The following is a 56,181-nucleotide window of genomic DNA, read 5'->3' as shown; positions in this document are numbered from 1 at the left end:
CGCCTTCGCCATAAGGCTACGGACGGGCAGGCGAGGGCTTTGGCTAGTTTTTCTAATGTGTCCATAGCTTGGTTAAACATGCGAAAGGATATTATTGATATTAACTGGTACAAATGTGACATTCGGGTACGCTTTCAAAAACTGCTTCGGAGCCGAGACAACGTCTTTCCACTTACACTCAAAGGCGGAAATATTTGGTCCGTTTTTTTCTATCACATCAATCTCTTGGCCCGTCCGTGTCCGCCAAAACATAATTTCCGGAGGGAAAATTTCCAAAGAACCTTTTTTCATTCGCTCGCTGACAAAAAAGTTTTCAAAAATTACTCCCTTGTCACTGCGTTCTGGCATAGACGAAACAATATCCACTAGCGCATTACGAACCCCTATATCTAGAAAAAATATTTTAAAACCTTTCTTAATCTCATTGCGCGGATTATTGGAAAAGGAATAAATTCTTTTGATGATGAAAGATTGTTCAAGAAGCCGCAAATAGCGATTTACTGTTGCCCGCGTGACACCGAGGCCTTGAGATAGCTCATTGATCGATACCGTGGAACCAATTTGCAATGCCAGCATTTTGAGCAAATCTTCAAAAATCTTTGGGTTACGAATGACCTCAAAAACGAAAATATCTTTATACAGATAATTGGTGGCAATATTTCGTATTGAAAACAATTTATCTTCAATCGTTTCAGCCGCGATAGTGGCGGGGTATGACCCAAACTGCATAATATTGAAAAGATCCGCCTCGCAAAAATCTGGATATGCAGAAGTTATTTCATTCAAAGAAAGCGGCAAAAGAGTAAATTCGTAGGCTCGGCCAGTCATCGGCTCTTTGATTTTATTTGCAAGATCAAACGATGAAGAGCCGGTAGCGATTATTTGTATTTCAGGATATGTATCATGATATGCCTTAAGAATACTCCCAATATTTTGGATTGTCTGGGCTTCATCAAATACTACGATTTTCTTCATTTTAGTTAATGGTAAAAGCTTATCCGGTTCGCCCAATACAAAATGCGCTCGCACATCTGCTATCTGACAATCGTAATACTCTCCATCCTCGCCATATTCGTTAATAATTTTTTTAGCCAGCGTGGTCTTCCCCGACTGCCTCGGGCCTAAGATGACCACTAACTTTCCCTTGAATAATACGGGAGTAATTTTCTCTTCAAGATCACGTTTAAATATCTTCATGTAAATATTGTAGCAAATTGCCACTAAACAAGCAAATTGTAATAAAGCTCTAAAAGGCTTTATTTTAGGGATATTTCCCGGTAATTTTTTTGAAAACTATAATTTTTCCTCAAAAAAGGATTTTGAGCGAAACGGCAATCATTGGCTCGAACCGCGTTTTGCTTTCGCAAAAGGTGGCGATTGAACCCAAAAAATCTTGGCGAATACTATATACAACCTGCCTCGCCAGCAGGCAGGGCTACGGACGGGCAGGGCGGATTTCGTTCAGCGTTCGGAGTAAACAAAACCCCGCTTGATTCTGGGGGCTTACTATTTACCCGTAAATTATGTATAATTGCATAAAGGTCGTATTTGAATAAATTAATAAACAATTTTATGGAGAAAAAAATCAATTCTGCGTTTATGAAGCCGCTGAATGTCAGCGCGGAGTTAGCGGCGGTAGTCGGCAATGGCCCCATGCCCAGATCCGAGGTTGTTAAAAAACTTTGGGTGTATATCAAAGGACACAACCTTCAGGACACCAAGGACAAGCGGAATATCGTTGCTGACGAAAATTTGAAAAAAGTATTTGGCGGGAAAGAAGTCGTCAATATGTTTGAAATGACAAAACTCGTTTCCAAACATCTTTCCTAATATTTTTCAGATAGTATAAAAGCAAAGACGCCCACGGTGGGCGTCTTTGCTTTTATTACAATCCTAATACTATTTTTGCTTTCTTTTATTCGCTTTAGCTTGGAGCATAAGCCTCTTTATTCCCAATCGTTTCTTGGTTTTATGGGAATGCGATTTTTTATGCTCTCCTATCCTCTTTCTTCTTCTTGCCATATAGCTTTTATTTATTAGTTAATAATATTCTGAGTGTAGCAGAAAATACCGGTAAAGGAAAATGTCCTTCTTGACTTCGCATTGTGAACGACATTAGAATCATTATCCAGCGAAAAAATGAGTATATTTATATACCTGACTTGGCGTTAACGGCCTAACTTTTTTATTCTACTTTGGTAACGGAATAATGGAAATTAATTTAACCAATTCCGGGTGCTGTACCATTAATTTATACTTCAGGAGCTTGATAAGCATCAATAAGTCCACTACTTCGGATTTGACGCTTTCCGGCCCTATAAAAATTTCTTTTGTTTCCTCGGCTAGATTTTTCGCGTAATTATAAAGCACTTCGTAGTCGGCTTTATTTTTTACATAATCAATAATTTTTTTAAACTCGCCCTTATCAAGCCAGATACCGAAACAGATGCCGCAAACATCAATTTCAATCGGCGTATCATCATAATTAAGCTGATAAAGAGGTATATCGTCAGTCGGGCAGTATTTTAACCCTTTCTTAATTTTAAATTTTATTTTATCTTTCCAGAATTCAAATTGGAACCAATTAATGCTTTTGTCTTTAATCTCGGCATCCACCCATTTGGCTTCCGGAGCTTTTTTATCTTTAGCCAGACGCAATTCGTCTTTTTCAAACCAAAGTCCGCCGCACCCGGAACAACGGTCAATTTTGACATCGCCGATTTTAATTTTTTCCGATAATTCTTTTTTGCACTTTGGACACTTCATAATTACATTATAACAGAACTTTAATTTTATTACTAGATTTTTTCACTGATTTTTTTCAAATGCGAAGAAATAAAAACTATAAAAATTGTCACAATTACCGCGTAAATAAATTTTCCAATTACCCCATCGCTTTCTAGGAAAAGAAGCCTGAACAAGGTTTGAATAGCATCATTCCATGCCAAAGCCGCTACTAACCCAAAGCCGGCTAAAATTAAGGTTAGCATTTTTTCTTTTGCCTCTTTTTTCGTTTCTTCTATTTTGTCAAAGGGGTTCATAAATAATATATTGTTATGGCTATAACTAAATTAAGACCAGAAAGTCTACTTTTATTTTTCGTACACAAATCGAGTAATAAAATAGATTGCCGTTGTTATAAATAACATCCACCAAAGCCACAAAAAACCCGCAAGGTAAGTATGGAAATATATGCCCAATATAATACCCAATGGAATAAGGCAGACTTTTATTAAACCTATTTCCCACCACCGAAATGTCCTTGCTCTAAAAATTTTCATATTTCATATTTTTTAATCAAGATTGGTAGTAATCATTATAGCATTTTTATTGACCTTTTATCGCTTTAGTGTACCAAAAAATCGCCGTATTGGCGATTTTTGTTTGGCTCCGCGTTGTGGATAACGTTAGAACTATCTTTGAGAGGGGAAATGAGTATATTTACATACCTGCTTTGAGGCCACGGGCATAAAAATACCGAGTTTAAGAAATTATTCGGCAAACAATCTGAATACCCAGCCAAATAAACTAAATTTGCCTTCCTGCGCTTTTATAAAACTTTCAATCTTTGTTTGTTCCTGCTCCAATGTCTGAATTTGATTTTGAAGTTCTGTTTTATCTCCTTCATTCTGAATATTCTCCATTAATCTGTTTAATTGCTCCAATCTGTTTTTGGTTTGAACCGTTTCGCTTCTCAATGATCCCAAGTTTTTATAATCAGAACCTAAAAAGAATGTTTTTATTTTGCTTCTTGTCTGAATTTTTTCCATTGCCTGAATTGTTGTGTTTTCCGACTGATTTTGCTGCTGAGCGATAACCCTAATCTGTTGTCCTATCCCGCCTTCGGTGCTGCTGGCTGTTTTCAAAACGCCCTGAACAAAATTTGCTACAGTACTGCGATGCTGTTCGGCATTGATTTGCTCCTTCTGTTCTTCATTTTTTATCTGATTAGCTTCTCCCTGATTTTGTTGCTGTGTTTGCGTTCCTGTATTTGTTCCCGTTGTATTTCCGCTTTGAACCTGTTTATTATTTTGCGCTTGGATTTGGCTGTCTTCGCCTTGATTGGCGGTTTGGGTTTGTTGCTGGACTTGGTTGCCAGCTCCAGCTCCGCCCGTGCTATTTTGACCTATGGCATAAGCATTAAATGCAAAAATGAAAGCAAGTGCCAAGACGCTAGTTACTAAAATTTTGTTTTTCATATTTTGGTAATTAATTTAATAATAAATATCCATATTCATTATACTAAAAGAGTGGAAAAAGTTCTAATCCCACAAAGGTAATCGATTAGATACGAAAATCAATCGTTGCTTTTTGGTTAAGTTTTCGTTCTTAAATATTTGTCTTTATTTCTGTTGGTGGATTACCCGCTGGGGGAACGGGATTTCAATTCCTTCTTTATCAAAAGCGATTTTGAGCCGTTTGCGGAGTTCGCCAGTCACGTCCCATTGCTTGATGGGCTGTGTCTCGCCAAGAATTTTGATTATAATCGCCGATTCGGCAAAATCGTCAACGCGCAAAAACTGGGGCGGCTTGATGACGAAATCCTTCCATTGGGGGTCGACGGCCAGTTCCTGGCCGACTTGATTTACCACCTCAATCACTTTTTCTAAATCTGAACTATAGGCAACGCCGACGTTAAGATTGACTCTGGCAAAATGTTTTGTGAGATTGGAAACTTTTTTAATCTCACCGTGGGGAACGTGATGAACGGTGCCGTCTAAATCTCTTAAAGTAGTCATTCTCATACTGATATCCTCAACTAGACCGCAAGTGCCGTCAAAACAAGCCACGTCGCCAATTCGATATTGATTTTCTAGAATGATAAAAATCCCTGAAATAATATCGCGGATTAGATACTGTCCGCCAAAACCGAAAGCTAAACCGGCAATTCCTGCCGCCGCCAAAATCGGTCCGGTGGCAATTCCAATTTCCTGTAAAACCATCAATAGAGCAATGATTAAAATTACTATTCCAATCCCGCCGGAGAAAATTCTAATCAATGTATCTTCTCTTTTTTTCTCGGCCTCTTTTGATAAATAATGATTAGCCACCACTGCTGTCCTGATTGCTTTTTCAATAAAGACCTTGCTAAATCTTCTGACCAAATAGGCAATAATAATTATGCCTATAATTTTTATCCCTTGGGAAAGAAGCCATGGAATTAGAAGTTTTGCAATTTTATCAATAAAATCTGTCATTTAAATTATCATAACAAAAACTGTCTTTGATTAAAAGGCGGTTTTTGTTTTAAGGTCACTTTGTTTTTTCGGGTTTTTGAGCTTCCGAAGCGCTTTCTTTAGAAAGCGCAATAGTATAAAATAAAATAGGTTAACCTCGTTAGAAATCTTTGGCAGAAAAAATTTTATGGCTGAACTTGAAGAAATTAAATTAGATTGGGCTTCAAAAAGCATTAAAGAATATCAAAAGCTGGACCCTAAAACCTGTCATGAAGTTTTGACTCGCGCAAAGAAAATAAGAAAAAAAGCAATCATTCATATTAACTCAACTTCATCCGGAGGCGGAGTGGCAGAAATATTAAGAAGCCAAATACCTTTAGAAAAATCTTTGGGGATTGAAAGCCACTGGCTTGTTATTAAAGCAGAGCGTCGATTTTTTGTTATTACCAAAAAAATTCACAATCTTTTACAAGGGAAGGTTGGATTTCTTTCAGAGAAAGAAAAAGAATTTTTTCTTTCTGTAAATCGCGAGCTGGGAAGAGAATTGGCTGAGTTTCTGAAGCGATTTAAAAATGGTATTGTCATAATTCACGATCCACAGCCGCTTCCGTTAATAAAGATAGTCCCTAAAAATTTTTCTTCCTTATTGCGTCTCCATATTGATTTATCATTGCCAAATCCATCGGTGCTTGAATTTTTAAGACCTTTTATCATTAATTACGACCAGGTTATTATAAGCAATAAAGATTATGCCTTAGCTTTGCCCTGGATTAAAAAATCAAAACTTAAAATTATTTATCCGGCCATTGACCCTTTTTCAGACAAAAACAAATCAATGAGCCCAGAGGTGGCAAGAGAAATTATTGTGGATCATGGTATTACTCCTACAAAACCGATCATCGTTCAAGTTTCCCGGTTTGATCCCTGGAAAGGACAGTTGGGAGTAATTCAGGCCTACTATTTAGCTAAAAATAAAATTCCCGATCTTCAATTGGTTCAGGTGGGATTTTTTGAAGCCCAGGACGATCCCGAAGCGATTTCGTCTTTTAAACAGATAAGAAAACATGAGAAAGGAGACCTCAATATTCATTTTTTTTATAATCCAAAGCAATTAAAAAATATTTCAGATGATATTTTAATCAACGCTTTTTGTACTGCAAGTCCGATAATGGTTCAGGGAAGCATTCGCGAAGGTTTTGGTTTAACAATAACCGAGGCAATGTGGAAAGGAAAACCAATAATTGCCGGAATAACGGCTGGTTCTCGGCTTCAGATAGAAAATAAGAAAAACGGAATTTTAGTTACTTCACCCGAGGAAATGGCCAAATGGATTGTCCGTCTGTTAAAAGACGAAAAGTTAAGAGAAAAACTTGGAAGAAGAGCCAGAGAATCGGTAAAACGGCATTTTTTAATGCCCAGGTATATTTTAGACAACTTAAAACTTTATATTTTGGGAAACATTAAATTAAAGTAGCGCCAATTGCGGCAGAATTTCTTCCAAGGTTAGAAGGTTTGATTTTGCTTTTTATCCCTTGTTTTCGGAGTTCTTTTGTAAGTTTTTTAAAAAAATCTTTCTGTTCTATTAGACCTCCACCTATTATAATCGTTTCAGCTCTATATTGCTTCAATAAATTTGAGAGTTTAACCCCTAAAAATTTGATAAGTTTTAAGTCGTTCTTCTGGTCTCGAATTTTTTGATATTCTTTTTCCCATTTTTCCGGATATTCAAATTTTTTTATTTTCTTTACGACTCCTTTTTGGGCATAAGCCCGACCAATTCCCGTACCAATGGTAAAACCAAAGGCATTTTTTGCTTCTTTAGCTATTCCTAATAAAATTTCTCCTCTTAAAAAAGAACGGGCATCGTTATCAATCTTCAAGGGAATGCCTGAAAAAATTTTTTTGAAATTAAAATTTTTAATCCCAATATTAGGAGCAAAAAGAAGAGTAGTTTTTTTAATTATCCCGGCTACCCCAATTCCAATTGAAAAATTTCTTTTTTCTGGTTTTAATTTTTTAACAATTTTTTTAAGTTCTCTTTTGAGTCCTTCTTTGTTTTTGGTGGTGGGAATTTCCAGAGTCCTGATAATTTTTCTTCCATCCAAAAGAACTCCTCTCGTTTTTGTCCCCCCAATATCTATTCCTATTAAATATTTATTCGGCATTATTTTATATCTTTCTTGAATTCGTTAATAATTCTGATAAACTCTTTCGGTTTTCCGGAGTGAATCGAGTGTTGTGTTTTTATCCGGATATATTTGGCATGAGGCGCTAATCTTTTAGCCTTTTCTGCGTCATTGTCATCCATAGCCCCAACCAAGCCCTTCTCTGTTCTAAACCAATTAGCATGAATAATTAGCAAAGGAACTTTAATTTTTTTCAAAGCATCCTCGTGATCTAATCCCTTATAAATCCTGCCATCAACCCACGCTCTTGAAAAATCAGGATCAAAAGTAGGAATAATACGAACCAACATTTTTAAAATCCTGGGAAGAGTATTAATAATAACTTTTCCTGGTCTATATTCTCTATTATATATTAACCAAGCTAAACCCTTGCTTAATAACTTAGGCAAGGTTTTGGTTTTGCCGTTGAGCAATGGCCTTTCTATGCTATTTAAAAAACCCACATAATCAGCACCACCTTCTTTGCCCAAATACTTAGCAGTTTTACTTAATACTTCATATACAAATTCTTTTTTTATCCGCGGCCAATCAGCGCTAAATAAAGGAGCGTCTTCCAAAATAACACCAGTTACTAATTCTGGTTTATTAACACCTATCCATAAACTAATCAAACCTCCGCTAGAATTGCCAACAAGGATTGTGGGGCGTTTAATAATTTTTTCCAAAAAAAGCGTTACATCCTTTCCTATGCTATCAAAATTATAATCGCCAGTAGTCCAATCACTTTTACCATGACCCCTGATACTTAAAGAATATACTTGAAAATTTTTACTCAAACCCTTAAAAACGGGTTCGTAACTTTGCCATGTAGTGCTCTGTCCAGGAATTAATACTAAGGCAGGGCCATTATTATCCCCTTTAACATAGTTTAACCTAACACCATCGGCATCAAAAAAATACTCCTTCATAAAAGTTATCCTTTTTTCTTTGTTTTGTAATATTTAAGAATGTTTATTACAGTAATTGTTATTCCTGATCCAAGAAATGTGCCTACCAATCCCTTGTTGATTGTGGCTAATAGTATACCAAGTACGATGAAAATAATTCCGACTATATTTGATTTAATATAAATTTATTCTACCAAAAAATCGCCCAATAGGCGATTTTTTGTTTGCTCCGACGGTAGGATTCGAACCTACGACCGTCTCCTTACGTTTATCCCAAAGTTTCCATTGGGGACGGACTATATCATCACCCTCTTTTTTAGAGGGTGCGAGGCGCTTCCCCCAATTTTATTTGGAGTACTCCCTTTCGGGATAGTCTCTACACCTTCCTCGACGTTAAGTCGGGGCTTGGCTCGGGATTGCCCTTTTATAGGGTTTCCCCGAATTCACCTCGTTTTTCAATCCCGATTACTCGGGAAAGCTGCAATTTTAAATTTACAGGGAGTCGCTCTACCACTGAGCTACGTCGGAATGACTTCATTTTATAGAAATAAAATTTGAAAGGCAAATCAATAGAAATAAAATTTAATCAAGTAAAAACCGTTCCGATGCGCATCGGAACGGTTTTTTGTTTAATAATACTCATTAAACAGCCGTCAAGGAGGTAATGTCCTGAAGAGCGTTTAGCGCCTCCAGAAAAACATCATAAGGTATAAATGTTTTTTGCTGTGTAATCAGCCGGATTGCTTCATTTTGGAGTTCAATCCCGATGAAAAAAATTTCTTCTCCGGGGCGAAGGTCAATTTCTTCTTGGGGTCCGCCTTCGGATCCGAGTATTTTTGTCCCGAGAGAATACGGGAATCCTTTTCGCGGCAGGCTGATTTTGGGCAGGATTTGATGTTTGGCTTTAAAGGACTCAATCATGGTTTGGTCGGTTGGCTTTTCAACGCGGGGAAGGATTATATAGGATATTCCTTTTTCTAAAATTTTGGCCGGTCCCAATTGGTAGGTTTCCGGTAAGCCGATTTTTTCGTCGGGTTTGCCGCGGTAATACAAGTTCCATCCTTTGCCGTTTATCTTCTCAAGAATCTTCTGAATTTTTTCCATGATTTCCTCCTTTTGTTTTTAATGTGCCGTTTGACGATAATGGTATTTTATTTTAAAATTTTGTCAAGCAACTAAATATAAATATCATTAATGAAAAACATCAGAAATTTTTGCATCGTGGCCCACATAGACCACGGGAAGTCCACTTTGGCGGACCGGTTTTTGGAAATAACCAAAACCATATCTAAAGAAAAATTGCAGCAGGCGCAATATCTTGACCGGATGTCTTTGGAACGAGAGCGGGGGATAACCATCAAGCTCCATCCTTGCCGGATGGATTTTGAATTTGAAGGTTTGAAATATATTTTGAATTTGGTGGATACTCCCGGCCACGTTGATTTTTCTTATGAGGTTTCCCGAAGTTTAAATGCCTGCGAAGGCGCGATTTTGCTTTGCGACGCCACCCAGGGAATCCAAGCGCAGACCCTGGCGAATTATTATTTAGCCAAACATGAGGGCTTGGTGATTATTCCGGTGGTCAACAAAATAGATTTACCCAATGCTCAATTGGAAAAAGTCGGACGGGAATTAGCGGAACTGGTCGGCGTGGAAGAAAAGGAAGTGATTTTTATTTCCGCCAAATCAGGAATTAATGTTGAAAAAGTTTTGGAAGCGATTGTCAGAAAAATTCCGGCGCCGGTCGGAGACGTCGATAAGCCTTTGCGGGCTTTGGTTTTTGATTCTCTTTTTGACCGGCACCGCGGCGTCATCGCTTTTGTCAGAATTTTTGACGGCCAAATAAAAAAAGGCGAGGAAATAAAACTTTTGGGCACCGGCGAAATTTCCACGGTTTTGGATGTCGGGATTTTCAAACCGGATTTTTTTCCGAAAGAAAATTTATCAGCTGGTGAGGCGGGTTATATTATCACCGGTTTTAAAGGCATTCGGGATTGCCGGGTGGGCGACACTGTTTCCAAAATTTCCGAACCCAAGGTTGAGCCGCTCAAAGGATATAAAGAACCCCAGCCGATGGTTTTCGCCAGTTTTTACTGCGTTGACGCCAGCGATTATCTGAAATTCAAAGAGGCCTTGGAAAAATTGTCTTTAAACGACGCCGCTTTCACTTTCAAGTCGGAAGTTTTTTCCGATTTGGGTTTCGGTTTCCGCTGCGGATTTCTGGGGATGCTTCACATGGAAATAATCAAGGAAAGATTGGAAAGGGAATATAATCTGAATTTGATTATCACCGCGCCCAGCGTTTCTTACAAAGTGGTTTTAAATGACGATAAAGAAAAATTTATTCATTCGCCCCAAGAATTTCCCGATGCCGGAGAAATAAAAGAAATTCAGGAACCCTGGGTAAGCTTGGAAATATTTTCTCCGGTTAAATATCTCAGCCCGATAATGGATTTGGTTAAAAATTTCCGGGGCATTTACAAAAAAACCGATTATCTGGCCGAAGAGGTGATTCTGTTTTATGAAATGCCGCTGTCTTCTTTTTTGGATAATTTTTACAACGGCTTGAAAAATATAAGCGCCGGCTATGCTTCTTTGAACTATTATTTTATTGATTACCGTTGCGGCGATTTAGTAAAAATGGATATTGTGATTGCCGGAAAAAGAGTTGAGGCGATGTCATTTATAATTCCCAAGGACGAAATTTCTTCCGAAGGAAAAAGATTGGCCATTGAATTGAAAAAAGTAATTCCGCGGCAGATGTTTGAAATTGCCATTCAGGCGACTGTCGGCGCCCAGATTATCAGCCGCGAAACCGTGCCGGCGATGAAAAAAAATGTAATCGCCAAACTGCACGGTGGCGACAGAACGCGCAAACAAAAACTTTGGAAAAAACAAAAAGCCGGCAAAGAGAAACTGAAAAGAATCGGAACAGTGGATATTCCGCAGGAGGCCTTTTTCACTATCTTGAAAAACAGATAGATAAAATAACGGGAAATTCGGAATCTCTGACCGATTTTAAAAGGTTGAGGATTGAATATAAATTTGACAAAATAATTCATTTATTAGATATTAGTATCAGTATAAATATTGGATTGAACATTAAAAATTGAAAAAGAAAGGAGGCAATCAGATGGATTATTCTCTTGAAACTCGTCATATTAAATTGCGTCCATTAACAAGCAATAACGCAGCTACGCTTTTTAAGTGGAGAAATGATCAACAATTTCTTCAGAATTGCTCTCATAGAAGAAGCGCAACGAATTGCAATGAATTTGTTGCGGAGCTTAAAAGGGATTTTGAACGAGATAGGCATCTTCAGTTTATGATTGAGCGAAAATTCGACGGCGAGCCTATCGGTACGATTTATTCCTATGATTACAAACGCGTTGATGGATATGCGTTTATCACCACTTTCATTGCCGATGGATTTCGTAAAAGAGGATATGGCGCTGAAGCAGACGCGCTTTTCCTGATGTATCTTTTTGAAAAGTTTAAGCTTTTCAAAATTTATATGGAAATGTATGAATACAACCGAGAGGCTATTTCAGCCGCTCTAAGAGGAGGTTTTATAGAGGAAGGTAAATTCAAAAAGCAACGACTGTTTAACGGCGCGAGGTATGATGTAATCCGTTATGCTCTGTTCAGAGAGAACATCCCGAGAATATCAGAATTCCTGAATAAACTGAAATAAAAAACAACGAGGAGGTGAGGGAAATGGCTAATAAGTGGACAGAGAAAGATACCGCAAGAGAAACGGGCGATAGTATGAAAAAGACGAGCGAAGCGTTTCATACGGCTCGTAACGATGCGGCGGAGGCAAAAGACCAAGGAGTTCCGGAAAATCGTCACGGAGATAATGACGGTGGAGATTCCGGCAAATAAGTAATAAAGTTCATTGATTGACAAGGAGGGTTGTGAAAACAATCCTCCTTTTGCTTTTCAATGGCGCAAAGTTTATTATTTAATACATGGAAAAGCAATTAAGTTTTTCAAGTGAAAAATCCAAAAAACCGAAAAAGAATCCGCCCGTGTGCGCGGTGTGGTGGCATGACGCAGCTTATTCCTATGAGGAAAAATTACCGGACGAATTACCACACGCCCAGCTTGCGGTAGGATTCGTGATGGTGGCAACAGACGATCATATGAACATAGCAATGAACGTCAGCTATGATGAAACAGATGACACTATTTGGCCAATTGATGGACTTGTAATTCCTCAAAAAACAGTCGTGAAGTTTAAAAGGATAGGATTACTCCATGGAGAATAAATTAAAGAATGTGAAAGTGCATTGGATAGACGCGGTTATTTATTCTGCTTCATCAGTGCCTCAAAAATTAGAACTGAAACCAACGCGTAAAGTAACAGAGGGTATTCTATTTAAAGAAGGTGCGGAATGGGTGATAGTACAGAATCCGCGCACTATCACTGTGGATGACAGAAAAAGGGACTCACGCGAGCAGAAAAAAAGAAAGGCTACTTTTTTATATATTCCCCACGGCATGATTGAAAAAATTGAATACGAGTCTAATCGTAAAGGCGAGTAGAGTAAAATTAAAATTGAATTATAAACAAATGGAAGGGATAGTTGATTTGTTTTTCATTGAAACAAAATTAAAAACCATATTCCCACAATATAAATTGTAAAACATAGCTATCCATAGTAAAAAAATATTCAAAAATATCGTGAAAAAACTTATATAATAATTGTATATGCCCAAATTCTTTTTAAGAAAAATTAAAAAAACAGATAAAAAATATTTCGCAAAATGGTGGAGAAATAAGGAACTGCTTAAATTAACAAGCGGTATTTTAGATTCAATCTCGGACAAAAAAGTGGAAAAATATTTTCTGAATATTTTAAATAGTAAAACCGATTACAACTTTATATTAACTTTAAATAAAAAAGCTATCGGCCATATTTCGTTGGTAAAAAGAAATAATAAATGGCATGAGACCCAAATCGTTATCGGAGAGAAAAAATATTGGAATAAAGGTTATGGCACAAAAACTATTCAAATACTTATAAAAAAAGCGGAACAACTCGGCATTTCAAAAATTTTTCTTGAGGTTCGCCCCACGAATTTAAGAGCCATCAAAGCTTACGAGAAATGCGGATTTGTTAAAGCTGGAATAAAAAAATATCCAAAGAATAAATATTTGCCGGAAACCTTAAGAATGGAACTATGAAAGCTTCATCTCGAAAATATCTATAAAAAATCAATACTTCAAACTATTTTTGTTTGTTGGTAAGGAAAACCAAGCAGAACCGGATGAAAACAATTTACTATTGTAATTCCACGATCGCAGAATTACAATAGTAAATTATATTTTGAAAATTAAAACGGTAGTGTATAATATAAAAATTCGTCCGTAGCTCATGCGCCCATAGCTCAGTTGGTAGAGCAGCTCCCTTTTAAGGAGATGGTCGGGGGTTCGAATCCCTCTGGGCGCACAATAGTAGTGTAATTTTGACATAAAAGGCGAATTTTAAATTAAAACAGAAATTAAAAAACCCCGCTCTAATTATTAAATAGAAGCGGGGTTTTGTTTATGAACTATCGGCTGGCCAACCAATAGTCCGTAGTTTTTTAGAATTGTATCTTTTTTGCCAATTTCAGTTTTTTAAGCTCAACGCCTTTTTCTGATGTTTTGGCAAAAACAGCATATTCAATGCATTGCTTGCTTTTATTTTTCCTCTGGCAAAGCAAAAGAGTTGGAGGTGTTTGCTTAAAATGCCTTAATTTTTTCCAATCTTCTACCCAACTGCTGATTTGCGCAAATTTTTTTGATTCTTTCAGCAATTTAAAATTGGTTTTCATTGCTTCATCCATCAACGCTTTTTTTTGATGCGCGAAGCAATAAGGTTCCTTATTATAAGACGTTAAAATCGTTTTACATTTTTTCACCGTCTTACAATTTTTCTCTTTTTCTCTCCATCTGCAAATTCTCTTTGCACGACTTCTCTTTTTTAACATCTTATCTCCTTTTGCTGTTGTTAAAGAACATTATTGAGGGCCGCAGTTCTATAAGGACAGCCCTCGTTTTGTTTACTGCTTTCAGTTGGCCAACCGAAAGTCCTTTAATTAATATTATCATTATAACAAATTAAATTATTTTGTCAAGTCGGCGGAAAAATTATCTTTATTAAGTTGCTTGACTCTTAATCTCTAACTATAGATAATAAATACTTAACCTGCGCGATAATTAATTTTAGACAATGAAGAAAAATAAATTTCCGACATACGTTATATTCATAATCTTACTGGCGATTGTAGCCGGATTTTTTGATTATCAACCGGTTTGGTCAAAGGTGGTTTCTAAAATCCACTTGCCTCCGGTTTTCAGCCGCGATTGGCGCCTGGGCCTGGATTTGGTGGGCGGCAGTATTTTGACTTACAACATTGATTTAGCTCAAGTGGCGGCCACGGACCGGGATTCGGTGGTGAACGGGTTGCGGGACGTCATTGAAAAAAGGGTTAATCTTTTTGGTGTTAGCGAGCCGCAGATTTATATCGCCAAAGCCGGAGCAGACCAGCGCTTAATCGTGGAGTTGGCCGGCATCAAAGACATTAATCAAGCCATTAAAATGATCGGCGAGACGCCGCTTTTGGATTTTCGTGAAGTGGAAATACAGCCGGTAGCCGCAACCGCGACCAGCACCGGACAATTTGCCGGCGAAGATTCAAATTATAAATTTATTCCCACCACTTTAACCGGCCGCTATGTCAAAAGCGCTCAGGTGAATTTTGATAATTTAGGCAAACCCGTGGTTGATATTACCTTTACTGACGAAGGCGCGAAAATTTTTGAAGATTTGACCGGCCGGAATATCGGCAAACCCCTGGCAATTTTTTTGGATAATCAGCCCATTGAGATGCCGACTGTTAAAGAAAAAATCAGCGGTGGCAAAGCCCAGATTTCCGGAAATTTTACTCCTGATTCCGCCCGAAAATTAGTGGAGAGGTTTAACGCCGGCGCCCTGCCCGCGCCTATTAAATTGTTAAGCCAGCAGACCATTGGCGCCAGCTTGGGTTTTGATTCTTTGAATAAAACAATTTTAAGCGGCCTTATCGGCTTTATTTTGGTGATTTTGCTTATGATTGGGTTTTACCGGGGTCTCGGATTGGTATCTTCGTTGGCGCTGATAATTTACGCGGTTTTGACTTTGGGTATTTTCAAAGTTATCCCCGTAACTTTGACTTTGGCGGGCATCGCCGGCTTCATCCTTTCAATCGGAATGGCGGTTGACGCCAATGTTCTGATTTTTGCCAGGATGAAAGAAGAATTGAAAAAGGGTCTATCAAAAAGAGCGGCGGTTGAAGAAGGATTCCGCCGCGCCTGGCCGTCCATCAGAGATTCCAATATCACAACTATCATTATCGCCGTGATTCTGTTTTATTTTACAACCAGTTTTGTCAAAGGATTCGCCCTGACGCTTTTTATCGGCGTTTTGATGAGCATGTTTTCGGCCATCACGGTCACCAAGTCGTTATTGGAGATATTTGTGAAGGAACCAAAAAATAAATGAAAATAGACATTATTAAATATCGCAATATTTTTTTCATCTTTTCCGGCATTTTGATTTCGGCCAGTATTTTCGCCTTTTTCTTTTTCGGCGTTAAGCAGGGGATTGATTTGGTTGGCGGCACTAATTGGCAGATTCAGATACAAAATCAAGCAGTCAGGGGCGGCGATTTAAAATCGGCTTTGGGAGAAATATCGGGCTATTCCGATTTGATGGTCAAATCTTTGCCCGACGGGAATTTCATTGTAAGATTTCCGAGCATTTCCGAGGAGGATCATCAAAAATATTATCAAGCATTGAAAGAAAAGTTCGGGGAAGTCGGGGAACAAAGTTTTGAAAGCATCGGTCCGACCATCGGCCAGGAATTGAGACAAAAATTTATTTGGGCATTTGCTCTCGGATTATTAAGCGTCCTGCTTTACATAGCTTGGGCTTTTAGAAGGGTTTCCTATCCGGTTAAAGCCTGGAAATACGGATTTATTGTCATCTTTTGCGCTTTCCACGACGTTATTGTTCCTTTTGGCGTAATGGCTTTTTTGGGTTGGCGCCAGGGCGTAGAGATAGATACTAATTTTATCGTTGCTCTTATGTTTATTTTAGGCTATTCGATTAATGACACCATCGTTGTTTTTGACCGGATAAGGGAAAATTTGTTTTTGACCCACAACAAAGGAAATTTTGATTTCGGCGGCGTGATTAATTCAGCCGTCATGCAAACTTTCAGCCGCTCGGTCATTACTTCTTTGACGACAGTTTTAGCGATATTGCCCCTTTATTTAATCGGGCCGCTTTCCCTGAAATATTTCATGCTGACTTTGATGCTGGGAATTATTGTCGGCACCTATTCTTCAATTTTTATCGCCAGCCCTCTTTTGTATATATGGCATCATAAGAATAAGAAATGATAAAAAATTGGCATACTCTTTCAGTTGACGAGGTTGTTAAAAATTTTAGAAGCGACCCACGTTTTGGTTTATCGGAAGAAGAAGTAAAAATCAGGCAGAAGGAATTCGGCTTCAATAACCTTCCGGAAGAAAAGCCCTTATCTAAACTAAAAATATTTTTGGAGCAATTAAAAAGCCCATTAATTTATATTTTAGTCATCGCTGGCATTATTACTTTAGTTTTGAGAGAGTTTACCGATGCCGTTGTTATTTTCGGCGCGGTTTTTTTAAATACCATTTTTGGATTTTTTCAAGAGAATAAAACTTCAAAAATTTTATCGGAACTAAAAAAATTAACAAAAATCAAGGCCTATGTCATCAGAGACGGCGATGAAAAAGAAATTGGCCAGGAAGAATTAGCGCCGGGCGACATTATCTTATTATATCCGGGAAACAAGATTCCGGCTGACGGAAGATTGATTGAATCTTTTAATTTAAAAATCAACGAAGCCCCTTTGACTGGGGAATGGTTTCCGTCCGAAAAAATTATCGAAGTTTTGCCGGAGAAAACGCCATTGGCTGACCGGGACAATATGGTCTTTATGGGCTGCGTGATCGAAGACGGCAGGGGAAAAGTAATAGTAACCGAAACCGGATTAAAAACGGAAATCGGCAAGGTGGCGGAAATGATCAGGGGAGCTAAAGAAGAAAAAACGCCTTATCAGAAAAAAGTAATTCATTTAAGCAAAATCATCGGAATTTCTATAGTTTTTCTCTCGCTTTTAATCTTTGTTTTAGGACTCGCGGTTGGCCGAGAAGTATTTGAGATGTTTTTGACGGCCGTGGCCGTAGCCGTGGCGGCTATTCCCCAGGGCTTGCCGGTGGCAGTCACTGTTATTTTAGCCATCGGAATGCAAAGAATTTTAAAAAAGCGGGGCTTGGTCAGAAAAATGGTCGCGGCTGAAACCTTGGGCAGCACTTCGGTTATTTGTACCGACAAAACCGGCACTCTTACCGAAGCGAAAATGCAGGTGGCGGGGATTTTTACCGAGAGTAAAGAACTTTTCAGCGATGGCAAAAAATTTTCGGAAACAATTAACAAAAACGGTTCCGAGTCCCATATTTTGGCTTTAAAAATCGGAATGTTTTGCACCGAGGCCTTTATTGAAAATCCGGAAGATGAACTTCATAGATGGATTATTCGGGGGAGGCCGATGGAGAAATCTTTGCTTTTGGCGGGCATTCAGGCCGGATTTTCAAAAAAAGAGCTTGAAGAAAAACAGCCAAAACTTGACGAGGTTTTTTTTGACCCGGTTTATAAATATTCGGCAGCCCTTCATCATTATTCAAACGAAGCCAATGTTTTATATATTTTGGGAGCGCCGGAAATAATTTTAAAAATGTCAAAATTGGCGGAAGCGAAATCATCACAGCTTTCGCAAAAAATTGACGAACTGGCTTCCCGCGGTTCCCGTGTTTTGGGATGCGCTTATAAAATGTTGCCGGCGTCCGGCAGTAATATCCAAGATTCCGATTTTCAGGAAATGACCTTCGTGGCTTTTATTACTCTTCATGACCCAATTCGGAAAGAAGTCAAAGAGGCGATTAAGATTTGCCGAAAAGCCGGAATGAGGCCGATTATCGTAACGGGCGACCACAAGTTAACCGCTAAAGCGATCGCGGAGGAACTGGGATTTTCCACGGAGGAGAAAAATATTATTGAAGGAAGCGAATTGGAAAAATTAAGCGAGGAAGAGTTTAAAAGGAGATTAAAAGAGATTGAAATTTACGCCCGAGTGGAACCGGCTCAGAAATTAAGAATTGTTAAGGCCTGGCAGGAAATGGGAGAAGTGGTAGCTATGACCGGCGATGGAATAAATGACGCTCCGGCTCTTAAAAAAGCCGACATTGGGGTGGCTCTCGGCTCTGGGACGGATGTGGCAAAAGGGGCCTCTGATTTAATTCTTTTAACCGATAATTTTTCAATCATCGTCGCCGCGGTTGAAGAAGGCCGGGTGATTATTGATAATATAAGAAAGACGGCCACTTTGTTGGTTTCTCAATGTTTTTCTGAAATAATTTTAATCGGCGCGAGTATTATCGCGGGATTGCCTTTGCCGATTCTTCCCACTCAAATTTTGTGGGAGAATTTAATTGAGGGTAGCCCTCAAGGGATTGCTTTGGCCTTTGAACCGAAAGAGGAAGCTGTTATGGGGAGAAAACCGGAACACCCAAACCTTCCGCTTTTAACCCGTCAGATGAAGACAATAATTTTTGGTTTCGGCATCTTTACTAGCTTTATTCTCCTGGGGGTATTTTTATGGCTTTTGAGTCGTAGAGTACCATTAGCTGAAATCCGAACCATAATTTTTGCCGCTTTAGCCATTGATTCCGTTTTTTACGCTTTCTCCTGTAAAAATTTAAGAAAAAATATTTGGCAGTACAACCCATTTTCCAATTTATATTTGGTCGGCTGTATGATTTTCAGTATTGGGATGTTGATTTTGGCCATTTATTTTCCTTTCTTCCAAAATTTATTAAAAACCGTGCCCTTAAATCTTTTCGACTGGATGCTGCTTTTGGGATTGGGGATGATAAATATGGTTTTAATTGAAATCACAAAATGGTATTTTAAAATAAAATCCTCGAAGGATTCCGACATGGCGTTGGAGTCTGCGGGGCAGGCAAAAATATAATATGATTTGGTTTTTTATTTTAATTTTTGCGATTTGCTGCGTTTTGCTTTATTTCTCCGGTGAGTGGGTTGTTGGAGGATTAATGAGAATGGCCAGATTCCTGGGTTGGCGGGAATTTGTCGTCGCCTTTTTCGTGATGGCTTTTGCCGCTTCCTTACCCAACCTTTTTATCGGGGTGACCTCGGCTTTAAAAGGGACCCCACAACTCTCTTTCGGCGATGTTGTCGGGAATAATATAATTGCTTTGACTTTGGCCGTGGCTTTGGCGGTTTTGTTTGCTAAAGGAAAATCCATTCCGGCCGAAAGCCGAACGGTGCAAACCACTTCAATTTTCACCATCGCCGCGGCGCTTTTGCCTTTGTTTTTAATTTTTGACGGCGAACTCTCAAGGATAGATGGGCTATTACTGATTGCCTTTTTTGTTTTTTATCTCTTCTGGCTTTTTAGCAAAAAAGAAAGATTCACTAAAATTTATGATGAACATAAAAAACCTTTCGTTAAAGAATTAAAAACTTTTTTTAAAGATATAGGGAAATTAGTTTTAGGAATAATTCTTTTGGTGATTTCGGCTCAGGGGATTGTGGCCTCGGCCCAATTTTTTGCTTTAACTTTTAAGGTGCCCTTAGTTTTAATTGGTCTTTTAATTACCGGTTTTGGCAGCGCCTTGCCCGAAATTTATTTTGCCGTTGTTTCGGCCAAAAGAGACGAGACCTGGATGATTTTGGGAGATTTGATGGGAGCGGTGATAGTGCCGGCAACTCTAATTTTGGGAACAGTGGCTTTGATTTCTCCAATTAAAATTTTGAATTTTGCGCCCCTTGCGGTTGCCGGATTTTTTGTGATGATTTCCGCTCTCTTTTTCTTCTTTTTTGTCCGCACTGACCGCCAAATCACTAAAAGAGAGGCCTTTTTTCTTATTTTGATTTATATCGCTTTTGTTTTGGCCGCATTATTTTTACGGGGTTGACCCCGTTAGAAACCTGCTTATGTGGTACGTCTATGTCTTACAAAATCAAAAGGGGCATTGGTATATTGGCTCAACCAAGGATTTGCGAAAAAGAATTTTAAGGCATAATTCAGGCAAGAATAAATCTACAAAATATGGTATACCCTGGAAGCTTATTTATTGTGAGGTTTCTTTAAATAAACAAGATGCTCGAGCCAGAGAAAAATATCTTAAATCGGGAATGGGTAGAAGATACTTAAAAAATCGCCTAAAATTCTTTTTCGCCAAAGGTTTCTAACGGGGTTGACTTTTTTTTTAGAAGTGGTATTCTTTACCATAGTAGTAAATTATTTAATATGGTTAAAGAATTAGACAATTTTACAAACAATCTTTTAGCCCGTTTGGAAAAACGCCAACGGGAAATTTTGATTGAAAGATTCGGTTTGAGAGACGGCGAAGGAAAAACTCTCCAGGAAATCGGGGATAGTTTTAACATCACCCGCGAAAGAGTGAGACAAATCGAAAACCAGGGGATGGAGAAATTAAAAAGTTATCTTAACAAAGAGGAAGTGAGCAATTTAATAGAACCGGTGAAAAACCATTTGGTTTCCGCCGGCGGTTTGAAACGCGATGACCTTTTAATCCAGGAATTAAAACATCTGACCGCTAAAGAAAATTGGCCGAAATTTTTTGAGCGCAAATTGCGATTTATTTTTACTTTGAATGGCGAGCCGAAGTTTTCGGAAGCGGATGAAACTATGCACGATTTTTGGTATCTTCAGGAAGAAATCAAAAATAAAGCTTTGAAAAAAATCAGAGAAGTTGCGGATTTTTGCGAAAAATTCGGTCCGGAAAAAATAATTGACAAAAAAATTCATTTGGCTCGTTTTGAAGATTTATCCGCCGTTAATTATTTGTCCTTATCAAAAAATTTTGATGTTAATGTTTTCGGAGATTTCGGCTTGAGTCATTGGCCGGAAATCAATCCCAGAGTCATCAGCGACAAGGCATATTTGGTTATCAAAAAACACAGCCAGCCCCTGCATTTTAGGGAACTTACCCAAAAAATCAATAATTTGGCTTTTGACCACAAAAAGGCCTACCCCCAGACGGTTCATAATGAGTTAATTAAAGACAATCGTTTTGTTTTGGTGGGGCGGGGAATTTACGGTTTGAAAGAACAGGGTTATGAGCCGGGAACAGCACGGGAGGTTTTGATCCGGATTCTAAAAAAACACGGGTCTCTTGATGCTCAAAAAATTGTTGCCTTGGTCCGAAAAGAACGGTTTCTTCGCGAAAACACCATTCTCTTGAATCTTTCGAATAAGCGTTACTTTGAGAAATTGCCCGATAATCGTTATACTTTAATTAAGGAGGCGTAGTTAATAAAATCAAAACCTTAATTTTATGGCAGCCGATAATTTAAATGGAATTCTCCAGATTGTTTTTCGCATTTTGGCGGCGAGCTGGTGGATAGTTTTGCCGCTGGTTCTTTTGTTTATTTTTTTGGATTTCTGGCTGATGACTGTCCGCCGGGGATACATGCTTAAAATCAAATGGAAACTTTTAGAAATTAAAATCCCCCGCGAGATTTTGAAAACCCCGAAAGCCATGGAGCAGGTGTTTGCCGCCGCCCACGCCATCTATTCCGGGAAGATGAAATTCTGGGATAAGTGGTGGAAAGGAAAAGTGGATGATTGGATGTCTTTTGAACTGGTTGGCAACGCCGGCAAAATTCATTTTTACATAAGAGTCGCGGAACCGTTTCGGAATCTTTTGGAATCGGCCATTTATGCCCAATATCCGGATGTGGAAATTGTTGAATCGGAGGACTATGACGGCTTATTGCCGTCAATTTTGCCCGATAAAGTTTATGACGTTTGGGGGACTAATTTTATTTTAGCCCGCGAAAACGCTTATCCTATTCGGACCTACCCCTATTTTGAAGAAAAAGTAGAAGAACAAAGATTAGACCCCATAGCGGCTATCACTGAGACGATTTCCAAACTTAAAGAAGACGAAATGATTTGGCTTCAGTTTTTGATCAGGCCGACCGGAGACGAATGGAAAAAGGAAGGAGAAAAAATAACAGACAAATTAATCGGCCGGAAAGCCGACAAAGAACGGACTCTGCTGGAGGAGCTGGGAGAATTTTTTCTAAATTTGATAAAAGCGCCGGCTGTCCATCCGGTTTGGTCTGAGGAAAATAAGGAGTCATCGCCTGCCGGTCCTTTGACCCCCGGCGAAAAAGACGTGATTAAGGCCGTGGAAGAAAAAATTTCCAAATTGGGATTTGAAGCGGCTTTGAGATTTGTTTATATAGACAAAGCCGATGCCTTTACCCGTTCCAACGTTTCCGCTATCCAGGGAGCGCTCTGGCAATTCAACACCCAGAATCTCAACGCTTTTAAAGCTGACGGCTCGGTAACTACCAAAGCCGATTTTCCTTTCAAGGCCCAAAAGATTTTTTATCGCAAGCGCCGGATTTTTGACGGCTATAAGGCTCGTTCATTCCCTAAAAAATTTTCAATTTTTAATACCGAAGAACTGGCCACGGTTTATCATTTCCCGACGACTTCCGTGGAAGCGCCGACCTTGCACCGTTTGGAATCCCGGAGAGGCGAGCCGCCGGCGGAATTGCCGATTGTGGAATAAAGAGCTTTCTTTTTTTGTGGTAGAATTTGATTACACTTTCGGCTTATAAATTTGACATGGAAAATAATGAAGTAACAATGTTTGCCCAAACCAATTTCCGTAATCAACGGGTGAAATTCGGCATAAAAACCGACGACCGCAGACGGCATATGTATGTTATCGGGAAAACCGGCGTGGGGAAAACCGAAATGTTGGAAAATATGGCTTTAGCCGATATTAAAGCCGGTCGGGGAATAGGTATTATTGATCCCCACGGCGAATTTGCCGAAAAAATTTTGGAATTAATTCCGGAATCGCGGATGGACGACGTGATTTATTTTAATCCCGCCGATATAAATTTTCCGATGGCTTTTAATCCCTTGGAATTAACCGACCCGGAATTGCGCCATCTGGTCGCTTCGGGCATTATGAGCGTGTTTAAAAAAATCTGGCCCGATGTTTGGTCAGCCCGGATGGAATACATTCTTAATAATTCTTTATTGACCCTTCTGGAATATCCCGGCTCCACTTTGTTGGGGATTATGCATTTATTAGCCGACAAAGAATATCGGAGAAAAGTCGTGGAAAATCTTCAGGATCCGGTTATCAAAAGTTTCTGGGTTGATGAATTCGCCCGCTACACCCAACGCTTGGAAACCGAAGCGGTGGCGGCTATTCAAAATAAAGTCGGTCAGTTTATCGCTAATCCTTTAATCCGCAATATCATCGGCCAGCCGCATTCCACTTTTGATATCAGGAAAATAATGGATGAAGGAAAAATTTTTATCGCCAATCTTTCCAAAGGGAGAATCGGTGAAGACAATTCGCGGCTTTTGGGGGCCTTGATGATTACCAAAATACAATTGGCGGCGATGTCCCGGAGCGATATTGCCGAAAACAAGCGGAGAGATTTTTATCTTTATGTTGACGAGTTCCAGAATTTCGCCACCGAGTCATTCGCTAATATATTATCCGAAGCCCGGAAATACCGTTTGGATTTGATTTTGGCGCATCAGTATATCGGGCAACTGGTTGGTAGCGACAAAAGCACAAAAGTCCGAGACGCGGTTTTTGGTAATGTCGGAACTATTGTTGTTTTCCGCGTGGGAGCGGAAGACGCGGAATTTTTAGAAAAAGAATTTGAGCCGGAATTTTTGATCAATGATTTAGTCAATCTTCCCAAATTCAATATCTACACCAAATTAATGATTGACGGAATCGCTTCCCGGGCTTTTTCCGCCGAAACTCTGCCTTTGGAAAAGGCGCCGGCTGATAATCTTAGGGATGTTATAATTGAAAATTGCCGTCATCGTTATAGTCTTCCCAAGGAGATTATTGAACAAAAAATTGCCGATCAAATGAACAAGAAAGAATCGATTGAACAAAAAATTGTCCGCCGCGATGAAATGCCTTTGGAAAAAGTTCTGGGTCCTCGCCAGCCGGCTGAAACGCAAAAACCACAACGTCCGGCGAGTCAGTTTAGTCAGCCGGCGACTAATCAAGAGAGACCCGTCCGGGAAAGAGCTGAAGTAAATATTGGAGACCTGCAAAAAGCGATAGAGGAGGCTCTAAAAGATAAAGAAGAAAAACACGAATAAGTTTAAAATTTATTAATTATGCTTTCCATTAATGATTTGAAAACCGGGAGTTTTATCGTAATCGACGGAAGTCCTTTTGTGGTTTCAGAGGTTAAGCATTTACACATGGGTCGCGGCGGCTCCAGCGTCCAGACCAAAATAAAAAATCTTCAGACCGGCCAGCTTTTCAGCCGGAATTTCAAGCCGGCCGACAGTTTTGAAGAAGCTGAAATTGAAAAAATGAAATCGCGTTTTCTTTATGAAAGCCGCGGAATTTATTGGTTTAATGAAACTGACAATCCTAAAAATCGTTTTTCTTTCAATAAAGAAGAGCTGGGCGATGAAATTACCAATTTTTTAAAACCCAATTTAGAAATTGTCTCTCTGAAATTCCAGGATAAGATTCTTAGCATTGAATTGCCGATTAAAGTTGATTTCAAAGTGTTGGAAGCGCCGCCTTCTATCCGCGGCGACACGGCGCAGGGCGGCAACAAGCCGGTCACCATTGAAACCGGCGCCAAAATTCTTGTTCCGCTTTTTATTGAAGAAGGGGATACTATCAGAATAAACACCCAGACAGGGGAATATGCGGAAAGAATTGAAAAGGCCTAAGGTTGGTATCGTAGAAAATCTTTTTTCCGCCAGCCATTTCCATTCGGATAAATTATTCTCGTTCGTCGTCAGAAGTTGACGAAAAATATCGAACTCAACCTCCGCTTCGCCCCGCTAAGCGGGGCTTCGCTTCGGGATTCAAACAGCGATATTTTTCTACTTCTTCCTCCTCACTCGGTAATTTATGACCTCATTTCAACAGGCTGGTTGCGAAAATATTTTCTACTCTTTTAGTTGATAAAATAAATCGGGATTATATCTTCTATAGAGCATTTTAGAAATATTCCGATTTGATATTCTAACTCTTTTTTAATCTTTCTTATTTTATCAATGTCTTTATCGCTTTGTTTTTTATTTGGGTTCTTTTTTAATTCAATAACCGCCAAATTATTGTCTAGTCCAATTTTTCCTCTGTGATGGATGATAATGTCAGGATAAATAGTCACGGCTTTTCCATCATCGCTACTTACGGGTTCGGGAAATAAACCAATTTTTTTGGGGTTGTATAGTTTGTCTCCGACGCGATTATATTCGCAATCAATATCCCATTCGGGGAATAATGGTGTTAAGCATTCGGCTAATTTATGTGTGATTGAGCGTTCGTTCACATCTTTTTCTAAAAGAAAGTGATGTAAATATATAAAATTAGAAATCGCAATTTTTATTTGATTCTCAAAATCAATCTGATTCATAATATTTTATTTATTTTTCTTTATAGGTTTATTTATTAAATCCCTTAGACCTTAAACATTGTTTGTAATACGATTCGTACGTGGCGACTTCGAATTTATTATTGCCACAATAAGAACAAACTTCTATGGCTTTTTTTTGGGCAGATTCGTGACAATACGAATAAGTCTGTGATGGTCTTATCTGCAACCAATAAAATAATACAAGTACTATTAGAAATATTGAAATTATCTTCCAGTACTTTATTAGAATTTTTTTAATTTTTTCTTTCATAGATTTTTTAATTTAAGATTTAAGCGACTATTTTATTAATTATTTTTCCTATTCTTTCGGGATATCCGAAGGCGGATTCTCTTGTTTTTTAGGATAGTTTATAAACTTTACCAGAAACCTATTCGCATCTTCTGGCTGTCCCTCTTTTTGGCTCGCTCTTGTTGCTAAACTTCCCAATTTTCGTTTAAGAACCATCGTAAACCCCTCTAGTGTGTCGTAATTCACTGGTGAGTTTTTAAATTTTTCTGGCGAAATCATTTGCGTTTCTGATTCATAGCCGTACTCATTGGCCATAAAATTATTTATCGTCTTTTCTTTATCTTCCGCCAACCTTGCGAGGTTGAAAATTTGCAGTACTTTCAGCATCCACGCTTCTTCTCTTATTCCCCAAATATTCTTTGCATTCTCTTCGTTCAGAATAATATCATCAATAGAAAAAGCTGGAATCTCACCGGAATCCCTAAGCTCATAATATGGCCTTTCATTGGATTTATCCACTATTCTCCAAAAATTTCCGCTACTGTTTTTACATCCAATTTCCTTAAGGTTTTTGCTGATTGCATGGTTAAAATATAGCATAATTTATTTATTGTTTTTTAATTATTTTTCGGAAATATTTATCCGCGACCTTTATGCCCCCTCTACTATAGGCCCTAGGATTCAAAAGCTTGTCATTTTCTTGATTTTTGAGGGTTTTTGGGCAATTATATAGGAGAATCTTTTATGACAAAATCTCCCAAAAATAAGGTTTTCGTGGCAATGTCCGGCGGGGTAGACAGCTCCGTAGCCGCGGCGCTGTTGAAAAAACAGGGCTATGATGTGACCGGCGTCTTTATGAAAAACTGGACCCAGCCGGTGGAAACTTATTCCAAGAAGAAATCTCTTTGCTGGATTGACGAAAGACGGGACGCCATCAGAGTCGCGGCCAAGCTCGGCATTCCGCTTCTAACTTTTAATTTTGAAAAAGAATACCGGAAATGGGTGGTGGATTATATGTTCCGGGGATACAAAGCCGGCCGAACTCCCAATCCTGATATTCAATGCAACAAACTCATAAAATTTCCTCTTTTTTTGAAACGAGCCAGAAAAATGGGCGCGGATTTCATCGCGACCGGACACTACATTAAACTTAAAACTAAAAACTTAAAACTAAAAACTTTTTATAAACCCTATCAAGCTAAAGATAAAGAAAAAGACCAAAGTTATTTTTTATGGACCTTAAATCAAGAGCAATTAAAATACTGCCTTTTTCCGATAGGCGATTATTTGAAATCTGAAGTGCGGCAGATGGCGGAGAAATTAGGATTACAAAATGCTTTGAAAAAAGGCACTTCAGGTATTTGTTTTATCGGCGAGGTGAAACTTAAGGAATTTCTGAAAAAGAAAATTAAGGAGAAGCCAGGCAAAATTATCACTACCGAAGGTAAAGTCGTCGGCCGGCATCCGGGAATTTTTTATTTCACCATCGGTCAGCGGCACGGCCTGGAGGTTTCCGGCAAAAAACCCTATTACGTGGCGGCTAAAGACGTCAAAAACAACGTTTTAATCGTGGCTGAGGGCGAAAATAACCCGGCGCTTTATAAAAAAGAAATTAAATTAAAAGACGTGAATTTTATCAACCCCGATTATTTTTCTTCTCTAATTCGCGCGAATAAGAGAATAGGAGTTTTAGCAAGAGTACGATATAGACAACCGTTAGCGAAAGCGGAACTAGTAATTAGTAACAAGGAATTAGTAACTAGAAAGAATAGAAAACCCCTAGTTGCTAGTTACTGTTTATTATTTGCTAAACCCGTCAAATTCGTAGCTTCCGGCCAATCAGCGGTTTTTTACAGCAAAGCAGGCGAGATGTTAGGCGGGGGAATAATATTCTAAAATTAATTTACTATTGTAATTCCACGATCGTGGAATTACAATAGTAAATTTTAAATTCAAGAAACTTATATGCATTCCTACGACATTTTCTTTTTTGGTATTGTTTTCTTTTTGATTGGAGTTTTAGCCGCCAGCTTTGGGATTAGGTTTCTAATTATTATTGTCGCCACTATGCTTTTAGCGGCGATTTTTTTGTTTTTAGACCGCGTCCAAACTATCCCGATTCCATCGAGGACTCTCGACGAAGTCGGAGCAAATTTATCCGAATCTACAAATCCTCCTACTAAAATGTGGGTGATTTTGGCGATTATTTCTGTTTTTATTCTTCTCGGCGCCGGCTACTACAAATGGGACGATTCAAAATTCAAAGACATTAAAATAGATTTTAATAAAGAAATAAATTTCAGCGGATTAGTGGTTGACGATCCTCAATATAGTTCTAACACTCAAAATTTGACCGTTCAGCTTGGCGAACCACGCCGAGGCAGAATCTCGGTTAAATTAATGCTTTATCCCAAGTTTCATTATGGAGATGAGTTGATATTCAAGGGAAAAATTGAGAAACCTTCAGATTCGTTTATTGGTCAAATAGACAGCTCTTATGTTAATTATTTAGCCAAAGAAAAAATTAACGGTTTATCCGGTTTCCCCGAAGCCAAATTGGAAAAATCCGGGATGGGCTCAAAAATCAAATCAGCTCTTTTTAATTTTAAACACTCAATCATTGATTCTTACCAGAAAGTTTTGCCTCCCAATCAAGCCGCCCTTTTAGCCGGCTTGATTTTTGGTGAGCGCGGAAATTTAGACAAGGATTTCAAGCAGGCCATGAGTTTGAGCGGTACCACTCATTTAACGGCTCTTTCTGGTCAGAACATCACTATTATTGTTGTGGCGATAGCCGCGGCTATTGGTTTTATTTTTCCGCAGTCCATGACTTTTGCAATAACCATTTTAGTTATTTTAGGTTTTGTGGCCATGACCGGTTTTGACCCCTCGGCCGTCAGGGCCACGATTATGGGTTTTATTGTTTTGCTGGCTAATTTGGCGGGCCGGATTTATGAACCGAGAAACAGCATCGTCTTGGCCGCTTTTTTGATTACGCTTTTTAATCCGAAATCATTGGTTTTTGATGTCGGATTCCAGCTTTCTTTTCTGGCGGTTTTGGGAATTATTTATCTCCGGCCGGCGCTGAAAAAAATATTGAGATTCGGCGATAAACCGGGATTTTTCGCCTGGCGGGAAAATTTTTTAATGACTTTATCCGCCCAATTGGCGACCGCTCCCATTTTGATTATCGCTTTCGGAAATTTTTCTCTCCTGGCCTTAATTTCCAATATTTTAATTTTAATAGCTATTCCTTTAACCATGGCCTTCGGGTTTTTAATCGGTTTTTTTCATTTATTTTCCTATTATTTGGCCTTGCTTTCCGGCTGGCTGGTTTCTCTGCTCTTAACTTACGAAATTTTTATCATTAATTTTTTCGCCAAAATGGCGGCACCGGTTAATTTCAATCTTAATTTTTGGGGCATTTTGCTGTATTATTTGCTCTTAACTCGGGTTATTGTTTATGTGAGGAATAAGGCTTGACTTTTCAGTGTTATATCTCTATTATAGGAAACATTAATGCCATCGGAATCAAACACGATTAAAGTTGAAGGAATCATTGAAGAGGCCTTGCCGGGTTTAACCTTTAGGGTTCGGTTAAAGGAAAATAACCGGGAAATTTTGGCTTATTTGGGTGGGCGGTTGAAGCTCCATCATATAAAAGTGATCCCCGGCGATCACGTTGTCGTTGATATTACTTCTTACGATGACAACCGGGGGAGAATTACAAGAAGATTATAGTTATGAAAGTTCGTTCATCAGTCAAAAAAATTTGTTTGAAATGTAAAACTGCCCGGCGTCGCGGACGGCTTTATATCACCTGTTCCAATCCCAAACATAAACAAAGACAAGGATAATTATGAGATTTTTAGGAGTCAACATTCCCGACAATAAAAAAGTGGAAATTTCTTTATCGTATATTTACGGCATAGGGCCGTCTTCAGCGCGTCAGATTATTAAAGACGCCAAAGTTGACCCGCAAAAAAGAGTCAAAGATTTGAATGCTCAGGAAGTCAGTCAATTAAAAGATTTTATAGAAAAGAAATACAAGATTGAAGGAGAACTTCGCCTGGCAATCAAACAGAATATTAATCGGCTGAAAGAAATTATTTGCTACCGAGGCACTCGCCATTTGAGACGTTTGCCGGTAAGAGGACAGCGGACCAAGACCAATTCCCGGACGGTTCGCGGCAACGTGCGAAAAACGGTAGGTAGTGGTCGGAGAAAATTAGATAAGACATAAAATTAATTTATCATGGGAAAAAAGAAAATAGTCACAAAAACCGAAGAGGCGACCTTAAAAGAAGGCGCTTCAGCTGAAAAAGCGTTAGCCGGTCAAAAAGTCCGGAAAGTTAAACAGCGGGTAGAGTCCGGCCGTATTTATATTCAAGTTAGCTATAATAACACTGTTATTACGGCTACTGATATGAAGGGAAATGTTTTGGCTTGGGCTACCGCCGGTTCTTTGGGATTTTCCGGCCCCAAAAAAGCCACGGCTTTCGCGGCCAGTAAAGTGGCTGAGGCCGTAGCTGAAAAACTCCGACAATCCGGTCCTTCCAGTATTGAGGTTTACATAAAAGGTATCGGCGGCGGCCGCGATTCCGCCCTCAAAGCGTTGGCTAATCGCGGTTTTGATATTGTGGCCATTAAAGACATAACTCCGATTCCGCATAACGGCCCCCGGCCGCGAAAAACCAGAAGAGTTTAAAAATTATGCAAAGAATAACCGAAAAAAAAGAAAGAGCTTTAGGAACCAGACTTTTTTTGAAAGCGTTTCGTTGCAATTCTCCGAAATGCGCCTTGGTTCGTCGTCCTACCAAACCCGGAATTCACGGCAACAAAAAAGGAGGTAAAGGCCGCAGAACGCTTTCGGAATTCGGCCGACAGCTCCAGGAAAAACAAAAAGTTCAGATTTCCTATGGCATCAGCAATCACCAGATGCAACAGCTTTTCCGCGGCAGAAAAGAAACCGGAAAAGTTTTGGAATCATTGGAAAAGCGCTTGGACAATGTCGTTTTTCGTTTAGGCTTGGCTGATTCGCGGATTATCGCGCGCCAATTGGTTAATCATGGACATATTTTAGTAAAAAATAAAAAAGTGTCCGCTCCTTCCTATCAGGTTAAAATCGGTGAAAAAGTGGGCTTGAATTCCAATTCCCGAAAATTGAAAATTTTTGACGGTTTGGAATTAAAAATGAAAAAATTTGAGCAGCCGAAATGGTTGAATTTGGACAAAGAAAATTTGACCGGCGAGTTGATTGACAACCCCCAGGAAATAAATTTGCCATTTGACCTTGATTTAGTCGCCGAGTATTATTCAAGATAAAAAGGTTCGCAAATTTTAATAAAAATTATGGAAAAACTTTATCACAATCTTAGTGAGACAGTAAAGATTAAAAAAATTTCCGATGACGGAACAGCCGGCGTTTTTCATATTGAAGGGCTTTACACCGGATTCGGTTTGACTTTAGGCAACTCTTTGCGCCGGGCTCTTTTTTCTTCTTTGCCGGGAGCCGCCATTACTCAGGTAAAAATCAAAGGTGTTAATCATGAGTTTACTACCATTCCCGGAGTGGTTGAGGACATCGTTGAATTGACTCTCAATTTGAAAAAGGTGCGCTTTAAGTTTTTTGCCGATGAGCCCCAGGTTTTAACCCTTAAGGTCAAAGGAGAAAAAGAAGTTAAGGCCAATGATATCAAAACCAATCCTCAGGTGGAAATTGTTAATCCCGGGCTTCATTTAGCCAGTCTTACCGACAAAAAAGTGGAGTTGGACATGGAGTTGACCGTGGAAAAAGGGTTGGGGTATTTGCCGTCGGCTGACCGGAAAATTGAACGTTTGGCTATCGGCACCATTGTTCTTGATGCTATTTTCTCGCCGGTTACTAAAGTTAATACCTTGGTGGAGAATATGCGTGTTGGTGAAAAAACCGACTACAATCGATTAAAGATTGAAATTGAAACCGATGGTTCTATCTCGCCTTCGGAGGCCTTGCATAAAACAGCCGATGTCCTGAAAGACCATTTTGATAAAGTTTCCGCTGTTTTAGCCGAAGAGGATGAGGAAAAAAAATAAACATGGAAAAACCATTTTTGAAAATTTTAGCCAATAACCTTATTTTGCAGGAAAAAATCGAAACCACTGAAAGTCGGGCAAGGGAACTGCGTCCTTTCGTTGAACACTTAGTTTCCTACGGAAAAAAGCAAAAATTGGCCGTTTATCGCTTGTTATTAAAAAAATTACCAGAAGCGGCCGCGGATAAAATTTATCATGAATTGGCCCCGCGTTATAAAGAGCGCAAAGGCGGTTATCTGCGGGTTATTAAGCATTCTTTAACCCGAAAAAATGACGGAGCGAAAATTGTTACCGTAGAGTTTGTTAAATAATATGGATTACATTTTTGACGCTAAAAATAAAAAATTGGGACGCTTGGCTTCGGAAATCGCCATTATTCTTCAGGGAAAGAAAAATCCCGACTATGAACCAAGATTGCCTGGTACTGATAGGGTGATAGTAAAAAACATCACTGCGATAGAAGTTAGCGGCAAAAAAGAAGAGCAGAAAATTTACTATCATCAAACTGCGGGTTATCTCGGGCATTTGAAGAAAAAAACTTATCGTGAGGTTTTCGCGAAAGAGCCGGCAAGGGTTTTGCGGTTGGCGGTTTTAAGAATGCTTCCCAAAAATAAATTACAGATTAAAAGAATGAAAAGATTAATTATAGAATAAATTTTTTATGGCTGAAAAAATAACAAAAGTAGCAAAAGTAAAAAAAGTTGAAAAAGTAAGCAAGCCTTCGCCTGTTAAAGTTAAAACAGACCGTTATTTTGAAGCGGTTGGCAGAAGAAAAACCGCCATCGCCCGGGTTCGGCTTTACAACCGCGCGGGCGGCGTTTTGGTGAATGAAAAAGATTATCTCAAATATTTCCCCACAGCCCGTCTTCAGCAAATGGCCTTTTCTCCTTTGGAAAAAACAAAACTGAATGGCAAGGCAGATGTCACTGTCAGAGTTTCAGGCGGGGGAATGAGCAGCCAAGCCGAAGCGGTGCGCCATGGTTTATCACGGGCTTTGGTTTTGTTTGATGCTAATTTAAAAGCCCTTATTAAGGGCTTGGGTTATCTAAAAAGAGATCCCCGGATGGTAGAGCGGAAGAAATTCGGTCTTAAGAAAGCCCGTCGCGCGCCGCAATGGGCGAAGAGATAGGGATAGACCCAGCCAAACTTGCCTTCGAAAACAGAAGCAGGACTTCCGCAATTGCCTTTCAGAACCAGAATAATTTTGCTCCAGCGACAAAATTTTCTTTTCCCTCGTCCCGACGGTTCCGATTTCATCGGAAACCAAGCCCGTCGGGACTGCGGGATATTCTTCAAGGCAACTGCGTAAGTCCTACGGCGCTTGGCTATGGAATATTTTCTCAGACAAGTTTGGTTAGGTCAGATTTTAAAATAAAAAGGAGTTAGCCGACGCCAACTCCTTTTTATTTTAGTAGAGATCGTTTTAATCAATAGTTGCTTTAATTCTTCTGATGCCTGCCCCAACCGCTTCTTCTTTGATTATTTTGAACTTACCGATTTCGGAGGTGTTTTTCACGTGCGGGCCGTTGCAGATTTCCTTACTGTAATCGCCGATGGAATAAATTTTTACTTTATCCGGATATTTAATTTTGAAAAAGGCCTTGGCTCCTTCGGCAATCGCTTCTTCTTTTGTTTTTTCTTCAAATCTAACAGGTAAATTTTCTTTGATTTTTTGGTTGACGATTTCTTCAATTTTAGTGATTTCTTCCGGCGTTAATTTTCTTTCAAACGGAAAATCAAAGCGGAAGCGTTCGGGGTTTATATCCGAACCCATCTGCTTTATATTTTCGCCGAATAAATCAGCTAACACTTGGTGGAGCAGGTGAGTGGCGGTGTGAAGCTGGACTATTTTTTGTTTTTCTTCCTCGGTCGCGCCGGTGATTTCGCCGCCATCTTTCAAACCGTGCCCGCCGAATTTTTTTTCCAGCCCGGCCCGGGAAATTTCCTGGTGTTTTTTGAAGGCTTCCCCGCATTCTTTTATTGTTTGATCATCAAATCTGATTCCCCATTCGGTCATAATTTCTTGAGAAAGTTCTGGGGGTAAACCATAAGTTTCGTATATATGAAAAATCTCTTGCCCATCAACCCTTATTATATTATCTTTAATAACCATTCCCTCTGGTAAATTTTCGGGGTCCACTCCTCCTATGGCTCTTCCGTAGATTTTTTTAAGTGCTTTTATTCCTTCGTCTAAGGTTTCTTCAAATTTTTCTTCTTCTTTTTGAATTATAGTTAAAATATCAGCCCCTTTCGATTTAAGTTCGGGATAGACTTCTCTGTAAATTTCAAAAACTTTTTGAGCCAAAGTAATCAGAAAATTTTTTGGCAATTTTAATAATTTACCAAATCTAATTGCTCTTCTTAAAATTCTTCTTAAGATATAACCTTTTTCAACATTAGAAGGAAAAACTCCTTCAGATATCAAAAAAACAGCACTTTTTGTATGATCAGCGATAATTCGTTCACTTCGGTCGGCCAAATCAGAATTTCCAATTTCGAATTTCCAATTTCGAATTTTTTCTATTATTGGAGCAAACAAATCTGTTTCAAAAATTGAGGATTTCTGTTGAAGCACTATAGCTAATCTTTCCAGCCCAGCTCCTGTATCTATGCTTTTTATTGGTAGATTGACAGTATTTCCTTTTTCGTCTCTGCAATATTCTATAAAAACTAAATTCCAAATTTCTAAAAAGCGATTGCAATCACAACCGGGCTTGCAATTATTTTTGCCACAACCAAAATCCTCTCCTAGGTCATAATAGATTTCACTACAAGGACCACAAGGGCCTGTAGGCCCACCTATCCAGAAATTATCTTCTAAGCCGAGTTCCACAATCCTTTCCCTTTTTATTCCTGTACCCATCCAGACCTCCAGTGTTTCTCTGTCGTAGGGAATATTCTTCTCTCCTTTAAAAATACTAACCCACAATCTTTCTTTGTTAATTTTGTAAATTTTAGTAAGTAATTCCCAAGCATAAGATATTGCTTTTTTTCTTCCATAATCTCCAATAGACCAATTTCCTAACATCTCAAAGAAAGTTAATGTTCTATTATTATTACCGACTTTATCAATATCAATCATCCTGAAGCATTTTTGAAAATCAGTGATTCGTTTTGATAGAGGTTTTTTTAGACCCAAAAAGTAAGGTTTGAATTGAACCATGCCGGCATTCACGAATAAAAGAGTAGGATCCTCAGATATCAATGACGAACCGGGTATCCTAAGATGGTCATTTTGTTTAAAAAATTCAATAAATTTTGTTCTAATCTCATTTGAATTCATAATTTTTTGATAAAGATTTAATAATTCTTTTTAAATTTTTAATATTCGACCTATTTTTTTTACGTAGAATGTATCAATTTTTTTCTCTTTTTGCAGATATTGGTCTGTAAGGTCAATAACCATTTTGGTTTGTTTTTTATTGATTTTGGGCAGTGTCTCCCATTTGCTGGAAGTTAATGTTGAAGGTGGACATATTTTAAAAAATTTTATACCAAAAATTCCTGTTGGAAATAATGATCTAACAATAATTTCTTCAGCAAATAATACTTTTGAGTCGTTTTTAAAAAAATTTAAAAGCAGTGGCCGTAAATGATAAGATGCAAGACAACAATGAACATATTCGTGCCAAATAACACCTATAACATAATTTATTTGATGGGTTGGGCAACGAGAAATTTCTATAAGGATACTTTTTCCATCAAGACCCCTTCCTCTTTCTCCGCTAGCAGTATTTGAAGTACCGCAAAGCATTAAATAAATCTTTAATTTTTTTTTAAATGGAACAGGAGCATTAAAAAATTTAATAAGTTTTGTATTGATGAAGTTTATTAAGGAAGACTTGCTAAGTTTTTGAATTTCTATTTCCAATTTTTTTCGCCATTTTTTTAAATTTGGCAAATCTCTCCTATAAATCAAGAAGAATTTATTTTTCCATATTCGAAATACATCGTTCAAAATATTAATTTCTTCCTGCCCAACTTCGTTTTTAAGAGTTTCCCAAGAATTTTTCTCCAAGAAAAAAAATCTACCCAAATATATTTTTGGGAAATTAGCATAATATTTTTTTTTAAATTTTTTTAAAGCAGTGGCTTCTGAGGAAGAAAATGGAAAATTTAGTTCTTTCTTCCAAGGCATAATATTCCATTTTCGATAATGCAAGGGTTCTTTAATTTCAGCAAGATTATGAAGAAAATAATAAAAATTCGCATTTTTATTCAATATCAGTTTAAATTTCATAAAATTTTACGGTTTATTTTTTGCCTCATTCTTAGATGCTAATCTTTTTTCTAGATCCCAAATCATCCATCTTAAGATTTCTTTCATAATCTCACAAGAATATTCTAAGTCAATGCTTCGAATATTTCCACCCACCGCTCTTGCATGGGCTGCGCAAATACCACCACAAATTCCTATAGCAATACAATTAGTACATTCGGGCATATTAACCGGAGAAATGTTTTTCCATTCTTTCGCATAAGTAATACCTTTTTTAGAAAAATAAACACTTCCAAGAAAATTGAAACAAGGACCCTTGTTCCCCTGGGGGTCGATTATTAAACTTCCGTATCGTGAGCCGCAGCGGCAAAAAAGAACTTTTTCCCCTAAAAAATGAATTAGAAATCGTGCAATATAATTATCTAACTTTCCGCGAGATTCTAAATTTTCGTAATTTTTGACGAGAGCCTGTGCAACTTTCTTTGGAGAGGGATAAAGATATAAATATTGAGGTTCTGTTATTATTCCTACTGGCTCAAAATTTATTGAATCAGCTTTTAATTCATCAAGGAAAAATAAGATATTCTTTTCAACTGCTTCAATATTTTGAGAGTTAAGGACCGCTACTGTCCCTAAGTTTTTACATCCTGCTTTTTGAAGGAGATGCCAACCCTTAATAGTATCTTCGAAAGTGCCTTTATCATTTGGATACACTCTACATGAATTATGATATTTTTTCGTCCCATCAATAGATACCCCAATAACAAAATTATATTTAGCAAAAAATTCTGCGATTTCTTGATTGACCAATGAACCATTTGTGTTAATTCGGAAAAAGATTTTTTTATTTGGATATTCAGTATTAATATATTCAACAATTTCTTTAATTATTTTAAAATTAATTAATGGTTCGCCACCAAAGAAACAAATATACTGAGGATTAGGAGAAGATTTAAAGAAAAAATTGACTGCTTCCCTCGCTACTTTAAAAGACATTAATTTTGGCTGGAGCGAATGAGTATCGATACTGTGTTCCAGGCAACAATATTTACACCGATAATTACATCCCGTAGAAACGAGGAGGTACATTCCCATCGGTTGATATTTTATTTTTTTTAATCCATTTTTAATTTTTTCTCGGAATTTTTCTCCACTAAAATTTGAGTAAACCAAAAATTTTTCTTTCTTCAATTCACGGATGAGTTTTTTTATTTCTTCTGGATCATGGTCGCAATTTATTAATTTACGAACAAGAATTTCTTCTTCAATCAGTTTGTTTGTCAAACGATAAACTGCCGAGAGTTCCTTCCCTCCATAACATTTTTTTAAGGTTAAGGCGTTATATAAACACCAATTCCTCTCCTTTTTTAAACAGAATATATAATTCGGGTGGGTTAATTTTTTGCTTAGTATCTCTTTTTGCTTTCTTTTTTTCATAAAAATTAAAAATTTCCTCCGCGCCTTTTTGGGCAGAATTTTATCGCCTATCAATCACCCATTTCACTTTATTATTTGATTTTAGGTGTTTTTCCTGCCGCTATTAATGGCGTAACGCTTTCTGCAGTATAAATAAAAGTCTTAGCTTTACTTGTTATAGGATAGCATTTCTTAGCTTGGCGAACTTTCACAATTTTAGTTTGTATTTTTTTTCTCATTTTTAAAAGAAATAAATTTTATCGACTTTTTCTATCATCAGCATAGAATTTTTAATCAAATCTGTCAATGATATTAATATTAAGAAGAGGGGACGATGGTATGTCCTTTTTCCTTAAAAAATTCCAGAAATAAATTTCGTATTTCTTTGCTGGTCATTAGATTTTTAGTATCCCTCCAATTTTCCAATTTCTTTATGCTGGCGGATTTTTTCCAAGGACTTAGCTTCAATCTGCCGGATTCGCTCCCTCGTCACCCCGAATTCCTTGCCGACTTCTTCAAGGGTGTGGGTGACATTGTCTTCCAAGCCAAAACGCATGCTTAAAATCCTTTGTTCCCTCGGCGAAAGGTCGCTGATAATTTCCTTAAGCTGGTTTCTTAAAAGCGTATGGCTGGCTAATTGTTCTGGCGTTAAACTTTGGTTATCCGGGATAAAATCAGACAGAGTGACTCCTTCGCTCTCATTTTCATCCAAAGGCATTTCCAAAGAAATAACTTCCTGGGAAATTTTTTGGATATAATGAATTTTGCTGACTTCAATTCCCATCTCATTGGCGATTTCTTCCGCTAATGGCATCCGTCCCAATTCCTGGGTGAGCTTCCTTTTAATCTGGGTGTATTTGGAAATGGTTTCCACCATATGAACGGGAATACGGATGGTCCGGGACTGGTCGGCTAAGGCGCGGGTGATGGCCTGGCGGATCCACCAGGTGGCGTAAGTGGAAAATTTAAAACCTTTGCGGTAGTCAAATTTTTCCACGGCGCGGGAAAGCCCGATATTGCCTTCCTGAATCAAATCCAAGATGCTTAAATTGGGGCTGCGGTGAACGTATTTTTTGGCGATAGAAACCACCAGCCGGAGATTGGCTTTCATCAGTTGCTGCCTGGCTGCTTCTTCTCCTCTCTCCTTTCTTTTAGCCAAGGACACTTCTTCCTCGGCTTTTAAAAGGGGAGTTTTGCCGATTTCCTTAAGATACATCTGGACGGCATCAGGCAGGGTTTCACGAACATTGCTGTGTTCTTTCTCAATCGGGTCTTCCGAAGTTTTGATGAATTGTTCGGTTTCAATTACCCCGATGCTGCTTTTTTCTAAAATTTCATATATTTTTTCCAAAAGGGGAATGTTGTGTTCAATATCGGGGAAGAAATAAAGGATTTCCAAATCAGTGATATATTTTTTACTCTTGCCCCTCTTGATTAAAGTATCTAACTTTTTTTTATCTTTTCCTTTAAATTCAAAATCTTCCTCAATAAATAGGATTATTTTTTTTTGTTTTTTGGGAGATTTTTTGCCGTGCTGAGCTTTTGAGCGAAGGCGCAATCTTAGCTTGGCTTTTTTCCCGGGGAGCTTATTTTTTCTTGTTTTTGTTTTTTTTACTTTCTTTATTTTTTTTGATTTTTTCATTTGTTATTTTTTAAATTATTAATTTCTTGGGAAATATTTTGAAATTTTTTCAAAGAATCATCCAGGAGGTTTTTATCGTTTTTTTCCTGGGCTGATTTTATTTCTTTTTGCATTTGATGACCCTGGTTTTTTAAAAATTCTATTTTTAAATGTTTGATTAATTCTTCTGATTCTTTTTGCAAAGCCGGCTCATCAAGATCGGAAAATTCATAACTGGAACGGAGATCCAAGAAGGAAATCAGTTCGTTTTTTGCCCCGCTCTGAAGCAATGAAGGGTCGTCCAAGAATTTTTGCCAATCAGCGGGAAAATAATTGCGGTTTTGAATAACATCAGGGAGGAACTCGGGCTTGGATAGAATCAATGACAAAAGTTTTTGGCAAAGCAAATTCAATCGCGAGGGTTTGATAATTTCTTTATTATTGACTTCTTCAATATCAGCTGAGGCGGAGGATTTGATTTTGATAGTGACCAGCTCGTAGGTTAGGACTTTTTCTTCAATTCCGGATTTCAAGGCGAGCTCTTTCAGCCAATGTGCCTGCTCAATGGCGCTTTTAATGGTCTTGATGTGGCGTAATAAATGGCGGATGTTGCTTTTTTTGGCTGCCCAGTCAAGATTGCTTTTAAAATAAAAATCAAAAAGGCAGATAAAGGCCAGCTGGGTTTTTTCCAGGGCTGTTTTGAGATAATCGGGATTTTTTTCCGCCGCTTCCGCCGGGTCTTTGTATCCGTTTAGATCAAGAACTTTAACATTAAAATCAAAATCGCTAAAGAGATCCAAACCGCGCTCCAGGGCTTTGATGCCGGCTTCATCTTTATCAAAACTTACAATTAAATTTTCGGCTAACCTTTTCAGATTTTTCAGCTGGTCTTGGCTCAAGGCGGTGCCGGAAGTGGCGACCACGTTTTTAATACCCGACTGCCAGGCCATCAGAAAATCCATTTGTCCCTCAACCAAAAAAGCGGTCTGTGTGTGGCCGATTTCCGATTTGGTTTTATGAAATCCGTAAAGAACTCGGGATTTATTAAAGAGCGGGGTTTCCGGGCTGTTGACGTATTTGCCTATTTCCGGACTTTCAAACTGGGGCAGAATCCGGCCGGTGAAAGCGATAACCTTGCCGAAATTATTATAAATGGGGAACATTATCCGGTTATAGAATCTGTCCAGATATTTTCCTTTTTCGGTTTTAATGGCCAAGCCGGCTTTGGCAATATCATTGATATTATAGCCGAGATTAATCAGATATAAAATCAAATTTTCGCCGCCAGCCGGCGCGAATCCGATTTCAAATTCTTCAATGGTTTTCTGTTGAAGAGCCCGTTTTTTCAGATATTCCAGTACGGCCGGAAATTTAGCCAGCTGTTCTTTATAAAAATTTTTGGCTTTTTCGTTGAGGTCGTAAAGAGTATTAAATTCTTTTTGGTCCTGGAGATTAAGGCTCTTCAGCTCCACCCCTGCTTTTTCCGCCAGAACCCGCAGAGCTTCATAAAATTCCAGATTCTCATATTTCATCAAAAACTTAACAACATCGCCGCCCTCGCCGCAGGAACCGAAGCAGTGCCAGATTTGGCGCTCCGGGGAAACAATAAACGATGGTATTTTTTCCTGATGAAAAGGGCAGGGAGCTTTGAAATTTTTGCCGGCCGGCTGAAGCGGAATATAGGACTTAATAAAGTCAACAATATCAATTTTTCCCTTGATTTCTTCTAAAGGAGTGAGCATGTTATTTGTATGAATTTTAGCCCTCAAGCCGGCAGAAATCAACTTTTCATTGAAAAACTATTTTAAAGGATTTAAAATTAGCTTAATTATGAAAGGGATCACTCTTATAGGAATGCCCAGTTCGGGGAAATCAACGATAGGAAAGCTGTTGGCCGAACGTTTGAAATGGAGATTTATTGATTTGGATGATTTAATCAAAAAAGAAGAAGGAATGACTGTCAACGAAATTCTTAAGCAAAAAGGCGAGAAAGAATTGTTGCGATTAGAAAATAGTTATACGTTAAGACAAGATTTTTTCGATGTCGTATTCTCTCCGGGCGGCAGCATAATCTATTCAGACGAAGCAATAGGAAAATTAAAAAAAGATACAATGATTATTTATTTAGAAACTCCTTTGAAAGATATTAAAAAACGCATAGAGAGACATTCAAAAAAAGAAGCGGTCGTAGGTCTTAGGGAGAAAGGAATAGTTAATTTATTTGAAGAAAGAGCCCCGATATATAAATTAAACGCAGACCATATTATTGATTGCTCGGTTTTCAACCGGGATTCGGGCCATGGCTCCTTAATTAATTATATTATTTCGTTATTATCAGTTCCAATAAATAATCCGCCTAAATTGTAAGGCGGATTATTTGATTAAATTTTATGAATTCAATTATTGCTTAACGCCGCTAAGAATTCCGGTGCAGGTTGAAGAGTAGTCTGTCTCGTTTTGGGTTGTGCTTATAGTCGCTGTGCCATTGGCAGTATATTTATAGGCGTTGCCTGATTTGGAGAATTTATAATCGGCCGTAACCTTAGTGGTTATACCTTGATTAGTTATCTCCTCGCTTTGAGTCGCTTTGCCGCGCTTATCAATATCAAAACTCTTTCCGGTTTGCTCATCCACTATTTTATTGCCGCTGACAATAATAATTGTGTCCATCGGAATAGTGGTAAGGTTTGGGAAATTGCCCTGGCAAGCCAAGTTTCCGGTCATAGTATAAGTGCCGTCCCAAACAACTGGTTTGCTATTTTTGACCAGCAGATACCCGCCTACGCCCAACGCTACTACTATAATCACTATTATCAAAATTAATAACCCTTTTTTGTTAATTTTCATGTTTTTTATAAAATTATAATAACTAGAGCTATTTTCGACCTTTGTAATTTATTACAAAATAATTATAGCATTTTTTTTAAAAAAATAACCCGCCAGAGGTCTTGCGACATGACGGGTTGTTGAATTTGTTTATTTTTTCTACTGAGCGGAGGTAGTCGCCGAAGATGCTTTTGCGGCGGGAAAATATTCTTCAAGCAACCGTAAGAGCAACGGCTCAACTATTTTATTTTTAATATCAGAAAGCGTTGCTAAATGCGCGCGTCTTCGGAAAAATCGCGGCTTTCCCAAAATATAAAGAGTGAGCCAACGAGCGGAACAAGAAATTGCTTCGTGAGTTCCGGCATGATCAAGCTGCATACTCTTCGCGAAATCGGAAGCAATAAAATCTGCTGCTGTGCCTGCCATGGAGACAACTATGTTGTCGGAATAAGCTTCGTCAGCGCCCTTTTCAATAAGATCTAAAAGGATTTTTTCAACCTTATCCATTCTTATGCAGTGTCGCGGCAGACCCTGAGATTTCGCGTAAGAAACCAGCAAGCGCTCAAATCTGGAGATTTTTTTATCTTGTCTAAATTTTCTTGCGTCAACTTCATCGGGATTTTCAATCCCGGCATCAGCGAACTCTTGCCGCCATTTAATTGTTCCGGCTTTGACTTCGTAACTGATCGGGAAAAGGCTTGGTGAGAAATCCTGTCCCTGGTTATCAAGGATTGCTCTTATTATTGTTTCAGGAACCGGCATCGCCATAATTTCTTTATATGTTTGATTTCCGATTTTTGCGATAATCGGTTTAACATATTTTTCTCTGTCGGAATCGCTGATTCTATGGCATCCCGCGGAATAGGCGGCGCAAAAATCGTGTTTTTTTATAACATTGAGACGCCGAAGTATTTCCGTAGCGCGCCAAGAGACGATGAGATTCCGAGGTTGCCAAAGTCCCCAAGAATATATTTTGCCGTCTTCAAAAAGAATACCGGCGCCGCATTCATTGCCGAAAGCGCTTGATGGATCCCTTCCGTCATACACTATAGGGGTGCATTTAACCGGGTTATCGCCTCTGCCCTCAACTACAGCCATAAACGGTTCGTTCTTGAAATAAATCTTCCCTTTTGTATCCATTAATTACCTCCTTTTCTGTTTTTAATGTGCGTTTTCAAATTCAAGCTTATCTTTAAGCTTGTTCCTATATAACAGTATAAAATAGATGGAAAGTCAAGAAACGCCAAAAATTAAAATCCCGCCGAGAGCGGCGGGTTCGTTTGCCGGTAAACAGGGGATTTCTAGCTTTCTATAATTTCTATTCTGGTTTTTTGGACGCCGAATTGCTTGGCTTGCTCGGTGGTCGGGAACCAGATATCAATTTTATGGCTGTTTTTTTTGGCCATCCGGTCTTTGACCGTGAAAATTTTATCGCCATAAAGCTCCGGAAGTCTGATTCTAGTGTTAAATGCCAAAAAATTGCAGGCCACGATGCCGTCTTCAACCAGAGAACCAGAAGCGGTGATAAATGGCGTGGAGTCGGTCTGTTCAGGCGTGCTGGAGTAAGCGGTTATTATTATAACATTGATTTTTGGGTCAATTTGGGGGATTGAGGTTGCTTGGGCTTCTATCGTGGAATCGGGTTTTACTAGGTTTTTGCTAATCATTTCCTTAAGCGCCAAATTAGGCAAAAACAGGCTAGGTGCCAAATTAAAGAAGATTAATGAGGCCAAGAGCTTATGTTGTTTGTTCATATTTATATTTTTTTTGCCTGCGCAGGCAGGGTTTTTTCCAATAAAAAATCCCCGTTTAAGGGATATAGGCATATACTAACATATATTGCTTTGTTTTGTCAACCCCGTTAGAAGTCTGATTTTATGTGGCATAAAGCTAATTTTAGACAGGCTTTATTCTTAGTTATAGCCCGCTATTGCGAAGCAAAAAAATTTTCATAGAAAATTTTTTTGCCAAAGACTTCTAACGGGGCCAATAGAGAGAAATTGGTGGCGGAAGGGGCGAGATTCGAACTCGCGGTACCTTGCGGTACACGATCTTTCCAGGATCGCCAGTTAAACCGCTCCTGCACCCTTCCATTACAAACACAAAAGCAATTATATAACGTCTTTATTGTTGTAAACAACTACCGAGTCCTTGCCTTTTTTCTTTTTTGCTTCATACATGGTCATATCGGCTCTTTCAATCAATTCGTAGAGTTGGTTTAAAACTTTTTCTTCCGCCTGACGTTTTTTAGAAGACGCGGAAGAAAGGCCGTGGAACTGGGTTTTTTTATGATAGCCTACAATTCCGAAGCTGGCGCTCATTTGTCTGTTTTTTATTTTTACCGTTTTAAGCTTATTCTTTAATTTTTCCGCGATGCCGTAAGCGGTTTTTTCGTTGGCGCCGGCCAAACCGATGACAAATTCATCGCCGCCCCAGCGGCCGACAATATCCAAATCTCTTACCGAATCCCGAAAGATTTTAGCCGCGGTTTTTAAAACTTTATCGCCGAATTTATGGCCGTATTCATTATTGATCATTTTAAAATTATCAAGATCAATAAAAATCAACGAAAAATATTTGAAAGAAATTTTACGTTTTTCAGAAATCTTTTTTAATATCTTGATTTCTTTTAAAAATTTTTCCGCCTCCCGGATAAATCCCCGGCGATTATAGAGCTCGGTTAAAGTATCTCTTTCGGCTAAGGCAGAAAGTTCCTTGATTTCCGTTTCCTGCAGCCTCACTAATTTCTCCAAATCTTTTATTTTATTTGTAAGGTTGATTTTTTTGTTCATTTTGCCATTTACTATTGTAATTCCACGATCGTGGAATTACAATAGTAAATTATTATTATCTGGAAATACTTTATCAAAAATTCCCGATTTCATTGAGCTCCGACTTTGTCGAGAGTCCTCGATACAATCGGGAGATTCTCGACAAAGTCGGAGCAAATATTAAACGCTCATCTCGCGTAATGCCTTGATTCGTTCCTTTACTGGTGGATGGGTCATAAAAAGCTTAGTAAACCAGGATTCCCGGGTTTTGCCCTTGAAAGGATTTTCAATCCAGAGATGCGAAGTGGTGTTGTTGGCTATTTTCATCGGCGTAGGGTCTTGCGATATTTTTTCCAAAGCCTGGGCTAGGCCCTCCGGGTAGCGGGTCAGGAGAGAGCCGGAAGCATCGGCTAGGAATTCTCTTTTTCGGGAAATCGCCAGTTGCATCAAAGCGGCGGCTATGGGCGCCAAGATCGCAAATATTATTCCTATTAAAAATAAGACTCCTCCGCCTTCATTGCGATTGTTTCGGCGCCCGCCCCGGTTCCAAAACATTGAACGGATAAACATATTTGAAATCAAGGAAACAAAACCGACCAAGACCACCACGGCGGTTGAAAGTAAAATATCCCGGTTGCCGACATGGGATAATTCATGGGCGATAACGCCTTCCAGCTCCGCGCGGTTTAATTTAGCGAGCAATCCTGAAGTGACCGCAATCACGCTGTGTTGAGGATTGCGGCCGGTAGCGAAAGCGTTAGGCGACGCTTCATTGACTAAATATATTTTTGGAGTAGGCAGGCCGGCGGTGATGGCTAAGTTTTCCACGATATTATAGAGTTCGGGGTTGTCTTTTCTCTCAACCGGAATTGCCCGCGCCATCGCCAGGACGATTTTATCCGACTGCCAATAACTTATCAGCGACATTAATACGCTGAAAATAACGGCAAAAATTAGAATCGCCGAGCTGTCAAAAATATATGAAAAAAACCAGCCGAGGCCGATGACGACAATTAAAAATCCCGTGAACAAAAACCAGGTTCGGCGAATATTGGATTCTTGATGAGAGTAAAGAGAGGCCATAATTCTTATGAGCCGTTAATGCTTAGTGGCTAAAAACTAACTTTCACCGGTTCTTTTTCCGTTTCCGATTCCAAGCCGAAGAATTCTTCTTTTTTGAATCCGAACGAACCGGCGATTAAATTAGCCGGAAAGGTTTCAATGGCGGTGTCAAAATCCCTGACATTGCCGTTGTAAAACCGGCGGGCCGCTTGGATTTTATTTTCGGTATCGGTCAATTCTTGCTGTAACTCCAAAAAATTGGCGTTGGCTTTCAAATCCGGATAATTTTCAGCCACTGCGAAAAGCGTTTTCAAGGTGCCGGAAAGGGCATTTTCGGCTTTAGCTTTTTCGTCTTTTCCGCTGGCGCTGATGGCTTGAGCCCGGGCTTCGGTTACTTTTTCAAAAACCGTTCTTTCGTGGGTCATATAGCCCTTGACCGCTTCCACTAAGTTGGGAATAAGGTCATAGCGCCGTTTCAGTTGAACTTCAATATCCGACCAGGCCTCTTTTATCCGGTAACTTTTTTTGATTAATCCGTTATAAGTCAGGATAATCCATAAAATAATAACAGCGACGATGGCGATAATAATATTGGTTAAAGAAAAATAATTCATATTCTTTTATTTTAATATTAAAAGTTGCGACCTTGCGTTTATCTTATCATAAATTTTTGAAATTAAAAAGCGCCGCGGATTTTCATCTGCGGCGCCGTTGTTTCTATTTTTTAGCGCTTTTCTTCTGCCAAACGCTTTTCCAGGAATTTTTCATCTTTTCCCAGTCTTAGCAAGGCGTATGGCCAGGCATATTCGTAGATATGTAAATCCTTGCTTGAGACGACCAGTTGGCCGTCTTCTACGCCTATTCTTTCAGCCATATGTTCTTTCAGCAACTGAATTCCGCCGAGATTAGTAGGAAAGCCGGCCCATAAATCCCAGCTTCGGAAGTAAACCCAGAAATGCAGTTTGTTATTTTCAATCCAGGTGTCAATTCCGCGCAGGCATTGCGAGCTGGTTTTTATTTCGTTGTTTTTATTCCAGGCATTTGAAATTACTCTCTCCCACCAGATTTCTTTCTTTACCGGGTCGTAAACAGAAATTTTTTCAACAAGCTCCAATTTGCGTTCGTAAAACAGTATTGATTCCGGTCGGCCGACGGTCATATAGCCATGATTAGTTTCATGCCCCGCTTTTTTGTAATATTCCACTAGCCATTCAATTTGCCACCAGATATCTTCGCCGTAGGTATAATGTTCGCTCGCCGTTTTGTCCGGACTGCAGAGATAATCAAAATACTGGTTGATGTATTCTTCGTTTGTCGGCGGGATGACAGAGGACCCTTCGGGCATCAATGGGGCAAGCGGCCTATGACCGGGATTATGAATTTCCGCAATAATCGGCATTCCCGCGCGGTGCGTTTTTTCAAAACTTCCGGCGCTGATAAGATATATCCTTCCTTTCTCAATTACCGTTTTTACGCATTGATACCAGGCATCGTCAAGATCGCTAGCGAACACATGAGCTACTAATTGTCCATTAACCATTTCCCACCTCCTTAGATTTTCTTTTTTCTTACCAAAATTTTGTGGCGGCTAAAAAGTTCTTTCGCGAGGCTTTTGTCTTCGTCGCCGTATTCTTTGAGGTAAACGAATTCTTTAATGCCGAGATTCACCAACACTTTGGCGCAATCGTAGCAAGGCGAATAAATACAGTAGACGGTTGAACCGCGCAGATTTATTCCTTCAGACGAGGCATTGGCGATGGCGTTTGTTTCGGCATGGGCGCCGCGGCATAAACCGGAACCGGCAGGCAACCTTTTGCCGTTTTTGTCTTCTTTAGCGCAGCCGACTTCAGTGCAATGAGGTTCGCCGCTCGGCGGGCCATTATAACCTCCCGATAAAATTCTTTTGTCTTTAGCGAAGACAACGCCAACCTTGAAATGTTTGCAGGCGGACCTTTCCGCGTATAATTGGGCAACGCTCATAAAAAAATCATCCCAACTTATTCTTCCTTTATTTTCCATAACAACATTATAGTTTTATTTTTAAAATGCTACAAGCATAAAAACAGAAAAATTCCGCGCTGTCAAATAAAGATGCCGAGTAAAAAACAAAAACGGAGGCAATCGCCTCCGTTTTGAGATGTTTTCAGTAATCCAGCCGAGAAATTTAGTAATCTTCCATTCCCATCGGTGGCTGACCGGGCATTCGGTCTTTCTTTTCTTCCGGCAGCTCCGCCACCACGGCTTCGGTAATCAAAAGCAGGGAAGCGACCGAAACCGCATTTTGGAGAGCCAAGCGGGTCACTTTAGCCGGGTCAATGACGCCGGATTTTATGAGATTTTCAAATTGGCCGGTAGCGGCGTTAAATCCGAAATCATCTTTGCCTTCTTTGACTTTATTTAAAACAACGGCGCCGTTATAGCCGGCGTTTTCCGAAATTTGTTTCAAAGGAGCGCAAATTCCTTCCAAAATTATTTTAGCGCCGACAATTTCCGCCAGTTGGCTTTTATCGTATTTATCTATTAATGCCTCCACGGCCTTGGCGGTTCTGACCAGAGCCACGCCTCCGCCGGGGACAATTCCTTCGTCAATGGCGGCTTTAGTGGCGGCCACGGCGTCTTCAATCCGGTGCTGTTTTTCTTTTTGTTCCACTTCGGTGGCCGCGCCCACTTTAATGACGGCGACGCCGCCGGAAAGTTTGCCTACTCTTTCCTGAAGATGTTCGCGGTCAAATTCGGAATCGGTTTTTTGGATTTGAGCTTTTAATTGAGCGACTCTTTTTTCAATTTCCGATTTTTCGCCTCTGCCGCCGACAATCGTCGTATTGTCTTTATTGGCTACCACGCGGTGCGCCTGGCCCAAAGCGATGATGTCGGTGTTTTCCAGTTTGCGTCCGATTTCTTCGGAAATAAATTCGGCGCCGGTGACGGTGGCGATATCCTGAAGCATTTCTTTTTTGCGGTCGCCGAAGCCCGGGGCTTTCACGCCCAAGACATTAAAGACGCCCCGAATTTTATTAACCACTAAAGTTGCCAGCGCTTCGCCGTCAATATCGTCGGCGATAATCACCAGGTCTTTTTTACCGGCTTGAACGAGTTTTTCCAAAAGCGGCAAAAGAGCGCCGATGCTGGAAATTTTTTGGTCAGTCACCAATATATAGGGGTTTTCCATAACCGCTTCCATCCGTTCGGGATTGGTGACCATATAAGCGGAGACATACCCGCGGTCAAACTGCAGACCGTCCACTAATTCTTTGGAAAGCCCCAGGGTTTGCGATTCTTCAACCGTAACCACTCCGTCTTTTCCGACTTGATCAATGACATCGGCGATTAATTTGCCGATTTCCGGGTCGCGGGCGGAAATGGTCGCCACCTGGGCGATTTCTTCTTTGTTGCTTATTTTTTGGGAAAGATTTTTGAGAGAAATCAAAACTTCTTCATAGGCCTTTTCCATTCCCCGGCGCATGGCGATGGGGTCAATGCCGGAAGTGACGTTTTTCAACCCTTCATGAATGAAAATTTGAGCCAAAAGGGTGGCAGTGGTGGTTCCGTCTCCGGCGACATCGTTGGTTTTAGAAGCCACTTCTTTGATTAATTCAGCTCCGAGATTTTCAATCCGATCCTTTAATTCAATTTCTTTGGCAATAGTTACGCCGTCCAAAGTGATAGTAGGCGCTCCGAATCCTTTGTCCAAAACCACGGCCCGGCCGCGGGGACCGAGAGTAATTTTTACCGTGTCCGCCAATTTATCTACGCCGACTTTAAGTTTCGCTCTTGCTTTATCGTCAAATAAAATTTGTTTCGCCATAATTTTGATTATTCTAAAATTGCTAATATATCGTCTTCGTTTCCGACCAAATACTTTTTGTTATCAATTTCAATTTCGTCAGGCCCGTATTTTTTAAATAAAACCATATCGCCGATTTTTACGGTCATCGGCAAGCGTTCGCCTTTTTCATTAAATTTTCCCAGACCGACGGCGACTACTTTTCCTTTGATGGGTTTTTCTTTTTCCGCGTTGTCAGGAAGAACGATGCCCGATTTGGTTTTCAGTTCTTCTTCCAACACTTCAATAAAAACATGATTTGAAAGAGGTTTAAAGTTCATAAATATTTTAATAAATTAAATATCAAAAAACGACCTTTTTGATTTATCAATCTAATCAATTTAAAACCGGTTGTCAACTTCATTCCAAAACTTTTTCCGCCAGCCAAAGTCTTTTCGGTTTTCCGCAAACCAAACTTGCCTTCGAAAACCAGAATAATTTTGCTCCAGCGGCAAAATTTTCTTTTCCCTCGGCGTCCAAACTCCGCTTCGCGGAGACCAATCTTTGGACGCCTGCGGGATATTTTCTCAGACAAGTTTGGTTTGCTTGAAACCTCTTGACATTCAATCATCAAATATAGGATACTGAAGTTTAATGTTATTTAATTTTACTCAAAAGGCCTATGAAATTTGTTATGTCGTTTTTCGTTTGGGAGACGGCATAAAAAATGCCGATTTAAGAACTCGTTTGGAAAAAGCGGGGCTTGATCTCTTGGAAGCCGGTTCTTCAAATAACAATTTGTCTTTAAGCAATTCACTTTCGCTTTTAGAAGTTTTAATGAATTTCAGCCAAGGCATAGGAGAAATAAGTTATCTTCAATCGCAGGTGCTATTGCGGGAAATCGGCAATCTTAATACGGCCGTCAGGCAAAATAATTCGGCAATTGCCGAATTGAATTTAGAAGAGTTTTTCCAAACCTCAACACCAACGCAGAATAATAATGAATCTATAGCTAAATCGGCAATGCCAATGGTAGTTGATAACAAAGTAGACGAAATAGGACAAGAAGAGGCGGCCGTGGTGGAAAAAGACAAGGAAAATGCGGTAATGAGGAAATCGGCAATTATAGATATAATGCGGCAAGTTCAGAATTGCCGGATTAAAGATTTGGTTGCCGCATTCCCATGCACAAGCGAAAGAACACTCCGCTACGACCTTCAGAAATTTTGCGAAGAGGGGATGATTGAACGGGTTGGCCCCGGCGGTCCCGGAACTTATTACCAGCTCAAACCTGCCGTAACTTTCAGCCAATAATTCCGTTCTATTTAATAGTTATCACTATTACGATATGTTCAAGTTTAGTGGTAGCTCAGTTGATATATATTTGGCGTGTAGTATAATAGAAAGGTTCAGAAGTGAGGCTGAACGGTATTTTCATGGAGCATAAAACATGAATCATGAAGCGTATTTTTTAATGTTTCATGTTTCAAGCTTAATGTTTCATGAAGCGAAATCAGTCTCACTTTTCAAAGTGAGATTTTTTATTTACAAAATGAAAAAAAATATAAAATTAAAAAAAAATATCACCCTTGATGATTTGGCTAAGATGGTAAACTCGGGATTTGAAGAGATGAATATAAAATTTAGCAAGGTTGATAAAAAATTTGATTTATTAGAGTACGAAATGAATAAAAGATTTGATCAGTTAGAGGAAATTATTTTCCATGAGTATAAAAACCGTATTGAAAGATTAGAAGATCAATTTAAAGAATTACAAGCAGATTTTCGACAATTAGTGAGTTTTAAAAAATGATACTAGGATTATTCTTCTATTTATTCCGCTAACTAACCTCACAAGCTTAGCGGCGGGTCGATGAATAAAAGTGATAATCTTCCAAAAATTAAAAATTAATAATTCTAAGTCGATTTAAAAATTAATTAAAAATGAGTAGAAAAATTAGTTCAATTGCGATTTCATTGACGACAGCTGTTTTTCTTTCCGGTTCATTGATGATGCCGGTAGGAGCAGCTACCGTTAGCGAACTCCAAACACAGATCAATGCCTTATTGGCATCAATTCAGTTATTACAGACTCAATTAGCTACGGCTCAAGGTACCACGCAAACGACTTCATACACTTTCACTAAGGACCTCACCCTTGGTTCAAAAGGCGATGATGTTATGGCTTTGCAGCAGCTCTTGAATGCTTCAGGATATGCGGTAGCTGCTTCCGGAGCTGGTTCAGTTGGCAATGAAACCACTTATTTCGGTTCATTGACACAGGCGGCTTTGGCGAAATATCAGGCGGCTAAAGGAATTACTCCTCCAGCCGGATATTTTGGACCCAAGACTCGGGCTTATGTTGCGTCAGTGGCTGTAACCACTCCAACAACCCCAACAACCCCGACCACTCCGACAACTCCGGGCGCGCCAGCAGTCACGAACACATCCGTTTCGTTGGCTTCTGATTCCCCGACTGGCAGCGTTATTGCCGGAGCCGGGAATATGGTAGTTGGTAAATTTGTTTTTTCAGCTTTAAGCGCTGCTACTGTTACTGAAATAAAACTCACCAAAATTGGTGTAACCAGCGACAGCAATATCAACAACCTTTACTTGGCGGATGAAACCGGAGCGGTTATCGCTCAATACAATTCTCTGTCAAGCGGAGTGGCGACTTTTTCAGCCACTAAATTGTTTGATATCAGCGCCGGTGCTACCCGCACCATCGCTTTGAGAATGGATTTGTCCACAAGCGCGAGCGCGGGCAACAATATCGCCTGGCAGTTAACTTCAGCCACAGCGGCTGGCGTTACTTTCAGCGGTTTGCCGGTTAGCTCCAACACTTTGACAGTTACTACTGTCACTAATCCTTCTTTGGCGACGGTCACTATTGATCACCAGGCCGTGGGCGCGACCGTTGATGCCGGTACTATGGGCGTCAATGTTAGCAATGCCACTGTCACTGTCGACAACAGCGCGGTTGCTCTTAAAACAATCAAATACACCGTTGTTGGCTCAGTCAGTATGGGTGATTTAAAGAATGCCAAACTGACCCTTAACGGTACTCAGATTGGCTCAACAGTTGCCAGCGTTGGTTCCGATGGGACAGTTGTTTTTGACTTGTCTTCCTCGGATGTCAAGTTACCGACCGGTAACTCCACTTTGGGAGTGTCGGTTGATGTAATGGGCAGCCCAAGCCGGACTATGACTTGGTATGTCTTGAGACCCTATGATATTTATTTGGTTGATAGCCAGTACAACACCGGAATCTCCGGCACTTTTACTGATACCTACTCAACCCAAGTAACCATTGGTACGGGCTCAATCACAGTTTCTTTGGCGTCAGACTCACCAACCGGAAGTATTCCGATTGGCGCTTCTAATGTCACTTTGGCTAAATTCGCCGTATATGCGGCGGGTGAAGCTGTAAAAGTGAAATTTTTGGATGCGACAATTACCGAAGCTGGTAGCGCCACTTGGGAGACCATCGGTAATGTCACCGATGATGTTAAAAACATCAAAATAATTGACGATGCCGGCAATCAGGTTGGTAATACCATCAGCACAGTTGCTGGCGGAACCACCAACGGCACATGTACCTTAGCGGCTACTTCCATAAAGTGTCACTTTGGTACCAGCGCTTCGGCAATCAATTACATTGTTCCAGCGAACACTACCAGAATACTTTCACTTAAAGCTGATATTGGTAGTTCTGCCGACGTTACTTCACTTACCGGCTCTTTGCCTGGTAATGCAAATAACTTAGAGGGTCAAACCTCTTTCGCGACTGCTACCACTGGTTCACGAAGCGGTAGCACTTTGACGGTTGTTTCTTCACCGTTAACAGCGGCTTTGAACACCGCTTTTGGCGCCCCGACTTATGTAGCTGGAGGCAACAACAAGAGAATCGCTTCTTTCACTTTAACCGCTTCTTCAGCTGAAGGCGCTAAAGTTTCAACCTTAACTTTTGACAAGGACGCGTTTACCCTTCACATCCAGAACTTGAAAGTAATGGTTGGAGGCGTTCAATTCGGCGTGACCAAGGCGACAGTCAGCAAGACTGCCGCGGAAACGGCGATGCAATTTTCAGGCGCTATCCCGATTACGGTTGCGGCCGGAGGTTCGGTAATAGTTGATGTTTATACCGACCTTCTTGCCACTGCTGAAACCGAAGCTACTGCTATTGACTTGACTGCTTGGACAGCCACGGGTTTGGTTTCCAACAGCGCCATTACTTTTTCTCCAACCGGTGGAGTTGCCGGTCCGGATGTAACTATTGCTTCCGGCGCTACTTTGACTTTAGCGCTTGATTCAACCACGCCATCGGCAAAACAGGTGGTAATGTCGCAAACCAACAATGATTTGTTCGCCATCAGCTTGGCTGGTAATGCTTACGAAGATATGAAGGTTTCGGCCATCAAATTCTACGACACCATTACCGGAAACACCGCGGGATTAGCTTCATTTGAAAATCTGAAGTTATACAACGGTACGACTTTATTGGCCGGCCCGATGGGAGCGACTGTTGTCGGTACGACAACTTCCACGGTGCTCTTCAGTTTGGCCGCTCCGTTGGTTGTTGCCAAGAACGATACTGTTACCTTAACTCTTAAGGGCGATGTGGCGAGCTATGATTCCGGAGGTTCGAAATCTGTCACAACTCACACCTGGAAAATTAACGCTACTTCAACCGATATTACCGGTATTGGCAGCGACTCTAACACCGCGGCCACTATCAGTGGTTCGGCCGCCAGCGATACCGCTATCACGGTGTATAAAACCAAATTGGCCTTTACTTCCACTTTAATTGGCGCGACATCAGGCCGCACCAGGACAGCAACTGACAATTTGGCAACCATAAACTGGACAGCCAATTCGGCCGGTTCAGTGATATTGGGAACGGTTACCGTTAAATTTACCGGCGTTGCTGTTTCCAGCGGTTCAACCGCATTCAAGGTTGACTTGTTAAAGAGCGACACCACAGCGTTTGGCGGCGCCACACAGCAAACCTGTACTCCGGCTGCCGGCAACACTTGCGATGTTACCTTTGCGCCTACGTTCACTATTTCCAAAGGAGCTACTCAGGCTACTATATTGAGAGTTGATTCTTCCGCTTTCTATGACGTTGCCAGTATGAGTGAATCACTGTCAGTAACCATTAATGGTGCCACCGATGTCACATGGAATGATGGAATAAATGGCAGTCTTCCTATAGAAGCCAGCGTTGTTCCGTTCACTATTGCTGACGCGCAATACTAATCCGACCCTTGAGACGGATTTAGGAACCAAAAGCCGCCGAAAGGCGGCTTTTGGTTTTCCTGTGATATAATTAATTTTAATGAAAAAAGAAATTTTGATTAAGGTTATTAAGTTTTTGCTTTATGCCGTTCTTTTTATCCCTTTAATTTTTAGCCGGAGCTTGATGTACCCTTTTAATACGCTCAAGGTTTTTGTTTTTTTCTCCCTGATGGAAATCATTTTCGCTTTGTGGCTTGGTTTGATTATTTTTCACAAAGAATACCGGCCGCGATTCACGCCCTTAAAAATAATCCTTGGTTTGTTTTTCATTCTTTTAATTATTTCCTCAATCTTTGGCCTTGATTGGCATCGGAGCTTATGGTCGGTTCAAGCCCGGGCTTTAGGGCTAATAGCGCTTTTTCATTTTGGAGCGCTGTTTATCGTTCTCTCCGGTTTATGGCGGGAAATTAATTGGAAAAAATATCTTGGTTTTTCTTTTATAGTAAGTTCCATAATTGCCCTTACCACTATCGGCGTTGGGTTGAAATTAATAGACGGCAATTTATTTATAACTTCCAATATCCGGCCCGGCGTTTTTTTTGGCAACTCTTCTTTCACGGCTTCTTACATTTTTTTCCATATTTTTATCGGCCTTTGGCTGTTTTTTGAATTTTTGCGGAAAGGCGCCAATAAAATTATGCCAATTTTAATTGGGATTTTGACCATGCTGAATGTTTGGGCGATATTTCTAACGGAAACAAGAGCGGCGCTTCTGGGCGTTATGATAGGAATTATTTTTTTGCTTATTTATTTTTCGGTTTCCCGCCGGCAAAATTTCGCGGATATTCCGGTTTTTTCCAAATTAAGTATTCGGAAATTATCAGCGTTTTTTTTGGTAATTATCATTGTTTGCATCGGCGTTTTTTGGTTTACCCGAACCGCTCATTTCTGGGAAAAAATTCCCAGTTTAAGGCGGGCTACCGAGTTTTTCGCTTTGAGCCGGCCCGCAGAAACGGAACCGCGTTTTATTGCCCTAAAAATAGGGTGGCAATCGTTTTTGGAGCGGCCAATTTTGGGATTCGGTTTTGAGAATTTTAAGTATCCATTTGACCGCCATTAT

The 56,181-nt window shown here is 39.6% G+C and carries 61 protein-coding genes and 2 tRNA genes (2 of these 63 cut by a window edge); 34 read left to right on the top strand and 29 right to left on the bottom strand.

The genetic code is table 11. The features are described 5' to 3' along the window. On the bottom strand, positions 1–80 hold the 5' portion of the coding sequence (locus Q8N22_01565) for a hypothetical protein (GenBank protein ID MDP3052626.1). Its footprint begins 64 nt before the window's first position; only the first 80 of its 144 coding nucleotides appear in the window; the start codon lies at positions 78–80; its stop codon lies off the left edge, out of view. After that, positions 73–1,221, bottom strand: a complete 1,149-nt coding sequence (locus Q8N22_01560; GenBank protein ID MDP3052625.1) for an ATP-binding protein — start codon at positions 1,219–1,221, stop codon at positions 73–75. Before Q8N22_01560 ends, Q8N22_01565 begins: the two co-directional genes overlap by 8 nt. A gap of 351 nt (positions 1,222–1,572) precedes the next feature. Between Q8N22_01560 and Q8N22_01555 the strand changes: the two genes are divergently transcribed. Continuing rightward, positions 1,573–1,830: an SWIB/MDM2 domain-containing protein gene (locus tag Q8N22_01555; protein MDP3052624.1), complete on the top strand. Its 258-nt coding sequence runs from the start codon at positions 1,573–1,575 to the stop codon at positions 1,828–1,830. A 360-nt stretch (positions 1,831–2,190) separates the two neighbouring features. Here the strand turns inward: Q8N22_01555 and Q8N22_01550 are convergent, their stop codons facing one another. From Q8N22_01550 to Q8N22_01535, 4 genes are all read right to left on the bottom strand, one after another. Then, positions 2,191–2,766 (bottom strand): zf-TFIIB domain-containing protein, encoded by a 576-nt coding sequence (locus Q8N22_01550; GenBank protein ID MDP3052623.1) that lies wholly within the window; start codon positions 2,764–2,766, stop codon positions 2,191–2,193. A 32-nt stretch (positions 2,767–2,798) separates the two neighbouring features. Beyond that, complete coding sequence (locus Q8N22_01545; protein MDP3052622.1) at positions 2,799–3,041, bottom strand: DUF5654 family protein; 243 nt, start codon at positions 3,039–3,041, stop codon at positions 2,799–2,801. A gap of 450 nt (positions 3,042–3,491) precedes the next feature. Further along, positions 3,492–4,199, bottom strand: coding sequence for a hypothetical protein (locus Q8N22_01540; protein ID MDP3052621.1), 708 nt, complete (start codon positions 4,197–4,199; stop codon positions 3,492–3,494). A gap of 144 nt (positions 4,200–4,343) precedes the next feature. Next, positions 4,344–5,198, bottom strand: coding sequence for a mechanosensitive ion channel family protein (locus Q8N22_01535; protein ID MDP3052620.1), 855 nt, complete (start codon positions 5,196–5,198; stop codon positions 4,344–4,346). A 166-nt stretch (positions 5,199–5,364) separates the two neighbouring features. Between Q8N22_01535 and Q8N22_01530 the strand changes: the two genes are divergently transcribed. Next, on the top strand, positions 5,365–6,651 hold the full coding sequence (locus tag Q8N22_01530) for a glycosyltransferase (protein MDP3052619.1): 1,287 nt from the start codon (positions 5,365–5,367) through the stop codon (positions 6,649–6,651). Here the strand turns inward: Q8N22_01530 and Q8N22_01525 are convergent. The 3 genes from Q8N22_01525 to Q8N22_01515 all read right to left on the bottom strand — a co-directional run bounded on the left by Q8N22_01525 (position 6,638) and on the right by Q8N22_01515 (position 9,354). Then, positions 6,638–7,342 carry an ROK family protein gene (locus Q8N22_01525; GenBank protein ID MDP3052618.1) on the bottom strand — a complete coding sequence of 235 codons (705 nt, stop codon included), beginning with the start codon at positions 7,340–7,342 and terminating at the stop codon, positions 6,638–6,640. The genes Q8N22_01530 and Q8N22_01525 overlap by 14 nt on opposite strands. Beyond that, on the bottom strand, positions 7,342–8,271 hold the full coding sequence (locus tag Q8N22_01520; GenBank protein MDP3052617.1) for an alpha/beta hydrolase: 930 nt from the start codon (positions 8,269–8,271) through the stop codon (positions 7,342–7,344). The genes Q8N22_01525 and Q8N22_01520 overlap by 1 nt, the downstream gene beginning before the upstream one ends. Before the next feature lie 621 nt (positions 8,272–8,892). Then, positions 8,893–9,354 carry a hypothetical protein gene (locus Q8N22_01515; protein MDP3052616.1) on the bottom strand — a complete coding sequence of 154 codons (462 nt, stop codon included), beginning with the start codon at positions 9,352–9,354 and terminating at the stop codon, positions 8,893–8,895. A 90-nt stretch (positions 9,355–9,444) separates the two neighbouring features. Here Q8N22_01515 and lepA point away from each other — a divergent pair, with 90 nt between their 5' ends. The 7 genes from lepA to Q8N22_01480 all read left to right on the top strand — a co-directional run bounded on the left by lepA (position 9,445) and on the right by Q8N22_01480 (position 13,706). Further along, complete coding sequence (gene lepA / locus Q8N22_01510; GenBank protein MDP3052615.1) at positions 9,445–11,232, top strand: translation elongation factor 4; 1,788 nt, start codon at positions 9,445–9,447, stop codon at positions 11,230–11,232. A gap of 127 nt (positions 11,233–11,359) precedes the next feature. Continuing rightward, on the top strand, positions 11,360–11,944 hold the full coding sequence (locus tag Q8N22_01505) for a GNAT family protein (protein ID MDP3052614.1): 585 nt from the start codon (positions 11,360–11,362) through the stop codon (positions 11,942–11,944). Between the two features lie 23 nt (positions 11,945–11,967). After that, positions 11,968–12,135, top strand: a complete 168-nt coding sequence (locus Q8N22_01500; protein MDP3052613.1) for a hypothetical protein — start codon at positions 11,968–11,970, stop codon at positions 12,133–12,135. Between the two features lie 86 nt (positions 12,136–12,221). Continuing rightward, positions 12,222–12,521, top strand: coding sequence for a hypothetical protein (locus Q8N22_01495; protein ID MDP3052612.1), 300 nt, complete (start codon positions 12,222–12,224; stop codon positions 12,519–12,521). Further along, positions 12,511–12,798 (top strand): hypothetical protein, encoded by a 288-nt coding sequence (locus tag Q8N22_01490; protein MDP3052611.1) that lies wholly within the window; start codon positions 12,511–12,513, stop codon positions 12,796–12,798. Before Q8N22_01495 ends, Q8N22_01490 begins: the two co-directional genes overlap by 11 nt. A 166-nt stretch (positions 12,799–12,964) precedes the next feature. Continuing rightward, the gene (locus tag Q8N22_01485; GenBank protein ID MDP3052610.1) at positions 12,965–13,441 is read left to right on the top strand and encodes a GNAT family N-acetyltransferase; all 477 of its coding nucleotides are present in this window, start codon (positions 12,965–12,967) and stop codon (positions 13,439–13,441) included. A 192-nt stretch (positions 13,442–13,633) separates the two neighbouring features. Beyond that, positions 13,634–13,706 (top strand) — tRNA-Lys (locus tag Q8N22_01480). A gap of 136 nt (positions 13,707–13,842) precedes the next feature. On the opposite strand, the gene Q8N22_01475 is transcribed toward Q8N22_01480, so the two are convergent. After that, positions 13,843–14,229 (bottom strand): hypothetical protein, encoded by a 387-nt coding sequence (locus Q8N22_01475; protein MDP3052609.1) that lies wholly within the window; start codon positions 14,227–14,229, stop codon positions 13,843–13,845. A 242-nt stretch (positions 14,230–14,471) separates the two neighbouring features. Here Q8N22_01475 and secD point away from each other — a divergent pair, with 242 nt between their 5' ends. Genes secD through Q8N22_01430 form a run of 9 tightly spaced genes read left to right on the top strand, consistent with a single transcriptional unit; the run spans position 14,472 to position 25,128 of the window. Further along, positions 14,472–15,782 (top strand): protein translocase subunit SecD, encoded by a 1,311-nt coding sequence (secD, locus tag Q8N22_01470; protein MDP3052608.1) that lies wholly within the window; start codon positions 14,472–14,474, stop codon positions 15,780–15,782. Beyond that, positions 15,779–16,684 (top strand): protein translocase subunit SecF, encoded by a 906-nt coding sequence (secF, locus tag Q8N22_01465; GenBank protein MDP3052607.1) that lies wholly within the window; start codon positions 15,779–15,781, stop codon positions 16,682–16,684. The genes secD and secF overlap by 4 nt, the downstream gene beginning before the upstream one ends. Then, entirely contained in the window at positions 16,681–19,359 is a 2,679-nt protein-coding gene (locus Q8N22_01460; protein ID MDP3052606.1) for an HAD-IC family P-type ATPase, read from the top strand. The genes secF and Q8N22_01460 overlap by 4 nt, the downstream gene beginning before the upstream one ends. A 1-nt stretch (position 19,360) precedes the next feature. Further along, positions 19,361–20,326 (top strand): sodium:calcium antiporter, encoded by a 966-nt coding sequence (locus tag Q8N22_01455; GenBank protein ID MDP3052605.1) that lies wholly within the window; start codon positions 19,361–19,363, stop codon positions 20,324–20,326. 19 nt (positions 20,327–20,345) lie between these two features. Beyond that, positions 20,346–20,603 (top strand): GIY-YIG nuclease family protein, encoded by a 258-nt coding sequence (locus Q8N22_01450; GenBank protein MDP3052604.1) that lies wholly within the window; start codon positions 20,346–20,348, stop codon positions 20,601–20,603. Between the two features lie 58 nt (positions 20,604–20,661). Further along, positions 20,662–21,687, top strand: coding sequence for a sigma factor-like helix-turn-helix DNA-binding protein (locus Q8N22_01445; GenBank protein ID MDP3052603.1), 1,026 nt, complete (start codon positions 20,662–20,664; stop codon positions 21,685–21,687). 25 nt (positions 21,688–21,712) lie between these two features. Continuing rightward, the gene (locus Q8N22_01440; GenBank protein ID MDP3052602.1) at positions 21,713–22,960 is read left to right on the top strand and encodes a hypothetical protein; all 1,248 of its coding nucleotides are present in this window, start codon (positions 21,713–21,715) and stop codon (positions 22,958–22,960) included. A 56-nt stretch (positions 22,961–23,016) separates the two neighbouring features. Further along, on the top strand, positions 23,017–24,537 hold the full coding sequence (locus Q8N22_01435; GenBank protein ID MDP3052601.1) for a type IV secretion system DNA-binding domain-containing protein: 1,521 nt from the start codon (positions 23,017–23,019) through the stop codon (positions 24,535–24,537). Positions 24,538–24,555: 18 nt separating this feature from the next. Beyond that, a complete protein-coding gene (locus Q8N22_01430) occupies positions 24,556–25,128 on the top strand; it encodes an elongation factor P (protein MDP3052600.1) in 573 nt (190 codons plus the stop codon). 230 nt (positions 25,129–25,358) lie between these two features. On the opposite strand, the gene Q8N22_01425 is transcribed toward Q8N22_01430, so the two are convergent. Together Q8N22_01425 and Q8N22_01420 are read right to left on the bottom strand one after the other, a co-directional pair. After that, entirely contained in the window at positions 25,359–25,820 is a 462-nt protein-coding gene (locus Q8N22_01425) for a hypothetical protein (protein ID MDP3052599.1), read from the bottom strand. A gap of 319 nt (positions 25,821–26,139) precedes the next feature. Continuing rightward, entirely contained in the window at positions 26,140–26,670 is a 531-nt protein-coding gene (locus tag Q8N22_01420) for a hypothetical protein (GenBank protein ID MDP3052598.1), read from the bottom strand. Between the two features lie 144 nt (positions 26,671–26,814). On the opposite strand from Q8N22_01420, the gene mnmA reads away from it, so the two are divergent. The 11 genes from mnmA (at position 26,815) to rpsI (ending at position 33,274) form a co-directional block, all read left to right on the top strand. Continuing rightward, positions 26,815–27,966, top strand: a complete 1,152-nt coding sequence (gene mnmA / locus Q8N22_01415) for a tRNA 2-thiouridine(34) synthase MnmA (protein ID MDP3052597.1) — start codon at positions 26,815–26,817, stop codon at positions 27,964–27,966. A 69-nt stretch (positions 27,967–28,035) separates the two neighbouring features. Further along, positions 28,036–29,553: a ComEC/Rec2 family competence protein gene (locus tag Q8N22_01410; GenBank protein ID MDP3052596.1), complete on the top strand. Its 1,518-nt coding sequence runs from the start codon at positions 28,036–28,038 to the stop codon at positions 29,551–29,553. 36 nt (positions 29,554–29,589) lie between these two features. Further along, positions 29,590–29,811 (top strand): translation initiation factor IF-1, encoded by a 222-nt coding sequence (gene infA, locus Q8N22_01405; GenBank protein ID MDP3052595.1) that lies wholly within the window; start codon positions 29,590–29,592, stop codon positions 29,809–29,811. Between the two features lie 2 nt (positions 29,812–29,813). Then, on the top strand, positions 29,814–29,927 hold the full coding sequence (rpmJ, locus tag Q8N22_01400; protein MDP3052594.1) for a 50S ribosomal protein L36: 114 nt from the start codon (positions 29,814–29,816) through the stop codon (positions 29,925–29,927). Next, positions 29,927–30,313, top strand: a complete 387-nt coding sequence (rpsM, locus tag Q8N22_01395; GenBank protein MDP3052593.1) for a 30S ribosomal protein S13 — start codon at positions 29,927–29,929, stop codon at positions 30,311–30,313. Before rpmJ ends, rpsM begins: the two co-directional genes overlap by 1 nt. 12 nt (positions 30,314–30,325) lie before the next feature. Further along, the gene (gene rpsK / locus Q8N22_01390; GenBank protein MDP3052592.1) at positions 30,326–30,778 is read left to right on the top strand and encodes a 30S ribosomal protein S11; all 453 of its coding nucleotides are present in this window, start codon (positions 30,326–30,328) and stop codon (positions 30,776–30,778) included. A 5-nt stretch (positions 30,779–30,783) separates the two neighbouring features. Next, positions 30,784–31,395 carry a 30S ribosomal protein S4 gene (gene rpsD / locus Q8N22_01385; protein MDP3052591.1) on the top strand — a complete coding sequence of 204 codons (612 nt, stop codon included), beginning with the start codon at positions 30,784–30,786 and terminating at the stop codon, positions 31,393–31,395. Between the two features lie 27 nt (positions 31,396–31,422). Beyond that, on the top strand, positions 31,423–32,145 hold the full coding sequence (rpoA, locus tag Q8N22_01380; protein MDP3052590.1) for a DNA-directed RNA polymerase subunit alpha: 723 nt from the start codon (positions 31,423–31,425) through the stop codon (positions 32,143–32,145). A gap of 2 nt (positions 32,146–32,147) precedes the next feature. Then, positions 32,148–32,456 (top strand): 50S ribosomal protein L17, encoded by a 309-nt coding sequence (gene rplQ / locus Q8N22_01375; protein MDP3052589.1) that lies wholly within the window; start codon positions 32,148–32,150, stop codon positions 32,454–32,456. Between the two features lies 1 nt (position 32,457). Further along, on the top strand, positions 32,458–32,799 hold the full coding sequence (gene rplM / locus Q8N22_01370; GenBank protein MDP3052588.1) for a 50S ribosomal protein L13: 342 nt from the start codon (positions 32,458–32,460) through the stop codon (positions 32,797–32,799). A gap of 7 nt (positions 32,800–32,806) precedes the next feature. Then, entirely contained in the window at positions 32,807–33,274 is a 468-nt protein-coding gene (gene rpsI, locus Q8N22_01365; GenBank protein MDP3052587.1) for a 30S ribosomal protein S9, read from the top strand. Between the two features lie 294 nt (positions 33,275–33,568). Here the strand turns inward: rpsI and Q8N22_01360 are convergent, their stop codons facing one another. From Q8N22_01360 to dnaG, 6 genes are all read right to left on the bottom strand, one after another. After that, on the bottom strand, positions 33,569–35,428 hold the full coding sequence (locus Q8N22_01360) for an alanine--tRNA ligase (GenBank protein ID MDP3052586.1): 1,860 nt from the start codon (positions 35,426–35,428) through the stop codon (positions 33,569–33,571). Positions 35,429–35,458: 30 nt separating this feature from the next. Further along, entirely contained in the window at positions 35,459–36,385 is a 927-nt protein-coding gene (locus Q8N22_01355) for a hypothetical protein (GenBank protein MDP3052585.1), read from the bottom strand. A 6-nt stretch (positions 36,386–36,391) separates the two neighbouring features. Next, positions 36,392–37,801 carry a radical SAM protein gene (locus tag Q8N22_01350; protein ID MDP3052584.1) on the bottom strand — a complete coding sequence of 470 codons (1,410 nt, stop codon included), beginning with the start codon at positions 37,799–37,801 and terminating at the stop codon, positions 36,392–36,394. Between the two features lie 71 nt (positions 37,802–37,872). Then, positions 37,873–38,019, bottom strand: a complete 147-nt coding sequence (locus Q8N22_01345; GenBank protein MDP3052583.1) for a hypothetical protein — start codon at positions 38,017–38,019, stop codon at positions 37,873–37,875. Between the two features lie 164 nt (positions 38,020–38,183). Next, positions 38,184–39,422, bottom strand: coding sequence for a sigma-70 family RNA polymerase sigma factor (locus Q8N22_01340; protein ID MDP3052582.1), 1,239 nt, complete (start codon positions 39,420–39,422; stop codon positions 38,184–38,186). Beyond that, positions 39,419–41,143, bottom strand: coding sequence for a DNA primase (gene dnaG, locus Q8N22_01335; protein MDP3052581.1), 1,725 nt, complete (start codon positions 41,141–41,143; stop codon positions 39,419–39,421). Before dnaG ends, Q8N22_01340 begins: the two co-directional genes overlap by 4 nt. A gap of 88 nt (positions 41,144–41,231) precedes the next feature. Between dnaG and Q8N22_01330 the strand changes: the two genes are divergently transcribed. Continuing rightward, positions 41,232–41,768 (top strand): shikimate kinase, encoded by a 537-nt coding sequence (locus Q8N22_01330; GenBank protein MDP3052580.1) that lies wholly within the window; start codon positions 41,232–41,234, stop codon positions 41,766–41,768. A gap of 33 nt (positions 41,769–41,801) precedes the next feature. Here Q8N22_01330 and Q8N22_01325 read toward each other — a convergent pair whose 3' ends face one another. The 11 genes from Q8N22_01325 to Q8N22_01275 all read right to left on the bottom strand — a co-directional run bounded on the left by Q8N22_01325 (position 41,802) and on the right by Q8N22_01275 (position 50,164). Continuing rightward, on the bottom strand, positions 41,802–42,248 hold the full coding sequence (locus Q8N22_01325) for a hypothetical protein (GenBank protein ID MDP3052579.1): 447 nt from the start codon (positions 42,246–42,248) through the stop codon (positions 41,802–41,804). 138 nt (positions 42,249–42,386) lie between these two features. Beyond that, positions 42,387–43,367, bottom strand: a complete 981-nt coding sequence (locus Q8N22_01320) for a hypothetical protein (GenBank protein MDP3052578.1) — start codon at positions 43,365–43,367, stop codon at positions 42,387–42,389. A 161-nt stretch (positions 43,368–43,528) separates the two neighbouring features. Next, a complete protein-coding gene (locus Q8N22_01315) occupies positions 43,529–43,981 on the bottom strand; it encodes a hypothetical protein (protein ID MDP3052577.1) in 453 nt (150 codons plus the stop codon). A gap of 250 nt (positions 43,982–44,231) precedes the next feature. Next, positions 44,232–44,319 (bottom strand) — tRNA-Ser (locus tag Q8N22_01310). 19 nt (positions 44,320–44,338) lie between these two features. Then, positions 44,339–45,019 (bottom strand): GGDEF domain-containing protein, encoded by a 681-nt coding sequence (locus Q8N22_01305; protein MDP3052576.1) that lies wholly within the window; start codon positions 45,017–45,019, stop codon positions 44,339–44,341. A gap of 159 nt (positions 45,020–45,178) precedes the next feature. Next, a complete protein-coding gene (locus tag Q8N22_01300; GenBank protein MDP3052575.1) occupies positions 45,179–46,081 on the bottom strand; it encodes a M48 family metallopeptidase in 903 nt (300 codons plus the stop codon). 29 nt (positions 46,082–46,110) lie between these two features. Beyond that, positions 46,111–46,674, bottom strand: coding sequence for a LemA family protein (locus Q8N22_01295; protein ID MDP3052574.1), 564 nt, complete (start codon positions 46,672–46,674; stop codon positions 46,111–46,113). Between the two features lie 110 nt (positions 46,675–46,784). Continuing rightward, positions 46,785–47,600 (bottom strand): thymidylate synthase, encoded by an 816-nt coding sequence (locus Q8N22_01290; GenBank protein ID MDP3052573.1) that lies wholly within the window; start codon positions 47,598–47,600, stop codon positions 46,785–46,787. Positions 47,601–47,611: 11 nt separating this feature from the next. Beyond that, positions 47,612–48,079 (bottom strand): dCMP deaminase family protein, encoded by a 468-nt coding sequence (locus tag Q8N22_01285; GenBank protein MDP3052572.1) that lies wholly within the window; start codon positions 48,077–48,079, stop codon positions 47,612–47,614. 145 nt (positions 48,080–48,224) lie between these two features. Further along, positions 48,225–49,865: a chaperonin GroEL gene (gene groL, locus Q8N22_01280; protein ID MDP3052571.1), complete on the bottom strand. Its 1,641-nt coding sequence runs from the start codon at positions 49,863–49,865 to the stop codon at positions 48,225–48,227. 8 nt (positions 49,866–49,873) lie between these two features. Then, complete coding sequence (locus tag Q8N22_01275) at positions 49,874–50,164, bottom strand: co-chaperone GroES (GenBank protein MDP3052570.1); 291 nt, start codon at positions 50,162–50,164, stop codon at positions 49,874–49,876. 313 nt (positions 50,165–50,477) lie between these two features. On the opposite strand from Q8N22_01275, the gene Q8N22_01270 reads away from it, so the two are divergent. The 4 genes from Q8N22_01270 to Q8N22_01255 form a co-directional block, all read left to right on the top strand. After that, positions 50,478–51,137: a DeoR family transcriptional regulator gene (locus Q8N22_01270; GenBank protein MDP3052569.1), complete on the top strand. Its 660-nt coding sequence runs from the start codon at positions 50,478–50,480 to the stop codon at positions 51,135–51,137. A gap of 136 nt (positions 51,138–51,273) precedes the next feature. Then, entirely contained in the window at positions 51,274–51,636 is a 363-nt protein-coding gene (locus Q8N22_01265; protein MDP3052568.1) for a hypothetical protein, read from the top strand. 131 nt (positions 51,637–51,767) lie between these two features. Beyond that, positions 51,768–55,082 (top strand): peptidoglycan-binding domain-containing protein, encoded by a 3,315-nt coding sequence (locus tag Q8N22_01260; GenBank protein ID MDP3052567.1) that lies wholly within the window; start codon positions 51,768–51,770, stop codon positions 55,080–55,082. A 79-nt stretch (positions 55,083–55,161) separates the two neighbouring features. Then, a protein-coding gene (locus tag Q8N22_01255) for an O-antigen ligase family protein (protein MDP3052566.1) crosses the window boundary here: on the top strand, positions 55,162–56,181 show its start. The gene runs 1,305 nt beyond the window's last position; only the first 1,020 of its 2,325 coding nucleotides appear in the window; its start codon is at positions 55,162–55,164; its stop codon lies off the right edge, out of view.

Source organism: bacterium, from assembly GCA_030693325.1.
In the GTDB taxonomy this organism is placed as follows: Bacteria; Patescibacteriota; Minisyncoccia; order UBA6257; family MFKM01; genus MFKM01.
Note: the sequence above shows the minus strand (reverse complement) of the source record. Positions and strands in the feature narration are given on the sequence as shown.

Excerpts from the sequence above, each read along its gene's own strand:
- Q8N22_01555 (MDP3052624.1), top strand. The coding sequence starts at position 1,573 with ATGGAGAAAAAAATCAATTCTGCGTTTATGAAGCCGCTGAATGTCAGC.
- Q8N22_01550 (MDP3052623.1), bottom strand. The coding sequence starts at position 2,766 with ATGAAGTGTCCAAAGTGCAAAAAAGAATTATCGGAAAAAATTAAAATC.
- Q8N22_01545 (MDP3052622.1), bottom strand. The coding sequence starts at position 3,041 with ATGAACCCCTTTGACAAAATAGAAGAAACGAAAAAAGAGGCAAAAGAA.
- Q8N22_01540 (MDP3052621.1), bottom strand. The coding sequence starts at position 4,199 with ATGAAAAACAAAATTTTAGTAACTAGCGTCTTGGCACTTGCTTTCATT.
- Q8N22_01535 (MDP3052620.1), bottom strand. The coding sequence starts at position 5,198 with ATGACAGATTTTATTGATAAAATTGCAAAACTTCTAATTCCATGGCTT.
- Q8N22_01530 (MDP3052619.1), top strand. The coding sequence starts at position 5,365 with ATGGCTGAACTTGAAGAAATTAAATTAGATTGGGCTTCAAAAAGCATT.
- Q8N22_01525 (MDP3052618.1), bottom strand. The coding sequence starts at position 7,342 with ATGCCGAATAAATATTTAATAGGAATAGATATTGGGGGGACAAAAACG.
- Q8N22_01520 (MDP3052617.1), bottom strand. The coding sequence starts at position 8,271 with ATGAAGGAGTATTTTTTTGATGCCGATGGTGTTAGGTTAAACTATGTT.
- Q8N22_01515 (MDP3052616.1), bottom strand. The coding sequence starts at position 9,354 with ATGGAAAAAATTCAGAAGATTCTTGAGAAGATAAACGGCAAAGGATGG.
- lepA (MDP3052615.1), top strand. The coding sequence starts at position 9,445 with ATGAAAAACATCAGAAATTTTTGCATCGTGGCCCACATAGACCACGGG.
- Q8N22_01500 (MDP3052613.1), top strand. The coding sequence starts at position 11,968 with ATGGCTAATAAGTGGACAGAGAAAGATACCGCAAGAGAAACGGGCGAT.
- Q8N22_01495 (MDP3052612.1), top strand. The coding sequence starts at position 12,222 with ATGGAAAAGCAATTAAGTTTTTCAAGTGAAAAATCCAAAAAACCGAAA.
- Q8N22_01490 (MDP3052611.1), top strand. The coding sequence starts at position 12,511 with ATGGAGAATAAATTAAAGAATGTGAAAGTGCATTGGATAGACGCGGTT.
- Q8N22_01485 (MDP3052610.1), top strand. The coding sequence starts at position 12,965 with ATGCCCAAATTCTTTTTAAGAAAAATTAAAAAAACAGATAAAAAATAT.
- Q8N22_01475 (MDP3052609.1), bottom strand. The coding sequence starts at position 14,229 with ATGTTAAAAAAGAGAAGTCGTGCAAAGAGAATTTGCAGATGGAGAGAA.
- secD (MDP3052608.1), top strand. The coding sequence starts at position 14,472 with ATGAAGAAAAATAAATTTCCGACATACGTTATATTCATAATCTTACTG.
- secF (MDP3052607.1), top strand. The coding sequence starts at position 15,779 with ATGAAAATAGACATTATTAAATATCGCAATATTTTTTTCATCTTTTCC.
- Q8N22_01460 (MDP3052606.1), top strand. The coding sequence starts at position 16,681 with ATGATAAAAAATTGGCATACTCTTTCAGTTGACGAGGTTGTTAAAAAT.
- Q8N22_01455 (MDP3052605.1), top strand. The coding sequence starts at position 19,361 with ATGATTTGGTTTTTTATTTTAATTTTTGCGATTTGCTGCGTTTTGCTT.
- Q8N22_01450 (MDP3052604.1), top strand. The coding sequence starts at position 20,346 with ATGTGGTACGTCTATGTCTTACAAAATCAAAAGGGGCATTGGTATATT.
- Q8N22_01445 (MDP3052603.1), top strand. The coding sequence starts at position 20,662 with ATGGTTAAAGAATTAGACAATTTTACAAACAATCTTTTAGCCCGTTTG.
- Q8N22_01440 (MDP3052602.1), top strand. The coding sequence starts at position 21,713 with ATGGCAGCCGATAATTTAAATGGAATTCTCCAGATTGTTTTTCGCATT.
- Q8N22_01435 (MDP3052601.1), top strand. The coding sequence starts at position 23,017 with ATGGAAAATAATGAAGTAACAATGTTTGCCCAAACCAATTTCCGTAAT.
- Q8N22_01430 (MDP3052600.1), top strand. The coding sequence starts at position 24,556 with ATGCTTTCCATTAATGATTTGAAAACCGGGAGTTTTATCGTAATCGAC.
- Q8N22_01425 (MDP3052599.1), bottom strand. The coding sequence starts at position 25,820 with ATGAATCAGATTGATTTTGAGAATCAAATAAAAATTGCGATTTCTAAT.
- Q8N22_01420 (MDP3052598.1), bottom strand. The coding sequence starts at position 26,670 with ATGCTATATTTTAACCATGCAATCAGCAAAAACCTTAAGGAAATTGGA.
- mnmA (MDP3052597.1), top strand. The coding sequence starts at position 26,815 with ATGACAAAATCTCCCAAAAATAAGGTTTTCGTGGCAATGTCCGGCGGG.
- Q8N22_01410 (MDP3052596.1), top strand. The coding sequence starts at position 28,036 with ATGCATTCCTACGACATTTTCTTTTTTGGTATTGTTTTCTTTTTGATT.
- infA (MDP3052595.1), top strand. The coding sequence starts at position 29,590 with ATGCCATCGGAATCAAACACGATTAAAGTTGAAGGAATCATTGAAGAG.
- rpmJ (MDP3052594.1), top strand. The coding sequence starts at position 29,814 with ATGAAAGTTCGTTCATCAGTCAAAAAAATTTGTTTGAAATGTAAAACT.
- rpsK (MDP3052592.1), top strand. The coding sequence starts at position 30,326 with ATGGGAAAAAAGAAAATAGTCACAAAAACCGAAGAGGCGACCTTAAAA.
- rpsD (MDP3052591.1), top strand. The coding sequence starts at position 30,784 with ATGCAAAGAATAACCGAAAAAAAAGAAAGAGCTTTAGGAACCAGACTT.
- rpoA (MDP3052590.1), top strand. The coding sequence starts at position 31,423 with ATGGAAAAACTTTATCACAATCTTAGTGAGACAGTAAAGATTAAAAAA.
- rplQ (MDP3052589.1), top strand. The coding sequence starts at position 32,148 with ATGGAAAAACCATTTTTGAAAATTTTAGCCAATAACCTTATTTTGCAG.
- rplM (MDP3052588.1), top strand. The coding sequence starts at position 32,458 with ATGGATTACATTTTTGACGCTAAAAATAAAAAATTGGGACGCTTGGCT.
- rpsI (MDP3052587.1), top strand. The coding sequence starts at position 32,807 with ATGGCTGAAAAAATAACAAAAGTAGCAAAAGTAAAAAAAGTTGAAAAA.
- Q8N22_01360 (MDP3052586.1), bottom strand. The coding sequence starts at position 35,428 with ATGAATTCAAATGAGATTAGAACAAAATTTATTGAATTTTTTAAACAA.
- Q8N22_01355 (MDP3052585.1), bottom strand. The coding sequence starts at position 36,385 with ATGAAATTTAAACTGATATTGAATAAAAATGCGAATTTTTATTATTTT.
- Q8N22_01350 (MDP3052584.1), bottom strand. The coding sequence starts at position 37,801 with ATGAAAAAAAGAAAGCAAAAAGAGATACTAAGCAAAAAATTAACCCAC.
- Q8N22_01345 (MDP3052583.1), bottom strand. The coding sequence starts at position 38,019 with ATGAGAAAAAAAATACAAACTAAAATTGTGAAAGTTCGCCAAGCTAAG.
- Q8N22_01340 (MDP3052582.1), bottom strand. The coding sequence starts at position 39,422 with ATGAAAAAATCAAAAAAAATAAAGAAAGTAAAAAAAACAAAAACAAGA.
- dnaG (MDP3052581.1), bottom strand. The coding sequence starts at position 41,143 with ATGCTCACTCCTTTAGAAGAAATCAAGGGAAAAATTGATATTGTTGAC.
- Q8N22_01330 (MDP3052580.1), top strand. The coding sequence starts at position 41,232 with ATGAAAGGGATCACTCTTATAGGAATGCCCAGTTCGGGGAAATCAACG.
- Q8N22_01325 (MDP3052579.1), bottom strand. The coding sequence starts at position 42,248 with ATGAAAATTAACAAAAAAGGGTTATTAATTTTGATAATAGTGATTATA.
- Q8N22_01320 (MDP3052578.1), bottom strand. The coding sequence starts at position 43,367 with ATGGATACAAAAGGGAAGATTTATTTCAAGAACGAACCGTTTATGGCT.
- Q8N22_01315 (MDP3052577.1), bottom strand. The coding sequence starts at position 43,981 with ATGAACAAACAACATAAGCTCTTGGCCTCATTAATCTTCTTTAATTTG.
- Q8N22_01305 (MDP3052576.1), bottom strand. The coding sequence starts at position 45,019 with ATGAACAAAAAAATCAACCTTACAAATAAAATAAAAGATTTGGAGAAA.
- Q8N22_01300 (MDP3052575.1), bottom strand. The coding sequence starts at position 46,081 with ATGGCCTCTCTTTACTCTCATCAAGAATCCAATATTCGCCGAACCTGG.
- Q8N22_01295 (MDP3052574.1), bottom strand. The coding sequence starts at position 46,674 with ATGAATTATTTTTCTTTAACCAATATTATTATCGCCATCGTCGCTGTT.
- Q8N22_01290 (MDP3052573.1), bottom strand. The coding sequence starts at position 47,600 with ATGGTTAATGGACAATTAGTAGCTCATGTGTTCGCTAGCGATCTTGAC.
- Q8N22_01285 (MDP3052572.1), bottom strand. The coding sequence starts at position 48,079 with ATGGAAAATAAAGGAAGAATAAGTTGGGATGATTTTTTTATGAGCGTT.
- groL (MDP3052571.1), bottom strand. The coding sequence starts at position 49,865 with ATGGCGAAACAAATTTTATTTGACGATAAAGCAAGAGCGAAACTTAAA.
- Q8N22_01275 (MDP3052570.1), bottom strand. The coding sequence starts at position 50,164 with ATGAACTTTAAACCTCTTTCAAATCATGTTTTTATTGAAGTGTTGGAA.
- Q8N22_01270 (MDP3052569.1), top strand. The coding sequence starts at position 50,478 with ATGTTATTTAATTTTACTCAAAAGGCCTATGAAATTTGTTATGTCGTT.
- Q8N22_01265 (MDP3052568.1), top strand. The coding sequence starts at position 51,274 with ATGAATCATGAAGCGTATTTTTTAATGTTTCATGTTTCAAGCTTAATG.
- Q8N22_01260 (MDP3052567.1), top strand. The coding sequence starts at position 51,768 with ATGAGTAGAAAAATTAGTTCAATTGCGATTTCATTGACGACAGCTGTT.